At 62.4% G+C, this 55,833-nt stretch carries 58 protein-coding genes and 5 tRNA genes (2 of these 63 running past the window's edge); 55 read left to right on the forward strand and 8 right to left on the reverse strand.

Features of this window, described 5'->3' with window-relative positions:
• From moaB to hemA, 4 genes are all read right to left on the reverse strand, one after another.
• Positions 1-437: the 5' portion of a molybdenum cofactor biosynthesis protein B gene (moaB, locus tag ACZZ0O_RS11080; protein WP_463590793.1), read on the reverse strand. It extends 82 nt beyond the left edge of the window; 437 of the gene's 519 nt are visible here — the first part of the coding sequence; its start codon is at positions 435-437; its stop codon lies off the left edge, out of view.
• Positions 438-867: 430 nt separating this feature from the next.
• Positions 868-2,574, reverse strand: coding sequence for an O-linked N-acetylglucosamine transferase, SPINDLY family protein (locus ACZZ0O_RS11085; RefSeq protein ID WP_463590794.1), 1,707 nt, complete (start codon positions 2,572-2,574; stop codon positions 868-870).
• Positions 2,571-3,656: a peptide chain release factor 1 gene (prfA, locus tag ACZZ0O_RS11090; protein ID WP_055851331.1), complete on the reverse strand. Its 1,086-nt coding sequence runs from the start codon at positions 3,654-3,656 to the stop codon at positions 2,571-2,573. The genes ACZZ0O_RS11085 and prfA overlap by 4 nt, the downstream gene beginning before the upstream one ends.
• Positions 3,634-4,932, reverse strand: coding sequence for a glutamyl-tRNA reductase (hemA, locus tag ACZZ0O_RS11095; protein WP_055851334.1), 1,299 nt, complete (start codon positions 4,930-4,932; stop codon positions 3,634-3,636). The genes prfA and hemA overlap by 23 nt, the downstream gene beginning before the upstream one ends.
• Positions 4,933-4,997: 65 nt before the next feature.
• On the opposite strand from hemA, the gene ACZZ0O_RS11100 reads away from it, so the two are divergent.
• From ACZZ0O_RS11100 to ACZZ0O_RS11360, 53 genes are all read left to right on the forward strand, one after another.
• Positions 4,998-6,686, forward strand: coding sequence for a tetratricopeptide repeat protein (locus ACZZ0O_RS11100; RefSeq protein ID WP_463590795.1), 1,689 nt, complete (start codon positions 4,998-5,000; stop codon positions 6,684-6,686).
• Entirely contained in the window at positions 6,683-7,336 is a 654-nt protein-coding gene (lolB, locus tag ACZZ0O_RS11105; protein WP_463590796.1) for a lipoprotein insertase outer membrane protein LolB, read from the forward strand. The genes ACZZ0O_RS11100 and lolB overlap by 4 nt, the downstream gene beginning before the upstream one ends.
• Complete coding sequence (gene ispE, locus ACZZ0O_RS11110) at positions 7,318-8,202, forward strand: 4-(cytidine 5'-diphospho)-2-C-methyl-D-erythritol kinase (protein ID WP_463590797.1); 885 nt, start codon at positions 7,318-7,320, stop codon at positions 8,200-8,202. Before lolB ends, ispE begins: the two co-directional genes overlap by 19 nt.
• A 3-nt stretch (positions 8,203-8,205) precedes the next feature.
• Positions 8,206-8,282, forward strand: a tRNA-Gln gene (locus ACZZ0O_RS11115).
• A gap of 160 nt (positions 8,283-8,442) precedes the next feature.
• Positions 8,443-9,402, forward strand: a complete 960-nt coding sequence (locus tag ACZZ0O_RS11120; RefSeq protein WP_055851346.1) for a ribose-phosphate diphosphokinase — start codon at positions 8,443-8,445, stop codon at positions 9,400-9,402.
• Between the two features lie 109 nt (positions 9,403-9,511).
• Positions 9,512-10,147, forward strand: a complete 636-nt coding sequence (locus ACZZ0O_RS11125) for a 50S ribosomal protein L25/general stress protein Ctc (RefSeq protein ID WP_023902813.1) — start codon at positions 9,512-9,514, stop codon at positions 10,145-10,147.
• A gap of 50 nt (positions 10,148-10,197) precedes the next feature.
• Positions 10,198-10,782: an aminoacyl-tRNA hydrolase gene (pth, locus tag ACZZ0O_RS11130; protein WP_115527197.1), complete on the forward strand. Its 585-nt coding sequence runs from the start codon at positions 10,198-10,200 to the stop codon at positions 10,780-10,782.
• A gap of 71 nt (positions 10,783-10,853) precedes the next feature.
• Positions 10,854-11,945, forward strand: coding sequence for a redox-regulated ATPase YchF (gene ychF, locus ACZZ0O_RS11135; protein WP_115512416.1), 1,092 nt, complete (start codon positions 10,854-10,856; stop codon positions 11,943-11,945).
• A gap of 152 nt (positions 11,946-12,097) precedes the next feature.
• Positions 12,098-12,183 (forward strand) — tRNA-Tyr (locus tag ACZZ0O_RS11140).
• Positions 12,184-12,212: 29 nt separating this feature from the next.
• Positions 12,213-12,286, forward strand: a tRNA-Gly gene (locus ACZZ0O_RS11145).
• A 33-nt stretch (positions 12,287-12,319) separates the two neighbouring features.
• Positions 12,320-12,395 (forward strand) — tRNA-Thr (locus ACZZ0O_RS11150).
• A 46-nt stretch (positions 12,396-12,441) separates the two neighbouring features.
• Positions 12,442-13,632, forward strand: a complete 1,191-nt coding sequence (gene tuf, locus ACZZ0O_RS11155) for an elongation factor Tu (protein ID WP_115527199.1) — start codon at positions 12,442-12,444, stop codon at positions 13,630-13,632.
• A gap of 108 nt (positions 13,633-13,740) precedes the next feature.
• Positions 13,741-13,816, forward strand: a tRNA-Trp gene (locus tag ACZZ0O_RS11160).
• Positions 13,817-13,865: 49 nt separating this feature from the next.
• Positions 13,866-14,276 (forward strand): preprotein translocase subunit SecE, encoded by a 411-nt coding sequence (secE, locus tag ACZZ0O_RS11165; RefSeq protein WP_055846620.1) that lies wholly within the window; start codon positions 13,866-13,868, stop codon positions 14,274-14,276.
• Between the two features lie 13 nt (positions 14,277-14,289).
• Positions 14,290-14,847, forward strand: coding sequence for a transcription termination/antitermination protein NusG (gene nusG, locus ACZZ0O_RS11170; RefSeq protein ID WP_005993332.1), 558 nt, complete (start codon positions 14,290-14,292; stop codon positions 14,845-14,847).
• 197 nt (positions 14,848-15,044) lie between these two features.
• The gene (gene rplK / locus ACZZ0O_RS11175) at positions 15,045-15,473 is read left to right on the forward strand and encodes a 50S ribosomal protein L11 (RefSeq protein WP_055846621.1); all 429 of its coding nucleotides are present in this window, start codon (positions 15,045-15,047) and stop codon (positions 15,471-15,473) included.
• 3 nt (positions 15,474-15,476) lie between these two features.
• The gene (gene rplA, locus ACZZ0O_RS11180) at positions 15,477-16,175 is read left to right on the forward strand and encodes a 50S ribosomal protein L1 (RefSeq protein ID WP_055846624.1); all 699 of its coding nucleotides are present in this window, start codon (positions 15,477-15,479) and stop codon (positions 16,173-16,175) included.
• A gap of 546 nt (positions 16,176-16,721) precedes the next feature.
• Positions 16,722-17,255, forward strand: a complete 534-nt coding sequence (gene rplJ / locus ACZZ0O_RS11185; RefSeq protein ID WP_323515137.1) for a 50S ribosomal protein L10 — start codon at positions 16,722-16,724, stop codon at positions 17,253-17,255.
• 55 nt (positions 17,256-17,310) lie between these two features.
• Complete coding sequence (gene rplL, locus ACZZ0O_RS11190; protein WP_228324024.1) at positions 17,311-17,676, forward strand: 50S ribosomal protein L7/L12; 366 nt, start codon at positions 17,311-17,313, stop codon at positions 17,674-17,676.
• A gap of 298 nt (positions 17,677-17,974) precedes the next feature.
• Positions 17,975-22,126, forward strand: coding sequence for a DNA-directed RNA polymerase subunit beta (gene rpoB, locus ACZZ0O_RS11195; protein ID WP_115512412.1), 4,152 nt, complete (start codon positions 17,975-17,977; stop codon positions 22,124-22,126).
• Positions 22,127-22,226: 100 nt separating this feature from the next.
• Positions 22,227-26,444, forward strand: coding sequence for a DNA-directed RNA polymerase subunit beta' (gene rpoC, locus ACZZ0O_RS11200; protein ID WP_055846634.1), 4,218 nt, complete (start codon positions 22,227-22,229; stop codon positions 26,442-26,444).
• Between the two features lie 223 nt (positions 26,445-26,667).
• Complete coding sequence (gene rpsL, locus ACZZ0O_RS11205) at positions 26,668-27,042, forward strand: 30S ribosomal protein S12 (RefSeq protein ID WP_002811712.1); 375 nt, start codon at positions 26,668-26,670, stop codon at positions 27,040-27,042.
• Positions 27,043-27,054: 12 nt separating this feature from the next.
• Positions 27,055-27,522 carry a 30S ribosomal protein S7 gene (gene rpsG / locus ACZZ0O_RS11210; RefSeq protein WP_006450629.1) on the forward strand — a complete coding sequence of 156 codons (468 nt, stop codon included), beginning with the start codon at positions 27,055-27,057 and terminating at the stop codon, positions 27,520-27,522.
• Positions 27,523-27,659: 137 nt separating this feature from the next.
• The gene (gene fusA / locus ACZZ0O_RS11215) at positions 27,660-29,777 is read left to right on the forward strand and encodes an elongation factor G (protein WP_055846638.1); all 2,118 of its coding nucleotides are present in this window, start codon (positions 27,660-27,662) and stop codon (positions 29,775-29,777) included.
• Between the two features lie 46 nt (positions 29,778-29,823).
• On the forward strand, positions 29,824-31,014 hold the full coding sequence (gene tuf / locus ACZZ0O_RS11220; RefSeq protein ID WP_115527199.1) for an elongation factor Tu: 1,191 nt from the start codon (positions 29,824-29,826) through the stop codon (positions 31,012-31,014).
• A gap of 462 nt (positions 31,015-31,476) precedes the next feature.
• Positions 31,477-31,788 (forward strand): 30S ribosomal protein S10, encoded by a 312-nt coding sequence (rpsJ, locus tag ACZZ0O_RS11225; protein ID WP_003486723.1) that lies wholly within the window; start codon positions 31,477-31,479, stop codon positions 31,786-31,788.
• An 11-nt stretch (positions 31,789-31,799) separates the two neighbouring features.
• Positions 31,800-32,450: a 50S ribosomal protein L3 gene (rplC, locus tag ACZZ0O_RS11230; RefSeq protein ID WP_055846123.1), complete on the forward strand. Its 651-nt coding sequence runs from the start codon at positions 31,800-31,802 to the stop codon at positions 32,448-32,450.
• 12 nt (positions 32,451-32,462) lie between these two features.
• Positions 32,463-33,068: a 50S ribosomal protein L4 gene (gene rplD, locus ACZZ0O_RS11235; RefSeq protein WP_055846344.1), complete on the forward strand. Its 606-nt coding sequence runs from the start codon at positions 32,463-32,465 to the stop codon at positions 33,066-33,068.
• On the forward strand, positions 33,065-33,364 hold the full coding sequence (rplW, locus tag ACZZ0O_RS11240; protein WP_002811694.1) for a 50S ribosomal protein L23: 300 nt from the start codon (positions 33,065-33,067) through the stop codon (positions 33,362-33,364). Before rplD ends, rplW begins: the two co-directional genes overlap by 4 nt.
• A 10-nt stretch (positions 33,365-33,374) precedes the next feature.
• A complete protein-coding gene (gene rplB / locus ACZZ0O_RS11245) occupies positions 33,375-34,202 on the forward strand; it encodes a 50S ribosomal protein L2 (RefSeq protein WP_003486715.1) in 828 nt (275 codons plus the stop codon).
• A gap of 6 nt (positions 34,203-34,208) precedes the next feature.
• Positions 34,209-34,478: a 30S ribosomal protein S19 gene (gene rpsS, locus ACZZ0O_RS11250; RefSeq protein ID WP_005993369.1), complete on the forward strand. Its 270-nt coding sequence runs from the start codon at positions 34,209-34,211 to the stop codon at positions 34,476-34,478.
• Positions 34,479-34,490: 12 nt separating this feature from the next.
• On the forward strand, positions 34,491-34,826 hold the full coding sequence (rplV, locus tag ACZZ0O_RS11255) for a 50S ribosomal protein L22 (RefSeq protein ID WP_002811686.1): 336 nt from the start codon (positions 34,491-34,493) through the stop codon (positions 34,824-34,826).
• A gap of 17 nt (positions 34,827-34,843) precedes the next feature.
• Positions 34,844-35,578, forward strand: a complete 735-nt coding sequence (gene rpsC / locus ACZZ0O_RS11260) for a 30S ribosomal protein S3 (protein ID WP_005993372.1) — start codon at positions 34,844-34,846, stop codon at positions 35,576-35,578.
• Positions 35,579-35,583: 5 nt separating this feature from the next.
• Positions 35,584-35,997, forward strand: coding sequence for a 50S ribosomal protein L16 (rplP, locus tag ACZZ0O_RS11265; RefSeq protein ID WP_003486706.1), 414 nt, complete (start codon positions 35,584-35,586; stop codon positions 35,995-35,997).
• A complete protein-coding gene (gene rpmC, locus ACZZ0O_RS11270; protein ID WP_055846121.1) occupies positions 35,997-36,182 on the forward strand; it encodes a 50S ribosomal protein L29 in 186 nt (61 codons plus the stop codon). Before rplP ends, rpmC begins: the two co-directional genes overlap by 1 nt.
• An 11-nt stretch (positions 36,183-36,193) precedes the next feature.
• On the forward strand, positions 36,194-36,463 hold the full coding sequence (gene rpsQ, locus ACZZ0O_RS11275) for a 30S ribosomal protein S17 (RefSeq protein ID WP_005993374.1): 270 nt from the start codon (positions 36,194-36,196) through the stop codon (positions 36,461-36,463).
• Positions 36,464-36,477: 14 nt separating this feature from the next.
• On the forward strand, positions 36,478-36,846 hold the full coding sequence (rplN, locus tag ACZZ0O_RS11280; RefSeq protein WP_003486699.1) for a 50S ribosomal protein L14: 369 nt from the start codon (positions 36,478-36,480) through the stop codon (positions 36,844-36,846).
• Between the two features lie 15 nt (positions 36,847-36,861).
• A complete protein-coding gene (gene rplX / locus ACZZ0O_RS11285) occupies positions 36,862-37,179 on the forward strand; it encodes a 50S ribosomal protein L24 (RefSeq protein WP_006450639.1) in 318 nt (105 codons plus the stop codon).
• Between the two features lie 11 nt (positions 37,180-37,190).
• Complete coding sequence (rplE, locus tag ACZZ0O_RS11290) at positions 37,191-37,733, forward strand: 50S ribosomal protein L5 (protein WP_055846118.1); 543 nt, start codon at positions 37,191-37,193, stop codon at positions 37,731-37,733.
• An 18-nt stretch (positions 37,734-37,751) separates the two neighbouring features.
• On the forward strand, positions 37,752-38,057 hold the full coding sequence (gene rpsN / locus ACZZ0O_RS11295) for a 30S ribosomal protein S14 (protein WP_005917137.1): 306 nt from the start codon (positions 37,752-37,754) through the stop codon (positions 38,055-38,057).
• Positions 38,058-38,261: 204 nt separating this feature from the next.
• Positions 38,262-38,660, forward strand: coding sequence for a 30S ribosomal protein S8 (gene rpsH, locus ACZZ0O_RS11300; RefSeq protein WP_055846115.1), 399 nt, complete (start codon positions 38,262-38,264; stop codon positions 38,658-38,660).
• Positions 38,661-38,675: 15 nt separating this feature from the next.
• The gene (rplF, locus tag ACZZ0O_RS11305; protein ID WP_055846112.1) at positions 38,676-39,203 is read left to right on the forward strand and encodes a 50S ribosomal protein L6; all 528 of its coding nucleotides are present in this window, start codon (positions 38,676-38,678) and stop codon (positions 39,201-39,203) included.
• An 88-nt stretch (positions 39,204-39,291) separates the two neighbouring features.
• The gene (gene rplR, locus ACZZ0O_RS11310) at positions 39,292-39,651 is read left to right on the forward strand and encodes a 50S ribosomal protein L18 (RefSeq protein ID WP_082473395.1); all 360 of its coding nucleotides are present in this window, start codon (positions 39,292-39,294) and stop codon (positions 39,649-39,651) included.
• A 158-nt stretch (positions 39,652-39,809) separates the two neighbouring features.
• Positions 39,810-40,352 (forward strand): 30S ribosomal protein S5, encoded by a 543-nt coding sequence (gene rpsE, locus ACZZ0O_RS11315; protein WP_055846109.1) that lies wholly within the window; start codon positions 39,810-39,812, stop codon positions 40,350-40,352.
• A complete protein-coding gene (gene rpmD, locus ACZZ0O_RS11320) occupies positions 40,345-40,536 on the forward strand; it encodes a 50S ribosomal protein L30 (protein ID WP_006450646.1) in 192 nt (63 codons plus the stop codon). Before rpsE ends, rpmD begins: the two co-directional genes overlap by 8 nt.
• A gap of 4 nt (positions 40,537-40,540) precedes the next feature.
• Positions 40,541-40,984, forward strand: coding sequence for a 50S ribosomal protein L15 (gene rplO, locus ACZZ0O_RS11325; protein WP_012439114.1), 444 nt, complete (start codon positions 40,541-40,543; stop codon positions 40,982-40,984).
• 7 nt (positions 40,985-40,991) lie between these two features.
• A complete protein-coding gene (secY, locus tag ACZZ0O_RS11330; protein ID WP_023902825.1) occupies positions 40,992-42,359 on the forward strand; it encodes a preprotein translocase subunit SecY in 1,368 nt (455 codons plus the stop codon).
• A 333-nt stretch (positions 42,360-42,692) separates the two neighbouring features.
• Positions 42,693-43,049, forward strand: a complete 357-nt coding sequence (rpsM, locus tag ACZZ0O_RS11335; RefSeq protein ID WP_003486672.1) for a 30S ribosomal protein S13 — start codon at positions 42,693-42,695, stop codon at positions 43,047-43,049.
• A gap of 10 nt (positions 43,050-43,059) precedes the next feature.
• The gene (gene rpsK, locus ACZZ0O_RS11340) at positions 43,060-43,452 is read left to right on the forward strand and encodes a 30S ribosomal protein S11 (protein ID WP_003486671.1); all 393 of its coding nucleotides are present in this window, start codon (positions 43,060-43,062) and stop codon (positions 43,450-43,452) included.
• 15 nt (positions 43,453-43,467) lie between these two features.
• Entirely contained in the window at positions 43,468-44,094 is a 627-nt protein-coding gene (rpsD, locus tag ACZZ0O_RS11345) for a 30S ribosomal protein S4 (protein WP_002811641.1), read from the forward strand.
• A gap of 53 nt (positions 44,095-44,147) precedes the next feature.
• Positions 44,148-45,146, forward strand: a complete 999-nt coding sequence (locus tag ACZZ0O_RS11350) for a DNA-directed RNA polymerase subunit alpha (RefSeq protein ID WP_002811635.1) — start codon at positions 44,148-44,150, stop codon at positions 45,144-45,146.
• A 180-nt stretch (positions 45,147-45,326) separates the two neighbouring features.
• Positions 45,327-45,710 carry a 50S ribosomal protein L17 gene (rplQ, locus tag ACZZ0O_RS11355; RefSeq protein ID WP_003486665.1) on the forward strand — a complete coding sequence of 128 codons (384 nt, stop codon included), beginning with the start codon at positions 45,327-45,329 and terminating at the stop codon, positions 45,708-45,710.
• A 684-nt stretch (positions 45,711-46,394) separates the two neighbouring features.
• Complete coding sequence (locus ACZZ0O_RS11360) at positions 46,395-46,913, forward strand: disulfide bond formation protein B (RefSeq protein WP_463590798.1); 519 nt, start codon at positions 46,395-46,397, stop codon at positions 46,911-46,913.
• A 443-nt stretch (positions 46,914-47,356) separates the two neighbouring features.
• Here the strand turns inward: ACZZ0O_RS11360 and ACZZ0O_RS11365 are convergent, their stop codons facing one another.
• Complete coding sequence (locus ACZZ0O_RS11365) at positions 47,357-49,480, reverse strand: TonB-dependent receptor (protein ID WP_463590799.1); 2,124 nt, start codon at positions 49,478-49,480, stop codon at positions 47,357-47,359.
• Between the two features lie 245 nt (positions 49,481-49,725).
• On the opposite strand from ACZZ0O_RS11365, the gene ACZZ0O_RS11370 reads away from it, so the two are divergent.
• Entirely contained in the window at positions 49,726-51,123 is a 1,398-nt protein-coding gene (locus ACZZ0O_RS11370; protein WP_463590800.1) for a class II 3-deoxy-7-phosphoheptulonate synthase, read from the forward strand.
• Positions 51,124-51,209: 86 nt separating this feature from the next.
• Positions 51,210-52,337, forward strand: a complete 1,128-nt coding sequence (locus tag ACZZ0O_RS11375) for a mechanosensitive ion channel family protein (RefSeq protein WP_115527202.1) — start codon at positions 51,210-51,212, stop codon at positions 52,335-52,337.
• 112 nt (positions 52,338-52,449) lie between these two features.
• On the opposite strand, the gene ACZZ0O_RS11380 is transcribed toward ACZZ0O_RS11375, so the two are convergent.
• From ACZZ0O_RS11380 to typA, 3 genes are all read right to left on the reverse strand, one after another.
• On the reverse strand, positions 52,450-54,063 hold the full coding sequence (locus ACZZ0O_RS11380; RefSeq protein WP_463592441.1) for an amidase: 1,614 nt from the start codon (positions 54,061-54,063) through the stop codon (positions 52,450-52,452).
• A gap of 109 nt (positions 54,064-54,172) precedes the next feature.
• Complete coding sequence (locus ACZZ0O_RS11385; RefSeq protein ID WP_055846090.1) at positions 54,173-54,643, reverse strand: DUF2127 domain-containing protein; 471 nt, start codon at positions 54,641-54,643, stop codon at positions 54,173-54,175.
• A 21-nt stretch (positions 54,644-54,664) separates the two neighbouring features.
• Positions 54,665-55,833 carry the 3' portion of a translational GTPase TypA gene (typA, locus tag ACZZ0O_RS11390; RefSeq protein ID WP_055846087.1) on the reverse strand. The gene runs 661 nt beyond the window's last position, so 1,169 of the gene's 1,830 nt are visible here — the last part of the coding sequence; the start codon falls outside the window, past its right edge; it ends in the stop codon at positions 54,665-54,667.

Consider the following 55,833-nt stretch of genomic DNA (forward strand, 5'->3'; position numbering starts at 1 on the left):
CACGCCGTGCGGCACGCCGAGGTGGAGCCGGGCAGGCAGAACACGAAGCTGTGATTGGCCAGCCCCGCAAACGCGCGCGATTGCAGCGAAGACGTACCGATTTCTTCCACGCTGATGGCGCGGAACATCTCGCCGAAGCCCGGCATGATCTTGTCCAGCAGCGGTGTGATCGCCTCAGGCGTGCTGTCGCGGCCCGTAAAGCCGGTACCGCCGGTGACCAGGATGCCGTCCACCTGCGCATCGGCAATCCACACCGACACGATTGCACGCATGCGGTAACGGTCGTCCGGACATAGCGCACGGTCGTGCAGCACGTGGCCTTCCTGGGTGAGGGCGTCGGCCAGGTAATCGCCGGAGCGGTCGTCAGCCAGCGTGCGGCTGTCGGACACCGTCAGCACGCACAGGCGCAGGGGAATGAAGTCGGGAGTAGAAGGCATTCCGCAGCGTAACCAGCTGCAGCGGCCGGGTACAGCGCTGCGGTGTGAATTCGAGGATTAGAGTTCGAGCGTTGCATGTCGATTAGTGTTGAAAGTCGATCAGCGCTGGAAAATTTCTAGCGTCAGCCATCATGTGCGCCGGAGCTTTCGGCGCGCAGGCACAAAATCCTTTCTTCTCAGGTGCCAGCACAGTGACCAAAGCCCCTCTCCTGCGGGAGAGGGGTTGGGGTGAGGGTACGGGCGAAGCCTGCATGGCAACACTTGCTACATGGGGTGAGCACAAGGCAGCAGCGATCCGCAGAGACCCGAGCATTGGCGATCGGTCACAGCCTGAGCATTGCAGGCTTGCTCGCACCCTCATCCGGCGCTGCGCGCCACCTTCTCCCGGCGGGAGAAGGGAGAAGTTCCACCGGCAGTGTTTGGCCTACATCTAAACCCCCAACCAACCACGCTCCCGCGCCATCGTCTGCAGCAGGGCCGCAAGATCGTCCGCAAACCCATCCATATCGAAAACGCCACTGCGCTGCCGTTGCTCAGCCAGCCGCGCACGCAGATCGACCAACGCATCCGCATCGCTTGCCAATGCCACCGCCTTGGCCACAAACGCCGCGTCGTCGGCCACGTTCATCTCTTCCAGCCCCAGATGCTGATTGAGGGTGCCCGCCACCCGCGCGGCAAACGTCTCGCCAGGCGTGGTCAGCACCGGACAACCCGCCCACAACGCATCGGAGGCGGTGGTGTGCGCGTTATAAGGATGCGTATCCAGAAACAGATCCGCGTGCCGGTAACGCGCCAGATACTGCGGGTGGGGCAACTTCGGCATGAAGACCAGGCGCTGCGCATCCACGCCCTGCGCCTGTGCTGCCGCACGCAACCGCGCATCGGCCTGGCCTGGCCCCGACAACAGCCACAGCACGCTGCCGGGCATCGCACGCAGTACCGCCAGCATGCGCGTCATGCTGCGCGGATTGAGTTTGTAGCTATTGTTGAAACAGCAAAACACCGTGCCCTGCGCGGGTAACCCACAGGCGGTGCGTGACGGCGGTTCGCCAGGCGTGCGCGTGGTGTCCGACGGCTGAAACGCGCGGTTCAAGCGCAGTACCTGCTCGCTGTAAAACGGCGCCAACGACGGTGGCAATGCAAACGTGTCGCCCAGTACGTAATCCATCCACGGCGCACCGGAGGTGCCCGGGTATGCCAGCCAATTGATCTGCAACGGCGCCGGCCGCAGCGCGAACACTTCCGGGCGTCCGCCACCGCCCCAGCCGCGCAGATCGAACAACACGTCGATGCCCTGCGCGCGGATGTGCTGCGCGGTGGCCAGATGCCCCAGCGCGGTGACATCGTGCAGGGTCGTGGCCTGCGTCAAGCGCGCGCGAATCGCGCTGCCGTCGTCGTGGCTGGTCGCGAACAGATGCAGTTGCAGCTCGGGTTGGCGCCGCTGCAATGCCTCGAACAATGCCACCGTCAACACACCGGTGGGATGTGCGCCGAAGCCATTGGATACGAAGCCCACGCGCAACCCGCCGCGGCTGCGTAGCGCAACTGGTGGCAGTGGCTGCAGGCTTGAAGCGATCGCCTGCGCACGCGTGCGCGCACAGGCCAGTTGCTCGGCCGCAGTGGCGTCTTCGCTCAGGAACGCGAACGGCTCCACCGCCGCGGCGCCCTTTGCCACGGCGTTGCGGACCTGCGCGGCCAAGGCATCCAGGCCGCGCCAATCGCATAAACGACGTCGCCAGTTGAGCAGCTGCGCGGCGATGTACGGCTCGTCAGGCAGCAGGTGATACGCGCGTGTATAGGCCGCTGCTGCTTGCTCCGGCTGATCGGCGTCTTCCAAGGCATGGCCCAGCCACAGCGCAATGCCCGGATGCTGCGGCACCAGGTCCGATGCCTGCTGCAGCAGACGCGACGCCTCGGCGTGCCGCTGTTGCGCCCAACGCACGCGCCCAAGTCGCGCAATCGCTTCCGGGTGGCCGGGATGCAGGGCCAACGCGCGTTGCACGGCCAACTCGCCAGCAGCGATGCCGCCCATGCCGAGTTCGGCATCGGCGAGCATCAACCACGCAACGAAATCGCCGGGTTGCCGCTGCACCGCCTCGCGCAGCTGCAGCAGCTCGCGCGGGACGTTGGCACTCACGGGCTGTCGCTCAACCGCGCCAGTTCGTCGGCCTGATGCTCGTGCAGCAACCGTGCGACCAACGCATCCAGATCGCCTTCGATGATGTTGGGCAGGTCGTACAGGGTCAGCCCCTCCACGCGGTGGTCGGTGATGCGGCCCTGCGGAAAGCTGTAGGTACGGATGCGCTGGCTGCGGTCGCCGCTGCCCACCTGCAACTTGCGCGTGTGCGCTTCGGCGGCCGCGGCCTTGCTGCGTTCGGCTTCCACCAATTGCGCCTTCAGGCGCTTCATCGCTTTGTCGCGATTGGCGTGCTGGCTGCGCTCGGTCTGGCATTCCACCACCACGCCGCTGGGCACGTGGGTGATGCGGATGGCCGATTCGGTCTTGTTGACGTGCTGGCCGCCGGCGCCGGAAGAACGGAAGGTATCCACCTTCAAATCCGCCGGATTGATCACGATCTCTTCCACGTCGTCGGCTTCGGGAATGATCGCCACCGTCGCCGCCGAGGTATGGATGCGGCCCTGCGACTCGGTTGCGGGCACACGTTGCACGCGATGGGTGCCGGATTCGAACTTCAGCCGCGAATACGCGCCGCGCCCGACCACGCGTGCCACCACTTCTTTGTATCCGCCGTGCTCGCCGGGGCTGTCGGATTCGATTTCGACCTTCCAGCCCTGGCGCTCGGCATAACGTGCGTACATGCGGAACAGGTCGCCAGCAAAGATCGCCGCCTCATCGCCGCCGGTACCGGCGCGCACTTCCAGGAACAGATTGCCGTCGTCGCGCGGATCGCGCGGGACCAACAGCAATGCCAGCTGCGCATCCAGTTCGTCCAGGCGCGCTTGTGCCGCAGCGATTTCCTCTTCGGCCAACTCGCGCATTTCCGGGTCATTGCGCATGGCCTCGGCCGCGCTCAGGTCGGCCTTGGCGCGCGCCTCGTCTTCCAGCGCTACGGCCACCGGCTCCAGTTGCGACAGTTCGCGCGACAGGCTGCGGAACTTGTCGTTGTTGTTGACCACGTCCGGGTCGGACAACAGGTGCTGCAGTTCTTCGCGGCGCTCGGCCAGCGCTTCGAGCTTACGGCGCAGGGTCGGCGTCATCAGTCCTCACGATCGGGGTAGCTACAGGGGGATGTGGGTAACCGGGTTTTTCCGGGAACAGCCGGTCGGCCGCGCTGGTCAATTCCAGGTCGTTGTTGAGCGCGGCATCGCGCAGCGCGGCGGTCGGCGGGTGCAACAGGCGATTGGTCAGCGCATGCGCCAGTTGCTCCAGCACTTCGTCGGCCGGCTTGCCGTTGCTCAACTGTTGACGCGCCTTGGCCAGCAATTCGTCGCGGGTGCTGTCGCCGAACGCGCGCAGCCGCTTGAGCGGTGCTTGGCGCGCGTTGGCCTGCACGGTCTCGACATAACGCGCCACCTGCAGGTCGATGATCGCCTCGGCCTGGTCTGCGGCTTCGCGGCGGCTTCGGCGGTTGTCTTCGACCGCGCGTTCCAGATCGTCCACGGTGTACAGGTAGGCATCGCTCAGCGTGGCTACCGAGGCTTCGATATCGCGCGGCACCGCCAGGTCGAACAACAGCATCGGCTTGCGTTTGCGCGCGCGCAGCGCCTGTTCCACCTGCACCCGCGTGATGACCGGCTCGCGCGCGGCGGTGGCCGAAAACACCACATCGGCCTCGGCCAGGTGGCGTTCCAGATCCGTCAGGGGCAAGGCATAGCCGCCGTGCTGGCTGGCCAGTGTCTGCGCATGCGCAAGGGTGCGATTGGCGATCAACAGGCGCCGCACGCGGCCTTCGCTCAGGTGCTTGGCGGCCAGCTCGATGGTTTCGCCGGCGCCGACCAGCAACACGGTCGATTCGTTGAGCCGGGCAAAGGACTCCTGTGCCAGGCGCACGGCGGTGGAGGCCACCGACACCGGGTTGGCGCCGACACGGGTATCGGTCCGCGCGCGTTTGGCCACCGAAAAGGTCTGCTGGAACAACCGATCCAACCCGCTGCCCAGTGCGCCATGCGCGCGCGCCACCGCCCAGGCATCTTTCACCTGGCCCAGGATCTGCGGCTCGCCCAGCACCATCGAATCCAGCCCGGTGGCGACCCGGAACAAGTGGCGCACCGCGTCGGCATCCTGATGCTGGTACAGATAGCTACTCAATCCCGGCGCATGCGCGTCCAGCCAGCCGGCCAGCGCCTGCACGTCGTCCGCCATCGCATACAGCTCGGTGCGGTTGCAGGTGGACAGCAGCGCGGCCTCACGCACCTGCGGCAAGGCCCGCAACGATTCGAGCGCACGCGGCAGCGCGTCACCTGCGAACGCCGCGCGTTCGCGCAGGTCCACAGGTGCGGTCTGGTGATTCAGTCCGAGCACCCACAACGTCATTGTTCAGTTGCTTGCGATAAGCTGGCGGCCATTCAGGGCCCCATTTTACGGCCCGGTTGCCCCCGATGCCTGTACCGATTCGCATCCTGAGTGTTCTTTTGCTGGTAGCAGTGTCCGCCAACGCCACGGCAGCACCCAAAAAAGCACCGTCCGCTCCACCCGCCAGCAGTGCCGGCGCCACCTCGCTGGAACCTGTGCTTGCCGGCGAATTCGCCTTGCAGGCCGGGCAGCTGGACGAAGCCGCCCGCGCCTATCTGGACGCCGCCAAGGCCGAAGCCGGCGACGCCGGTCTGGCCGAACGCGCCGCCCGCATTGCCATGCTGGCCAATGACGACCCGCGCGCCATCGAAGCGCTGGCGCTGTGGCGCGCCCGCGCGCCGGCCTCGATGTCGATGCGCAGCACCGAAGCCTCGCTGGCCCTGCGCCGCAACGACCTGCGCACCGCGCGCCGCGACTTGCTCGGCCTGCTCAAAGAACCCGACCCGCGCGGCTGGCGCTTTGCATTGATCGCGCTGGCCAATGGCGGCCGCGAGCCGGAAGCCTCGGCCGACGTGCTCGAAGACCTGGTCAAGGCCGGTGCCATCCCCAACCAGATCGAGGTGTGGCAGGAATTCGGCCGGCTCGCGCTGCGCATGGAGCGCCCGGCGCTGGCCAAGCGCATCGTCGACGAAGTGGTGCGCCGCTTCCCCGAGGAGCCGCGCGTGGCCTTGCTGCATGCCACCCAGCTGCAGCAGGAAGGCAAGAACGACGAAGCGCTGGCGCTGCTGAAGAACGTCGAACCGCAGGCAGTGAAGGATTCCGAACTGCGCGGCGCGCTGGCCTTCGCCTACGACGCCATGGGCCAGACCGAAGCGGCGGCGCGCGTGCTGTCCACCGGCCCGCAGGACACCCAGACCTACGGCCTGCGCGCGTCGATGCTCGCCAAAGAGAAGGACCGCACCGCGTTGGAGGCGCTGTATGGCGAGCTCAAGAGCAACGCCACCAAGCCCGACCCGGATCGCCGCCTGCTGCTGGGCAAGATCGCTGAATTCCTCAAGCGCTACGACGAAGCGGTGGAGTGGTACCGCGGCGTACCCGGCGGGCCGCAGATGAGCGAAGCGCGCTTGCGCGCCGCCAGCGCGCTATACGAACTGGGCCGCAAACCCGAAGCCTTGGCCGAAGTACGAGCATTGCAGGGCGATGCCAGCGCCGACGACGATGCCCGTCGCGATGCCTATGTGCTGGAAGCCGAGCTGCATCAGCGCGCCGACGACGCCCCGGGCGAGCTGGATGCCTTCGAACGCGGCTTGGCCGCCTATCCGGACGACAGCGCGCTGCTGTACGCCCGCGGCCTGGCCTGGGAGCGTCGCGACGACGTGGCGCGCGCCGAGGCCGACCTGCGCAAGATCCTGGTCGCCGAGCCGGAAAGCGTGGCGGCCTTGAACGCGTTGGGCTACACCCTGGCCGACCGCACCACCCGCTACAAGGAAGCGCTGGCGCTGATCGATCGCGCGCGCACCGCCGACCCGGACAACCCGGCCATCGTCGACAGCTATGGCTGGGTGCTGTATCGCATGGGCCGCACCAAGGAAGCGCTGGTGCAGCTGCGCCGCGCCTGGGCGCTGGTCAAGGACCCGGAGATTGCCGCGCACGTGGGCGAGGTGCTGTGGGTCAGCGGCAAGCAGGACGAGGCGCGGCGCTACTTCGACGAAGCCCGCCGGTTGGATCCTGACAACCGCGCGCTGCAACGCGCCGTGGAAAAGTTCGGGCTATGAGCGCTGCACGACGCGCGCTGGCCCTGAGCGGGCTGGTACTGGTCGGCCTGTCCGGCTGCGTCAGCGTGCCGCGCGGGCAGGGTGGCGGCGCGGCGGTGGTCGAGCGCGTCTCCGATGAAGCGCGTCACGCCGAAGTTGCGCGCCAGGCCTGGTTGCAGGCCCACCCACAGTGGTCGTTCCAGGGGCGGGTGGCGATCAGCAAGGACCGCAACGGCGGCAGCGGGCGCATCGACTGGCAGCAGAACGGCCCGCAGTACCGCGTGCAGCTCAGTGCCCCGGTGACCCGGCAGAGCTGGGTGCTCACCGGCGATACCACTACCGGCGCCGGTCGGCTCGAGGGGCTGGACGGCGGTCCGCGCAGCGGCCCAGACGCCGAACAGGTTTTGCTGGAAGCGACCGGCTGGACCATCCCGGTCAATCAGATGCCGGACTGGGTGCGCGCGCTGCGCATTGCCGATGCCGGCGCGCAGCGCGTCGATCTCGACGCTGCCGGGCGCCCACGCACCGTGCAACAGGATGGCTGGACCATCGAATTTCTTGCCTGGGCGCCTGCCAGCGACGGCAAGCCCGCGCTGCCGCAACGCATCGAAGCCCATAACGGCACCGCCAAGGTCCGCCTGTTGGTCGATCAGTGGACGGTATCGCCCTGATGGCAGCGCTGGACGGCTGGTCGGCGTGGCCCGCGCCGGCCAAGCTGAACCTGTTTCTGCAGATCGTCGGGCGCCGTGCCGACGGCTACCACCTGCTGCAGACCGTGTTCCGGCTGCTGGACTGGGGGGACACCATTCATCTTCGTTTGCGCAGCGACGGCCTGATCCGGCGCATCGGCGACAGTTTGCCTGGCGTTGCCGAAGACGATGACCTGGTGATCCGCGCCGCGCGCCTGCTGCAATCGTCTACCGGCACACGGGCGGGCGCGGAGATCCGCGTCGACAAGCGCATTCCCGCCGGTGGCGGATTTGGTGGCGGCTCGTCGGACGCGGCAACCGTGCTGGTCGCGCTCAATGCCTTGTGGCGCCTGGGCTTGCCCGTCGATGCATTGGCCGCGCTGGGCCTGCGGCTGGGCGCGGACGTGCCGGTGTTCGTCCGCGGACACAACGCCTGGGCCGAAGGCGTGGGCGAGCAACTCACCCCGATTGCGCTTCCCGACGCTGCGTATGTGCTGGTCGATCCGGGCGTTCACGTGCCGACGCCGGCGTTATTTCAATCACAGGAATTGACGCGGGATGCTGCGCCCGTGAAAATAGCGGACTTCGCTTCCGGTTCTCTGCTCGACAATGCGTTCGAGCCGGTCCTGCGGCGCCGCGAACCTGCCGTCGAGGCCGTGTTCCAGGCGTTGTCCCAGATCGGCACGCCACGTTTGACCGGGTCGGGGAGTGGGTGTTTCGTCGAATTCGCCACGCGCGCTGCTGCAGAGCAGGCCTTGGCGCAATTGCCGGACAGCCTGCGGGCGTGGGTGGTGGAGGGTGCAGCGCACTCGCCATTGCTCGACGCACTGGACGCAACAAAGGTTTGATGCAGGGGCGTCGCCAAGAGGCCCAAGGCACCAGGTTTTGATCCTGGCATTCGTAGGTTCGAATCCTACCGCCCCTGCCAATGTACCGATGCAGGTCGCCCTGCAAGAGTTGTAGACGCAGATTCTTCTGCAAACGCCCGCACATCCACGTGCGGAGATCGAGGAACGGCCGGGCAACGGCTTGGCTCGTCTGCTCTTTCACCGACCCGCACGCTCTATCGCCGCCGCCTGAGAGATCCCATGCAAGACCAACGTAATCTGCTGGTGTTCTCCGGCAATGCCAACAAGCCGCTTGCCCAGAGCATCTGCAAGGAGCTGGGCGTTCGTATGGGCAAGGCGCTGGTCACGCGCTTTTCCGATGGCGAAGTGCAGGTCGAGATCGAAGAAAGCGTGCGCCGGCAGGAAGTGTTCGTCATCCAGCCGACCTGCGCGCCGAGCGCGGAAAACCTGATGGAGCTGCTGGTGCTGATCGACGCGCTCAAGCGCGCCAGCGCCGCCTCGGTGACTGCGGTGATCCCGTACTTCGGCTATTCGCGTCAGGACCGTCGCATGCGCTCCTCGCGCGTGCCGATCACCGCCAAGGTCGCCGCCAAGATGATCTGCGCGATGGAGGCCGACCGCGTGCTGACGGTCGACCTGCATGCCGACCAGATCCAGGGCTTCTTCGATGTCCCGGTCGACAACGTCTACGCCTCGCCGCTGCTGCTGGCCGACATCTGGCGCGCCTACGGCACCGACAACCTGATCGTGGTCTCGCCCGACGTGGGTGGTGTGGTGCGCGCGCGCGCCGTCGCCAAGCGTCTTGACGACGCCGATCTGGCCATCATCGACAAGCGCCGTCCGCGCGCCAATGTCGCCACCGTGATGAACATCATCGGCGACGTGCAGGGCAAGACCTGTGTACTGGTCGACGACCTGGTCGATACCGCCGGCACCTTGTGTGCGGCCGCCGCAGCGCTCAAGCAGCGCGGCGCGCTCAAGGTGGTGGCCTATATCACTCACCCGGTGCTGTCCGGCCCGGCGGTGGACAACATCAATAATTCGCAGCTCGACGAGCTGGTGGTCACCGACACGATCCCGTTGAACGAAGCGGCGCGCACCTGCCCGAAGATTCGTCAGCTGAGCGTGGCCGAACTGCTGGCAGAGACCATCCGCCGCATCGCTTTCGGCGAATCGGTCAGCTCGCTCTACGTCGACTGATATCCCATTCGGCGCCCGGATCACCGGGTGCCGTACTACGTCTCTCCTGGTCGCGGGTGAGACGCTTCATCGCCGCGAGGCGGTATTCCAATCTAGGTAGTGAAACAACATGGCAAAGACTCACGAAATCAAGGTCGAGCGCCGCGCGAACGAGGGGAAGGGTGCGAGCCGCCGCCTACGTCACGCTGGCGTCATTCCGGCCATCGTCTACGGTGGCGAACTCGAGCCGGTCAGCATCCAGCTCAACCACGAGCAGATCTGGCTCGCCCAGCAGAACGAGTGGTTCTACTCGTCGATCCTGGACTTGAACCTCAATGGCGACGTGCAGCAGGTGCTGCTGCGTGACATGCAGCGCCATCCGTTCAAGCAGTTGATCATCCACATCGACTTCCAGCGCGTCAGCGCCAACGAGAAGCTCAGCGCCGCGGTGCCGTTGCACTTCGTCAACGAAGCAACTTCGCCGGCTGGTAAGTCGAGCGAAGTGGTCGTGACCCACGAGCTCAACGAAGTCCAGGTGGTCTGCCTGCCGAAGGATCTGCCGGAGTTCATCGAAGTCGACCTCGGTGCGCTGGAAGTGGGCAACGTGATCCACTTGTCCGAAATCAAGCTGCCGGCCGGTGTGGAAATTCCCGAGCTGAAGCTGGGCAAGGAACACGATGTCGCCGTGGTTGCTGCCAAGCACGTGCGTATCGAAGAAGAAGACGCTGCCGGTGAAGAAGGCAGCGAAGGCGCAGAAACCAAGTAATCCGTCGGCCGGTTCCTCGTATCTGCGGGGAATCGGCTGCGGTGACTGGCATGTCTGCACTTCGGCTGATCGTCGGGCTCGGGAATCCGGGCCCGGAACACGCGCAAACCCGGCACAACGCCGGGTTTCGTTTCGTCGATGCCCTCATCGAGCGCAGTGGCGCCCGCTGGGGTCTGGACAGCAAGTTGTTCGGCGAAACGGCCAAGGTCGATATCGCAGGACAGCCGGTCTGGCTGCTCAAGCCGGCCACTTTCATGAATCTCAGTGGCAAATCGATCACCGCCGCCCTGCGGTTCTGGAAGATCGAACCGGAGCAGATGCTCGTCGCACACGACGAACTGGATCTGGCGCCGGGCACGGCACGGCTCAAGTTCGACGGCGGACACGGTGGTCAGAACGGCCTGCGTGACACGATCCGCCTGCTCGGGCACGGCAAATTTCACCGCTTGCGCGTCGGTATCGGTCACCCTGGTCACAAGGACCGTGTGGTGCCGTGGGTGCTGGGACGGGCAGGGCGCGACGATGATGCGGCGATCGGTAGTGCGGTGGATGCGGCCATCGACGTCCTGCCGTTGGCGATGGACGGCAATTTCAACGAAGCGATGAAGCGGCTGCATACCGCCAGGGACGCGTGATTGGGGAGTGGGGATTCGCGGCCGTAGGCGACGAATCTCCACTCCCGAATCCCGAATCCCGGATGTGACCCATGGGTATCAAATGCGGCATCGTCGGCCTGCCCAACGTCGGCAAGTCGACCCTGTTCAATGCGCTGACCAAGGCGGGCATCGCTGCGGCCAACTTTCCGTTCTGCACCATCGAGCCGAACGTCGGCATCGTGCCGGTGCCGGATCCGCGCCTCAACCAGCTGGCCGAGATCGTCAAGCCGCAAAAGTTGATTCCCACCGCGGTCGAGTTCGTCGATATCGCCGGCCTGGTTGCCGGTGCGGCGAGCGGCGAAGGGCTGGGTAACAAGTTCCTGGCGCACATTCGCGAAGTCGATGCGATCACCCACGTGGTGCGTTGCTTCGAGAACGACGACGTCATCCATGTCAACAACAAGGTCGACCCGATCGCCGATATCGAAACCATCGATACCGAACTGGCGCTGGCCGACCTGGACAGCGTGGAAAAGGCGCTCAATCGCGCCGAACGCAGTGCCAAGGGCGGCGACAAGGACGCAGCGGCACGCAAGCCGGTGCTGGCCAAGTTGCAGGCCGCGCTGGCCGAAGGTAAATCCGGCCGTGCAGCGGGTCTGGACGAGGAAGAGAAGGCGCTGGTGCGCGATCTGTTTCTGCTGACGCTCAAGCCGGTGCTTTACATCGCCAACGTGCTCGAAGACGGCTTCGATAACAATCCGCACCTGGACGCAGTGCGCGCGCATGCCGCCGCCGAGGGTGCAGAAGTGGTGCCGGTCTCGGCCGCCATCGAAGAAGAGCTGTCCCAGCTCGACGACGAGGACCGCGACACCTTCCTCGCCGATCTCGGCCTGAGCGAGCCCGGCCTGAATCGCGTCATTCGCGCGGCCTACAAACTGCTCGGCCTGCAGACCTACTTCACTGCAGGCGTCAAGGAAGTGCGCGCGTGGACGGTCAGGGCCGGCTCCACTGCACCGCAGGCGGCGGCGGTCATCCATACCGATTTCGAGAAGGGCTTCATTCGCGCCGAGACGATCGGCTTCGATGATTTCATCAAGTATCGCGGCGAAGCTGGCGCGCGCGACGCGGGTCGTCTGCGCCTGGAAGGCAAGGAATACCGGGTCCAGGAAGGCGACGTGCTGCACTTCCGTTTCAACGTCTGATCCGGTGCGCGCGGCGCTGAGCGTCGCGCGTATTCAGTGGTGACGAAGAGTTCAAAATTTTTGTTGACACCGGGTGCGTCCCACAACAAAATAACGGGCTGCTTCACCCCGAACCGATTCGCCTCACGGCGCAACGGTCCGGTAGTAAAGCTGGAGGGATACCCAAGCGGCCAACGGGGGCAGACTGTAAATCTGCTGGCTTACGCCTTCGGTGGTTCGAATCCACCTCCCTCCACCAGTTTCACGTTGTGGCATGCAGTTCCCGGCGCGGGAGTAGTTCAACGGTAGAACCTCAGCCTTCCAAGCTGATGGTGCGGGTTCGATTCCCGTCTCCCGCTCCATTGAACGCAAATGCATGGCATAATGCAAAACTCGCTCACGTAGCTCAGTCGGTAGAGCACCTCCTTGGTAAGGAGGAGGTCGAAGGTTCGATTCCTTTCGTGAGCACCATTACTCAATCGTCTTAAACTCCAAACGATTACCGAGACCTGCACCCATGGCAAAAGCTAAATTCGAGCGCAACAAGCTGCACGTCAATGTCGGCACCATTGGTCACGTTGACCATGGCAAGACCACGTTGACCGCTGCGCTGACCAAGATCGGTGCTGAGCGTTTCGGTGGTGAGTTCAAGGCGTACGACGCGATCGACGCAGCGCCGGAAGAGAAGGCGCGTGGTATCACGATCTCGACCGCGCACGTCGAATACGAATCCCCGAACCGTCACTACGCACACGTTGACTGCCCCGGCCACGCCGACTACGTCAAGAACATGATCACCGGTGCTGCGCAGATGGACGGCGCGATTCTGGTGTGTTCGGCAGCTGACGGCCCGATGCCGCAGACCCGTGAGCACATCCTGCTGTCGCGTCAGGTCGGCGTGCCGCACATCGTGGTGTTCCTGAACAAAGCTGACATGGTCGACGACGCCGAGCTGCTCGAGCTGGTCGAAATGGAAGTACGCGAGCTGCTGAGCAAGTACGACTTCCCGGGCGATGACACCCCGATCATTCACGGTTCGGCGCGTCTGGCGCTGGACGGTGATCAGAGCGAAATCGGCGTGCCGGCGATCCTGAAGCTGGTCGATGCACTGGACAGCTTCATTCCGGATCCGACCCGCGATGTGGACCGCCCGTTCCTGATGCCGGTAGAAGACGTGTTCTCGATCTCCGGCCGCGGCACCGTGGTAACCGGTCGTATCGAGCGCGGCATCATCAAGGTTGGCGACGAAATCGAAATCGTCGGTATCCGCGATACGCAGAAGACCACCGTCACCGGTGTGGAAATGTTCCGCAAGCTGCTGGATCAGGGTCAGGCAGGCGACAACGCCGGTCTGCTGCTGCGCGGCACCAAGCGTGACGACGTCGAGCGCGGCCAGGTGCTGTGCAAGCCGGGTTCGATCAAGCCGCATACCGAGTTTGAAGCCGAAGTTTACGTGCTGTCCAAGGATGAGGGTGGTCGTCATACGCCGTTCTTCAAGGGCTACCGTCCGCAGTTCTACTTCCGTACCACCGACATCACTGGCGCCTGCCAGCTGCCGGAAGGCGTGGAAATGGTGATGCCGGGCGACAACGTGAAGATGGTCGTGACGCTGATCAACCCGGTCGCGATGGATGAAGGTCTGCGCTTCGCAATTCGCGAAGGCGGCCGGACCGTCGGCGCCGGCGTGGTTGCCAAGATCGTCAAGTAAGCAATGCCTGCAGTTCGGCGGCTTTGGCCGCCGATACTGCGCGAAGGGCGGGCCGGCTGAACATCGGTCCGCCTTCGTTGTCTTAGGGTTTGCGGTAAACGAGTACATACGCCAGTAGCTCAATTGGCAGAGCAGCGGTCTCCAAAACCGCAGGTTGGGGGTTCGAGTCCCTCCTGGCGTGCCACTCCTCTTTCCGGCCCAGCGACTCGGGTCAGATCGGTAACTAGAGCCGGATGAATAGCAAAATCGAGCCTTCCAAAAGCGCGTCTTCTGCCAGCGCTGATATTGTGAAATACGTTCTCTCCGCGATCCTGGTGGTTGCGGGGTTGTTTGTGTGGTTCTGGTTTTCTGCGCCCGAGCGCGCCACGCAGTTGGGAGCCTGGACGCCGCAGTTGCGCGCGCTGGCTGTCATTGTTGGACTGGCGGCGGGTGCATTTGTGTTTTTGGGGACTGGCAAAGGCCGGGAAACCCGCGAATTTATGTCCGAATCCAGGTTTGAGTTGCGCAAGGTGGTCTGGCCGACGCGGCAGGAAGCCATTCGCACTACCTGGGTGGTGATTGTTGTTGTGATCATTCTGAGTTTGCTGTTGGGCGGCTTCGACTTCGTCATCCAGAAGCTCACGCAGTGGTTCCTGGCTCGTTAAGGAGAATCAAGCAGTGAAGCGTTGGTATGTCGTTCACGCCTATTCAGGCTTTGAAAAATCGGTTGCGCAGGCATTGCGCGATCGCATCGTTCGCACCGAAATGGAAGATCGTTTTGGTGACGTGCTTGTGCCGACCGAAGAAGTGATTGAAATGCGCGCCGGCCAGAAGCGTCGGTCCGAGCGTAAGTTCTTCCCCGGCTACGTGCTGGTGCAGATCGAAACCCACGAAGAAGCCGGTATTCCGCGCATCGACAATGAAAGCTGGCACTTGGTGAAGGAAACTTCCAAGGTCATGGGTTTCATCGGCGGTACGGCGGATCGTCCATTGCCGATTCGCGACGAAGAGGCTGATGCGATCTTGCAGCGTGTGCAGGATGGCGTCGAAAAGCCGCGTCCGAAGGTGCTGTTCGAGCCGGGTCAGATGGTGCGCGTCACCGATGGTCCGTTCAACGACTTCAATGGCGTTGTCGAAGAAGTCAACTACGAGAAGAGCCGGTTGCGTGTCGCTGTGCTCATCTTTGGTCGCTCCACGCCGGTCGAGCTCGAGTTCGGCCAGGTCGAGAAGGGCTGACCTGGGCGGGCGCCTGCTAGGCGCCTGCTCTAAATACTGCTATAGTGCGCGGCTCGCTGACCTGGCGACCGCCGGGAAATAATGGCTGCCGCATGGCAGCCATCTGCGTGTGGTACACAGCGCGACGCCGGGACGCGTGATTCTCCCGGTCCGATGGGGAGCCTGTTGTCAGGCGTTAGCACCCGGAGAGCATCGAAATGGCTAAGAAGATTACTTCCTACATCAAGTTGCAGGTTAAGGCCGGCCAGGCCAATCCTGCACCGCCGGTCGGCCCTGCACTGGGTCAGCGTGGTTTGAACATCATGGAATTCTGCAAAGCGTTCAACGCTGCGACTTCCAAGCTGGAGCCGGGTCTGCCGACGCCAGTGATCATCACCGCGTATTCCGACCGTACCTTCACCTTCGTCACCAAGAGCACGCCCGCCAGCGTGTTGCTCAAGAAGGTGGCGGGTGTTACTTCCGGTTCGAAGCGTCCCAATACCGACAAGGTCGGCAAGGTGACACGTAAGCAGCTGGAAGAGATCGCCAAGACCAAGGAAGCCGATCTGACGGCAGCCGAGCTCGAAGCGGCAGTTCGCACGATTGCGGGTACTGCCCGCAGCATGGGTTTGACGGTGGAGGGCTAAGACATGGCACAGAATAAGCGCGTTAAGGCCATTGCGGCCGCTGTCGTCCCGGGCAAGAACTATGCCTTCGAAGACGCAATCAAGATCCTGAAGACCGCCACCAAGGCCAAGTTCGTCGAATCCATCGACGTTGCTGTGCGCCTGGGCGTGGACGCCAAGAAGTCCGACCAGCAGGTGCGCGGTTCGACCGTGCTGCCGGCCGGTACCGGCAAGAGCGTGCGCGTTGCGGTGTTCGCACCGGCGGGCGCCAAGGCTGACGAAGCCCTGGCTGCAGGCGCCGAGGCAGTGGGCATGGACGATCTGGCCGAGAAGATGCAGGCCGGCGATCTGAACTACGACGTGGTCATCGCGACTCCGGATGCCATGCGCGTTGTCGGTAAGCTCGGCACCCTGCTGGGTCCGCGCGGTCTGATGCCGAATCCGAAGGTCGGCACCGTGTCGGCGAATCCGGGCGAAGCGGTCAAGAACGCCAAGTCGGGCCAGGTGCGTTACCGCACCGACAAGGCCGGCATCATCCACTGCACGATCGGCAAGGCCAGCTTCGACGACGAAGCGCTGAAGTCGAACCTGCAGGCGCTGCTGCTGGACCTGATCAAGGCCAAGCCGGCCACCTCGAAGGGGACCTACCTGCAGAAGGTGTCGGTCAGCTCGACCATGGGTCCGGGCGTGACGGTTGATCAGTCGAGCCTGTCGCTGAAGTAATCGAATCCGTCGGGCGTCATGCGCCTGACGTGTTTGTGCAGTACTGCATTGTTTTTCCGGCCCGGGCAACCGTGTGCTGGGAGTCCGTTCCCTCCTTTGGGGTAACGGACATTTTGAAGGCGATCGCCGGCATGTCCGGCGGTAGCCGTCAAAGACCGCAGGCGCGGTCAGCGCAGATCGACGACGGGCAGGGATGCTCGCACTGGCATGGAGTCGCCGTCGATGCAGCGGGATCGCTTAATTGGTTCGTTTCGAACTGGCCGGCGTAGATGGTGTCGCCCTTCTGGAGTTTTCTGGTTTACGCGCGTCTGGGACATCCCGGATCGAGTCCACTCCAGGTCTAGAGCGGCCACCAAAGGAACATCGGTCGATGTTCCCGGCTTCCAGGATGGAAGCTGCCCTGGACCGCAACCGGCAGGAGCCGCGAGCGGAGTAGTTTGAAGCGGGGATGAAAGGGTTGGTATTTGGGATTTTCAGGGCTGCTGCATGGCCTTGGGCGAATCCCGAATCGCAAATCTCGCGTCCCAGCTTTAACGGAGGAGTGCAATGGCTCTCAATCTGTCCCAGAAGCAAGAAGTAGTCGCCGAGCTGGCAGAAATCGCCGCCAAGGCCCACTCCCTGATCGCCGCCGAATACGCTGGCACCACGGTCTCCCAGATGACCGCGATGCGCAAGCAGGCCCGCGAAACCGGTGTGTTCTTGAAAGTTGTCAAGAACACCCTGGCTGTGCGTGCCGTCGAAGGTACCGAATTTGCTGTCGCGTCTGACAAGCTGGTCGGTCCTTTGGTGTATGCGTTTTCGATGGAGGAGCCCGGCGCTGCCGGTCGCCTGATCAAGGAATTTGCCAAGAGCAACGACAAGCTGCAGGCCAAGGTTGTGGCAATCGGCGGGGAACTGTTCCCGGCGAGCCACGTCGACGTGTTGGCTTCGCTGCCGACCCGTGACCAGGCTCTGGCCATGCTGGCCCGCGTGCTGTCCGAACCGGCTGCCATGTTCGCCCGTGCCGTCAAGGCCGTTGGCGACAAGCAGGGCGGTGGCGACGAAGCCGCCGAGCCGGTCGCCGAGACTGCCGAAGCTTGATGTCCTAGCGTCTGCTAGAAACCATTCCAGAATTAATTTCTAAAAGGTAATCACAATGTCCCTTACCAACGAACAGATCGTCGACGCCATCGCCGAGAAGTCCCTGATGGAAGTGATGGAGCTGGTCAAGGCCATCGAAGACAAGTTCGGCGTCTCCGCCGCCGCTCCGGTCGCTGCCGCTGCAGCTGGCCCGGCTGCTGTGGTCGAAGAGCAGACCGAGTTCAACGTGGTGCTGGTCAACTGCGGCGCCAACAAGGTCGGCGTCATTAAGGCCGTCCGTGCCGTGACCGGCCTGGGTCTGAAGGAAGCCAAGGATCTGACCGAAGCCGGTGGCATCCTGAAGGAAGGCGCGTCCAAGGACGAAGCCGAGAAGATCAAGAAGGAATTGACCGAAGCCGGCGCGACCGTCGAAGTCAAGTAAGCAGCATCTTGCATCGCCAGCGTTTTACGGTGATGCACTGAAGGCTGGGGGCCCAAAGCCCCCGGCCTTTGGCCGTTTCGGACGTGAGTCGGGAATGGGAGTTCGAGATCTGCAACTGCGAGGTTGCGCTTTTCCGAATCCCACATCTCCACTCCCGATTCCCGGCCTCACCGAGTTGGTAGTTGGAAGTAGCAAGAGAAGGCGTGCTGGTGCCGGCAATACCAGCGACTTCCAACTGACAATTTTGTTATTTCAGGGCCGCCGCGACGCGGCCCCCGCAGCCTAGGGTGAAGACCTCATGACGTCTTATTCGTTCACCGAAAAAAAGCGTATCCGCAAGGATTTCGGTAAGCAGCGCTCGATTCTCGAAGTGCCGTTTCTGCTTGCCATCCAGGTGGATTCCTATCGCGAATTCCTACAGGAAGATGTGGAGCCGACCAAGCGCAAGGACCTCGGTCTGCATGCTGCTCTGAAGTCGGTGTTCCCGATCTCCAGCTACAGCGGCAACGCTGCGCTCGAGTACGTGGGCTACAAGCTGGGTCAGCCGGTGTTTGACGAGCGCGAATGCCGTCAGCGCGGCATGAGCTATGGCGCGCCGCTGCGCGTGACCGTGCGTCTGGTGATCTACGACCGCGAGTCGTCGACCAAGGCCATCAAGTACGTGAAGGAGCAGGAGGTCTATCTCGGCGAAATCCCGCTGATGACCGGCAACGGTACCTTCATCGTCAACGGCACCGAGCGCGTGATCGTGTCGCAGCTGCACCGCTCGCCGGGCGTGTTCTTCGACCACGACCGTGGCAAGACCCACAGCTCGGGCAAGCTGCTGTACAGCGCCCGCATCATTCCGTACCGCGGTTCCTGGCTGGACTTCGAGTTCGACCCGAAGGACGCGCTGTTCACCCGTATCGACCGTCGCCGCAAGCTGCCGGTATCGATCCTGTTGCGCGCGCTTGGCTACAACAACGAAGAGATGTTGGCCGAGTTCTTCGAGATCAACACGTTCCACATCAATCCGGACGAAGGCGTGCAGCTGGAGCTGGTGCCGGAGCGTCTGCGTGGTGAAACGCTGAACTTCGACCTAGCCGATGGCGACAAGGTCATCGTGGAAGCGGGCAAGCGCATCACCGCCCGTCACGTCAAGCAGCTGGAAGCCGCCGGCGTTGCCGCGCTGGCCGTGCCGGACGACTACCTGGTCGGCCGCATCCTGTCGCACGACGTGGTCGATGGTTCGACTGGCGAACTGCTGGCCAATGCCAACGACGAAATTAGCGAAGACCAGTTGGCTGCCTTCCGTAAGGCCGGCGTCGACGCGGTCGGCACCCTGTGGGTGAACGACCTGGATCGCGGTCCGTACCTGTCCAACACCTTGCGCATCGATCCGACCAAGACGCAGCTCGAAGCGCTGGTCGAAATCTACCGCATGATGCGTCCGGGCGAGCCGCCGACCAAGGAAGCCGCGCAGAACCTGTTCCACAACCTGTTCTTCACCTTCGAGCGCTACGACCTGTCCACGGTCGGCCGCATGAAGTTCAACCGTCGCGTCGGCCGCAAGGAAGTGCTGGGCGAGTCGGTGCTGTACGACAAGAAGTACTTTGCCGAGCGTAACGACGAAGAATCCAAGCGTCTGGTCGCCGAGCACACCGACACCTCCGACATCCTGGAAGTGATCAAGGTGCTCACCGAAATCCGTAACGGTCGCGGCGTGGTCGATGACATCGATCACCTGGGCAACCGTCGCGTGCGTTCGGTCGGCGAAATGGCCGAGAACGTGTTCCGCGTCGGCCTGGTCCGCGTCGAGCGCGCGGTCAAGGAGCGTCTGTCGATGGCGGAGTCGGAAGGTCTGACCCCGCAGGAATTGATCAACGCCAAGCCGGTGGCCGCCGCGATCAAGGAATTCTTCGGTTCCTCGCAGCTGTCGCAGTTCATGGATCAGAACAACCCGCTGTCGGAAGTGACGCACAAGCGTCGCGTCTCCGCACTGGGCCCGGGCGGTCTGACCCGCGAGCGTGCAGGCTTCGAAGTGCGCGACGTGCATCCGACCCATTACGGCCGCGTCTGCACCATCGAAACGCCGGAAGGCCCGAACATCGGCCTGATCAACTCGCTGGCCGTGTTCGCCCGCACCAATCAGTACGGCTTCCTCGAAACGCCGTACCGGAAGGTGCTGGACGGCAAGGTGTCCGACGACGTCGAATACTTGTCGGCGATCGAAGAAAACGAGTACGTGATCGCCCAGGCGAACGCGCTGACCGACGTCAAGAACATGCTCACCGAGCAGTTCGTGCCGTGCCGGTTCCAGGGCGAGTCGCTGCTCAAGCCGCCGGCAGAAGTCCACTTCATGGACGTCTCGCCGATGCAGACCGTGTCGGTCGCAGCGGCGCTGGTGCCGTTCCTGGAACACGATGACGCGAACCGCGCACTGATGGGCGCCAACATGCAGCGCCAGGCCGTGCCGACGTTGCGTTCGCAGAAGCCGCTGGTCGGTACCGGCATCGAGCGTGCGGTTGCACGCGACTCGGGCGTGACCGTCAACGCGCTGCGTGGTGGCGTGATCGAGCAGATCGATGCAGCCCGCATCGTGGTCAAGGTCAACGAGGCAGAAATTGGCGGCGGCACCGATGCCGGCGTGGATATCTACAACCTGATCAAGTACACCCGCTCCAACCAGAACACCTGCATCAACCAGCGTCCGCTGGTGAATGTGGGCGACGTGATCGCGCGCGGCGACGTGCTGGCCGACGGCCCGTCCACCGACATCGGTGAGCTGGCGCTGGGTCAGAACATGCTGATCGCCTTCATGCCGTGGAACGGCTACAACTTCGAAGACTCCATCCTGCTCTCCGAGCGCGTGGTGGAAGAGGATCGTTACACCACGATCCACATCGAAGAGCTGACCTGTGTTGCACGCGACACCAAGCTGGGGCCGGAGGAAATTTCGGCCGACATCCCGAACGTGTCCGAGCAGGCCTTGAACCGTCTGGACGAAAGCGGCGTGGTGTACATCGGTGCGGAAGTGCGCGCTGGCGACATCATGGTCGGCAAGGTCACGCCGAAGGGCGAAAGCCAGCTGACCCCGGAAGAAAAACTGCTGCGTGCGATCTTCGGTGAGAAGGCGTCCGACGTGAAGGACAGCTCGCTGCGCGTGCCCCCGGGCATGGACGGCACCGTCATCGACGTGCAGGTCTTTACCCGCGACGGCATCGAGAAGGACAAGCGTGCGCGCCAGATCGAAGAATCCGAGATCAAGCGCGTCAAGAAGGACTTCGACGACCAGTTCCGCATTCTGGAAGCGGCCATCTACGCACGTCTGCGCTCGCAGATCGTGGGCAAGGTCGCCAATGGCGGTCCGAACCTGAAGAAGGGCGACAACGTCACCGACGCGTATCTGGACGGGCTGAAGAAGTCCGATTGGTTCCAGCTGCGCATGAAGGACGAAGACGCTGCCGACGCCATCGAACGCGCGCAGAAGCAGATCCAGGCGCACGAGAAGGAATTCGAAGCACGCTTTGCCGACAAGCGCGGCAAGATCACCCAGGGCGACGACCTCGCACCGGGCGTGCTGAAGATGGTCAAGGTGTTCCTGGCGGTGAAGCGCCGCATCCAGCCTGGCGACAAGATGGCAGGCCGCCACGGCAACAAGGGTGTGGTCTCCAACGTTGTGCCTGTCGAAGACATGCCGTACATGGCGACCGGCGAGCCGGTGGACATCGTGCTGAACCCGCTCGGCGTGCCGTCGCGTATGAATATCGGCCAGATTCTGGAAGTGCATCTGGGCTGGGCCGCCAAGGGCCTGGGTCGCAAGATCCAGCGCATGCTGGAAGCGCAGACCGCGGTCAGCGAGCTGCGCAAGTTCCTGGACGACATCTACAACCACGACAGCGCGATCAATGCGCAGCGTGTGGATCTGTCGCAGTTCAGCGATGAGGAACTGCTCAACCTGGGCAAGAACCTGATCGACGGCGTGCCGATGGCTACCCCGGTGTTCGACGGCGCCAGCGAAGCGGAAATCAAGCGCATGCTGGAACTGGCCGAACTGCCGCAGAGCGGTCAGACCCAGCTGTACGACGGTCGCACTGGCGAAGCGTTCGATCGCAAGACCACGGTTGGCTACATGCATTACCTGAAGTTGAACCACTTGGTCGACGACAAGATGCATGCCCGTTCGACCGGCCCGTACTCGCTCGTGACCCAGCAGCCGCTGGGCGGCAAGGCGCAGTTCGGTGGTCAGCGCTTCGGCGAAATGGAAGTCTGGGCGCTGGAAGCCTACGGCGCGGCCTACACCCTGCAGGAAATGCTGACGGTGAAGTCCGACGACGTGCAGGGCCGTAACCAGATGTACAAGAACATCGTCGATGGTGAGCACGAGATGGTCGCGGGCATGCCGGAGTCCTTCAACGTGTTGGTGAAGGAAATCCGCTCGCTGGCGATCAACATGGAACTGGAAGAGTGATCGAGCTGGATCCAGGTGCCGCAACGCGGTGCCTGGGTCCGGAACGTAATGCCCTCGGTTTCATCTCAGATACGAAATTCCTCCGACCCGGAGATATCCAATGAAAGACCTGCTCAACCTCTTCAATCAACAGCGCCAGACGCTGGATTTCGACGCGATCAAGATCGCGCTGGCATCGCCTGACCTGATCCGTTCGTGGTCCTACGGCGAAGTGAAGAAGCCCGAAACCATCAATTACCGCACCTTCAAGCCGGAGCGTGACGGCCTGTTCTGCGCCGCGATCTTTGGTCCGATCAAGGATTACGAGTGCCTGTGCGGCAAGTACAAGCGCATGAAGCACCGCGGTGTGGTTTGCGAAAAGTGCGGCACCGAAGTCACCCTGGCCAAGGTGCGTCGCGAGCGCATGGGTCACATCGACCTGGCCTCGCCGGTCGCGCACATCTGGTTCCTCAAGTCGCTGCCCTCGCGTATCGGTTTGATGCTGGACATGACTCTGCGTGACATCGAGCGCGTGCTGTACTTCGAAGCCTACGTGGTCACCGAGCCGGGCCTCACCCCGCTCGAGCGCCGCCAGCTGCTGACCGAAGAGCAGTACCTGACTGCACGCCAGGAGTACAACGACGACTTCGACGCCGCCATGGGCGCCGAGGCTGTGTACGAGCTGCTGCGCACGATCGACTTGCAGTCGGAAATGACCCGCCTGCGCGAAGAAATCGCCAGCACCGGTTCGGAAACCAAGCTCAAGCGTCTGACCAAGCGCATCAAGTTGATCGAAGCCTTCCTGGAATCGGGCAACCGTCCGGAGTGGATGGTCATGACCGTGCTTCCCGTGCTGCCGCCGGACCTGCGTCCGCTGGTGCCGTTGGATGGTGGCCGCTTCGCGACCTCGGATCTAAACGATCTGTACCGCCGCGTGATCAACCGCAACAACCGTCTGCGTCGCCTGTTGGAGCTCAACGCTCCGGACATCATCGTGCGCAACGAAAAGCGCATGCTGCAGGAATCGGTCGATGCTCTGCTGGACAACGGCCGTCGCGGCCGTGCCATCACCGGCACCAACAAGCGTCCGCTGAAGTCGCTGGCCGACATGATCAAGGGCAAGCAGGGCCGGTTCCGTCAGAACCTGCTCGGCAAGCGCGTGGATTACTCCGGTCGTTCGGTCATCACCGTCGGTCCGTACCTCAAGCTGCACCAGTGCGGCCTGCCGAAGAAGATGGCGCTCGAGCTGTTCAAGCCGTTCGTGTTTGCCAAGCTGCAGCGTCGTGGCCTGGCCACCACCATCAAGGCCGCCAAGAAGCTCGTCGAGCGCGAAGAGGCCGAGGTGTGGGACATCCTCGAAGAAGTCATTCGCGAGCATCCGGTGCTGTTGAATCGTGCGCCGACCCTGCACCGTCTGGGCATCCAGGCGTTCGAGCCGGTGTTGATCGAAGGCAAGGCCATCCAGCTGCATCCGCTGGTATGTACCGCCTTCAACGCCGACTTCGACGGTGACCAGATGGCTGTCCACGTGCCGCTTTCGCTGGAAGCCCAGCTGGAAGCGCGTGCGCTGATGATGTCCACCAACAACATCCTGTCGCCGGCCAACGGCGAGCCGATCATCGTGCCGTCGCAGGACGTGGTGTTGGGCCTGTACTACATGAGCCGCGCCCTGGAGAACAAGAAGGGCGAGGGCATGGTGTTTGCGAACACCAGCGAAGTGAAGCGCGCCTACGACAACCGCGTGGTGGAACTGCACGCCAAGGTCAAGGTTCGCATCACCCAGGTGGACGTCGACGCCGTCGACGGCAAGCGCACCAGCGGCACCTCGATCGTGGACACCACGGTCGGTCGTGCGTTGCTGAGCGAAATCCTGCCCGAAGGCCTGCCGTTCCAGCTGGCCAACACCGAGATGACCAAGAAGAACATCTCGCGTCTGATCAACTCCAGCTACCGTCTGCTGGGCTTGAAGGACACCGTCGTGTTCGCCGACAAGCTGATGTACACCGGCTATGCCTACGCCACCCGCGCAGGCGTGTCGATCGGCATCGACGACATGCTGATCCCGGACGAGAAGAAGGGCATCCTCACTGAGGCTGAAGCCGAAGTGCTGGAAATCCAGGAGCAGTATCAGTCGGGCCTGGTCACCGCCGGCGAGCGTTACAACAAGGTCGTGGACATCTGGTCGCGTACCAGCGAGCGCATCGCCAAGGCGATGATGGACACCATCGGTACCGAGAAGGTCGAAAATGCCAAGGGCGAAACCATCGACCAGAAGTCGATGAACTCGCTCTACATCATGGCCGACTCCGGTGCGCGTGGTAGCCAGGCGCAGATCCGTCAGCTGGCCGGTATGCGCGGCCTGATGGCGCGTCCGGACGGCTCGATCATCGAGACGCCCATCAAGGCGAACTTCCGCGAAGGCTTGAACGTGCAGGAGTACTTCAACTCCACCCACGGTGCGCGTAAGGGTCTGGCCGATACCGCGTTGAAGACCGCGAACTCGGGTTACCTGACCCGTCGTCTGGTCGACGTCGCGCAGGACGTGGTGATCACCGAAGTCGATTGCGGCACCACCGAAGGGTTGATCATGACCCCGATCGTGGAAGGCGGCGACGTGGTGGAGCCGTTGAAGGAGCGCGTGCTGGGCCGTGTCGTGGCCGAGGACGTGTACCTGCCGGGCAACGACGAAGAGCCGATCGTCACCCGCAATACGCTGCTCGACGAAGCCTGGGTTGCCAAGCTGGAAGACGCCAGCGTGCAGTCGGTGAAAGTGCGTTCGACCATCAGCTGCGAATCGTCGTTCGGCGTGTGCGCACGTTGCTACGGTCGCGATCTTGCACGTGGTCACCAGGTCAACATCGGTGAAGCGGTCGGCGTCATCGCCGCCCAGTCGATCGGTGAGCCTGGTACCCAGTTGACCATGCGTACGTTCCACATCGGTGGTGCGGCATCGCGTGCGGCTGCGGTGGACAACATCACTGTCAAGACCACCGGTTCTGTGAAGTTCAACAACCTCAAGTCGGTGGCGCATGCCAGCGGCGCACTGGTTGCGGTCTCGCGTTCTGGCGAACTGTCCGTGCTCGATGGCCATGGCCGCGAGCGCGAGCGTTACAAGCTGCCGTACGGCGCCACCATCACCGCCAAAGACGGCGATGCAGTCAAGGCCGGGCAGGGCGTTGCCAACTGGGATCCGCATAACCACCCGATCGTGTCGGAAGTGGCCGGTTTCATTCGCTTCATCGACTTCGTCGACGGCGTCACCGTCATCGAGAAGACCGACGAACTGACTGGCCTGGCCTCGCGCGAAATCACCGACCCGAAGCGTCGCGGTGCGCATGCCAAGGAACTGCGCCCGATCGTGCGCATCGTCGATGGCAAGGGCAACGACCTGACGATCCCGAATACGGATCTGCCCGCGCAGTACCTGTTGCCGCCGCGCTCCATCGTCAACCTGCAGGACGGCGCCGCTGTCGGCGTGGGCGACGTGGTCGCCAAGATCCCGCAGGAAGCGTCCAAGACCCGCGACATCACCGGTGGTCTGCCGCGCGTTGCCGACTTGTTCGAAGCACGCAAGCCGAAGGATCCGGCGATCCTGGCCGAGCGCTCGGGCATCATCAGCTTCGGTAAGGACACCAAGGGCAAGCAGCGTCTGATCATCAAGGACACCGATGGCAGCGAACACGAAGAGCTGATCCCGAAGTACCGCCAGATCATCGTGTTCGAAGGCGAGCATGTGACCAAGGGCGAGACCGTGGTGGACGGCGAGCCGAGCCCGCAGGACATCCTGCGTCTGCTGGGTGTCGAGCCGCTGGCCGCGTATCTGGTCAAGGAAATCCAGGACGTGTATCGCCTGCAGGGCGTGAAGATCAACGACAAGCACATCGAGGTGATCACTCGCCAGATGCTGCGCAAGGTCGAGATCACCGACCAGGGCACCAGCAAGTTCCTCAATGGCGAGCAGGTCGAGCGCCAGCGCGTGATCGAGGAAAATGTTCGCCTGGTCAAGCGCAACGAACTGCCGGCCAAGTACGATCCGGTCCTGCTGGGTATCACCAAGGCCTCGCTGGCCACCGAGTCGTTCATCTCGGCGGCCTCGTTCCAGGAGACCACGCGTGTGTTGACCGAGGCTGCCGTGCGCGGTACCCGCGACAACCTGCGCGGTCTGAAGGAAAACGTGATCGTGGGTCGCCTGATCCCGGCCGGTACCGGTCTGGCCTACCACGCCGGGCGTCGTAAATCGTCCGGTCTGACCGACTCGGAAATGGAAACCTTGTCGGGCAAGCCGACGGTTGCCGAACCGGTCGTCGCTGTGGCAGACGCCGGCGCGGACGAGGAGTAAGCGCTTGCGACGGCGCTCGCAAGAGCGCCGTCAGCCAAGCGAGAGGAGGGCAGGAGGCCTTCCGTTTTCGGGCCTTCGGACGGGCCAGCAGGGTTGGGTTTCCGTGAAGTTGACGGAGTTTCGTCCTGCCAGCTATACTTCCATGTCTCGGCGGGCCGTTTTTCGGCCTGCCTTCGTTTTCGTGCAAGGCCGTCTCGGCCTCTCTAATCAGAAGAATCAACTGATGACGACGATCAATCAGCTGGTCCGCAAGCCTCGGCAAGCGACCACCTACAAGAGTGCCTCCCCGGCACTGGACAAGTGTCCGCAGCGCCGCGGCGTCTGCACACGCGTCTATACCACTACCCCGAAGAAGCCGAACTCGGCCCTGCGTAAGGTTGCCAAAGTGCGCCTGACCAATCAGGAAGAGGTCATCAGCTACATCGGTGGTGAAGGTCACAACCTGCAGGAGCACTCCGTGGTCCTGATTCGTGGTGGCCGCGTCAAGGATCTTCCCGGTGTGCGTTATCACACCGTCCGTGGTTCGCTGGACGCCGCCGGCGTCGCAAAGCGCCGTCAAGGTCGTTCCAAGTACGGCGCCAAGCGCCCGAAGAGCTAAGGAAATACTCCAATGTCCCGTAAAGGTTCTACTCCGCAGCGCACCGTCCTGCCTGATCCAAAGCATGGCAGCGAAACCATTGCCCGCTTCATCAATATGGTGATGCAAAGTGGCAAGAAGTCGGTTGCTGAGAAAATTGTCTATGGCGCGATGGACGTCATTGGCGAAAAGAATCCGAATGCCGTCGAGCTAGTGCAGAAAGCACTGGACAACGTGGCCCCGGCTGTCGAAGTTAAATCGCGTCGCGTTGGTGGTGCTACCTATCAGGTGCCCGTCGAAGTGCGCTCCTCCCGTCGCACGGCGCTGGCAATGCGCTGGTTGATCGATTCCGCGCGCAAGCGTGGCGAGAACACCATGCCGCGCAAGCTGGCTGCAGAACTGTTGGACGCCTCGGAAAGCCGTGGCGGCGCGATCAAGAAGCGCGAAGAGACTCACCGTATGGCGGAAGCGAACAAGGCGTTCGCACACTACCGCTGGTGACCTCGGGGGCCTTGGTAACGGGGCCCTTCAGCACCATATGAGTGCTGTTTGCGACGCGTCTCGCGTCGCATTCAATCCGAAGGCCGCCGAAAGGCGGCGTTCGGCCATCCGAAATCCAAGAAATTGAGAGGCTCCCCGTGGCCCGCACCACCCCTATCGAGCGTTACCGCAACTTCGGCATCATGGCCCACATCGATGCCGGCAAGACCACCACCTCCGAGCGCATCCTGTTCTACACCGGTGTCAGTCACAAGATCGGCGAAGTCCATGACGGCGCTGCAGTGATGGACTGGATGGAGCAGGAGCAGGAGCGTGGTATCACCATCACCTCCGCTGCGACCACCGCGTTCTGGTCGGGTATGGACAAGTCCATGCCGCAGCATCGCCTGAACATCATCGACACCCCCGGGCACGTCGACTTCACCATCGAAGTGGAGCGCTCCTTGCGCGTGCTCGACGGTGCGGTGTTCGTGCTGTGCGCCGTGGGTGGCGTGCAGCCGCAGTCCGAGACTGTGTGGCGCCAGGCCAACAAGTATTCCGTGCCGCGCATGGCCTTCGTCAACAAGATGGACCGTACCGGTGCCAACTTCGACAAGGTCGTTGAGCAGCTGAGAGCCCGTCTGGGTGCCTATGCCGTGCCGATGCAGGTGCCGATCGGCGCCGAAGACGGTTTCGAGGGCGTGGTCGACCTGTTGAAGATGAAGGCGATTCATTGGGATATCGCGTCGCAGGGCACCACCTTCGAATACGGCGACATCCCGGCTGACCTGGTCGAGATTGCGACCGAGGCGCGTTCGTTCATGGTCGAAGCGGCTGCAGAAGCCAGCGAAGAACTCATGGACAAGTACCTCAACGAAGGCGACCTGAGCGAAGAAGAGATCCTGGTGGGTCTGCGCGAGCGCACCCTGAAGGTCGAGATCGTGCCGGTGTTCTGCGGCTCGGCGTTCAAGAACAAGGGCGTGCAGGCCATGCTCGACGGCGTCGTGCATCTGCTGCCGTCGCCGGCCGACCGTCCGCCGGTTGCCGGCATCGACGAAGACGAGAAGGAAGACAGCCGTCCTGCGACCGACACCGCGCCGTTCTCGGCGCTGGCGTTCAAGATCATGACCGATCCGTTCGTGGGCTCGCTGACGTTCTTCCGTGTCTACTCAGGCACGCTGAACTCCGGCGACCAGGTCTATAACCCGGTCAAGTCGAAGAAAGAGCGCGTGGGCCGCATCCTACAGATGCATTCCAACAATCGCGAAGAGATCAAGGAAGTGCGCGCTGGTGACATCGCCGCAGCCGTGGGTCTGAAGGACGTCACCACCGGCGACACGCTGTGTGCGCAGGACAAGATCATCACCCTGGAGCGCATGATTTTCCCGGAGCCGGTGATCTCGATGGCGGTGGAGCCCAAGACCAAGTCGGATCAGGAAAAGATGGGTACGGCGCTGGGTCGCCTGGCGCAGGAAGATCCCTCGTTCCGCGTCAAGACCGACGAAGAATCCGGCCAGACCATCATCTCCGGCATGGGCGAGTTGCACCTGGACATCATCGTCGACCGCATGCGTCGCGAGTTCAATGTCGAGGCCAACGTTGGCAAGCCGCAGGTTGCGTATCGCGAAACGATCCGCAAGACCGACGTCAAGTCCGACTACAAGCACGCCAAGCAGTCCGGTGGTAAGGGTCAATACGGTCACGTCGTGATCGAGCTGTCGCCGATGACCGAAGAAGATCGTAAGAACGATAGCGTCAAGGACGATTTCCTCTTCATCAACGACATCACCGGCGGCATCATTCCGAAGGAATTCATCCCCTCGGTCGAGAAGGGCCTGCGCGAAACGATCACCAGTGGTCCGATCGCTGGCTTCCCGGTGGTGGGTGTCAAGGTCAAGCTGGTGTTCGGCTCGTACCATGATGTCGACTCCTCGGAAATGGCGTTCAAGCTGGCCGCGTCGATGGCGTTCAAGCAGGGCTTTGCGAAAGCCAGCCCGGTGTTGCTCGAGCCGATCATGAAGGTCGAGATCGTCAGCCCGGAGGATTACCTGGGCGACGTGATGGGCGACGTGAGCCGCCGTCGCGGTGTGTTGCAGGGTCAGGACGACAGCCCGTCGGGCAAGATCATCAATGCGATGATTCCGCTGGGTGAGATGTTCGGTTACGCGACCTCGCTGCGCTCGATGAGCCAGGGGCGTGCAACGTTCTCGATGGAATTCGACCATTACGAAGAGGCGCCGACCAACATCGCCGACGCCGTCACCAAGAAGGGCTGAGTTCGCTCAGCCGCTTCAAAAATTTTCTAATTAGAGGTAGCAAGTCATGGCAAAAGCTAAATTCGAGCGCAACAAGCTGCACGTCAATGTCGGTACCATTGGTCACGTTGACCATGGCAAGACCACGTTGACCGCTGCGCTGACCAAGATCGGTGCTGAGCGTTTCGGTGGTGAGTTCAAGGCGTACGACGCGATCGACGCAGCGCCGGAAGAGAAGGCGCGTGGTATCACGATCTCGACCGCCCACGTCGAATACGAATCCCCGAACCGTCACTACGCACACGTTGACTGCCCCGGCCACGCCGACTACGTCAAGAACATGATCACCGGCGCTGCGCAGATGGACGGCGCGATTCTGGTGTGTTCGGCCGCTGACGGCCCGATGCCGCAGACCCGTGAGCACATCCTGCTGTCGCGTCAGGTTGGCGTGCCGCACATCGTGGTGTTCCTGAACAAGGCTGACATGGTCGACGACGCCGAGCTGCTCGAGCTGGTCGAAATGGAAGTGCGCGAGCTGCTGAGCAAGTACGACTTCCCGGGCGACGACACCCCGATCATTCATGGTTCGGCGCGTCTTGCGCTGGACGGTGATCAGAGCGAAATCGGCGTGCCGGCGATCCTGAAGCTGGTCGATGCACTGGACAGCTTCATTCCGGATCCGACCCGCGACGTGGACCGCCCGTTCCTGATGCCGGTCGAAGACGTGTTCTCGATCTCCGGCCGCGGCACCGTGGTGACCGGTCGTATCGAGCGCGGCATCATCAAGGTTGGCGACGAAATCGAAATCGTCGGTATCCGCGATACGCAGAAGACCACCGTCACCGGTGTGGAAATGTTCCGCAAGCTGCTGGATCAGGGTCAGGCAGGCGACAACGCCGGTCTGCTGCTGCGCGGCACCAAGCGTGACGACGTCGAGCGCGGCCAGGTGCTGTGCAAGCCGGGTTCGATCAAGCCGCATACCGAGTTTGAAGCCGAAGTTTACGTGCTGTCCAAGGATGAGGGTGGTCGTCATACGCCGTTCTTCAAGGGCTACCGTCCGCAGTTCTACTTCCGTACCACCGACATCACTGGCGCCTGCCAGCTGCCGGAAGGCGTGGAAATGGTGATGCCGGGCGACAACGTGAAGATGGTCGTGACGCTGATCAACCCGGTCGCGATGGATGAAGGTCTGCGCTTCGCAATTCGCGAAGGCGGCCGGACCGTCGGCGCCGGCGTGGTTGCCAAGATCGTCAAGTAAGCAATGCCTGCAGTTCGGCGGCCCTGGCCGCCGGCGCAAATGAAAAAGGGTCGGCGCAAGCCGGCCCTTTTTTGGTAGCAGGTAGGCCAGGTGGGCGAGAAGCAGGATTAATTGAATGGACGCTTGCGCACCTAAACATCGCTCGCTATAATGCGCGGCTCGGTGTCCCTGGGTAGGGCGCTGAGTTCACAGCGAAAAGAACGGCAGGAAGCCGCTCGTGTTCGCCAGACCGGGAAGGTCGCGTTGCATGGAGCACTCAACAACTCAGTCGTTGTTGACCGTGCTCTAGCTGCGCATTATACTTTTCCGTCTGGGCAGGCCGGTTTACCGGGCTGCCTCAGTTTTTGGGCGGAGGAAAGCCCTCGTCGGCAGGATGTCTGGCGATTTCACCAATGCAGGAATACCGGGGCAGGTATCCCAGAGGCCTTGCCCGTCGCTCTTTTAACGAAGGAAGCTTCCGTCATGTCGGAACAAAAGATCCGGATTCGGTTGAAGGCGTTCGATCATCGTTTGATCGACCGTTCGGCCAGCGAGATCGTCGAAACGGCTAAGCGGACCGGCGCGCAAGTGCGTGGCCCGATCCCGTTGCCGACCAAGATCGAACGTTACACCATCCTCGTATCCCCGCATGCCGACAAGGATGCGCGTGACCAATACGAAACCCGCACGCACAAGCGTGTGCTCGATATCGTCGACCCGAACGACAAGACCGTGGACGCGCTGATGAAGCTCGAACTCGCGGCTGGCGTCGACGTACAGATCAAGTTGACCTGAGGACTACGACCATGACGAAGAAATATTCGTTGGGCTTCGTAGGCCGCAAGGCTGGCATGAGCCGCGTCTTCACTGAAGATGGCCGCTCCGTGCCGGTTACGCTGATCGAAGCAACTCCGAACCGCATCGCGCAGATCAAGACCGTTGAAACCGACGGCTACAGCGCAGTGCAGATTACCGTTGGCGCGCGTCGCGCCGCACTGGTCAACAAGCCAGCCTCCGGTCACTTCGCCAAGGCGAAGGTCGAAGCGGGTCGCGGCTTGTGGGAATTCCGCGTTGAAGATGCGCAGCTCGGCGATTTCGCCGTCGGCGGCGAAATCAAGGCGGACATCTTCGAGGTCGGCCAAAAGGTCGACGTCCAGGGCGTCACCAAGGGTAAGGGTTTCCAGGGCACCATCAAGCGCTACAACTTCCGTATGGGCGATGCAACTCACGGTAACTCGCTGTCGCATCGCGCGCCGGGTTCGTTGGGTCAGCGCCAGACCCCGGGTCGCGTTTTCCCGGGTAAGAAGATGTCGGGCCACATGGGCGCCGTGCAGCAAAGCACGCTGAACCTGGAAGTGGTCAAGGTCGACGTCGAGCGTGGTCTGATTGCTATCCGCGGCGCCGTGCCTGGCGCAGCTGGTGGTGACGTGATCGTCCGTCCGGCGAGCAAGGCATAAGGAGAGATGACGATGGAACTCGTTATCACGGGTAGCAATAACAAGGTCTCGGTCTCCGATGCCGTGTTCGGTCGCGAATTCAGCGAAGATCTGGTTCACCAGGTCGTCGTCGCTTATCGCAACGCCGGTCGCGCTGGTACCAAGGCACAGAAGACGCGTTCGGAAGTTGCGGGCACGACCAAGAAGTCGAAGAAGCAGAAGGGCGGCGGTGCGCGTCATGGCGCGTTGACGGCTCCGATCTTCGTCGGCGGCGGCGTGACCTTCGCGGCCAAGCCGCGCAGCTTCGAGCAGAAAGTCAACCGCAAGATGTACCGTGCGGCCATCTGCGCGATCTTCTCTGAGCTTAATCGCCAGGGTCGCCTGATGATCGTCGATGCGTTCGACGTCGAAACCACCAAGACCCAGGGTCTGATCGAGAAGTTGAAGGGACTGGATGTGGGCAAGCGCCCGCTGATCGTCACCGAAGAAGCTTCCGAGCACCTGTATCTGTCCGCTCGCAATCTGCCGTATGTGCAGGTGCGTGATGTGCAGGGTCTGGATCCGGTCGCTTTGGTTGGGGCCGATACGGTCGTGATCACCGCCGATGCGGTCAAGAAGATCGAGGAGTGGCTGGCATGAGCAGCAACGAAAAAATCTTCAGCGTGCTGCGTGCTCCGCGAGTCTCTGAAAAGACCGCGCGCCTGCAGGAAATCTCCAACCAGTATGTCTTCGAAGTTTCGAACGAAGCCACCAAGGCCGATGTAAAGGCCGCGGTTGAGCAGCTGTTCGACGTCAAGGTCAAGGCAGTCAACGTGGTCAACGTCAAGGGCAAGAGCAAGTCCTTCCGTAACCGTGCTGGCAGCCGTGGCAATTGGCGCAAGGCGTACGTCCGCCTGGTTGATGGTCAGTCCATCGACGTAACGGCCAAGGCCTGAGGTCCATCCCATGCCATTGATGAAGTTCAAACCCACCTCTCCCGGCCGTCGTTCCGCCGTGCGCGTGGTTACTCCCGATCTGCACAAGGGCGCACCGCACGCGGCGCTGCTCGATTCGCAGAGCAAGTCCGGTGGTCGTAACCACCATGGCCGCATCACCGTGCGTCACGTCGGTGGTGGTCATAAGCAGCACTACCGCATCATCGACTTCAAGCGCAACAAGGAAGGTATTCCGGCGCGTGTGGAGCGGATCGAATACGATCCGAACCGTACCGCTCATATCGCCCTGCTGTGCTATGTCGACGGCGAGCGTCGCTACATCATCGCCCCCAAGGGCTTGAAGGCTGGCGACCAGGTTATTGCCGGTGCCAATGCACCGATCAAGACCGGTAACACGCTGCCGCTGCGTAACATCCCGGTCGGTACGACGGTGCACGGTATCGAGCTGAAGCCGGGTAAGGGCGCTCAGATCGCACGTGCTGCCGGTGCAGCCGTCCAGCTGGTCGCTCGCGAAGGCATCTATGCCACGCTGCGTCTGCGCTCGGGCGAAATGCGCAAGGTGCCTGTCGAATGCCGTGCCACCATCGGTGAAGTCGGCAACGACGAGCACAACCTCGAGAAGTTGGGCAAGGCCGGCGCCAAGCGTTGGCGCGGTGTTCGCCCGACCGTTCGCGGTGCGGCCATGAACCCGGTCGATCACCCGCACGGTGGTGGTGAAGCGAAGGCTGGTCAGGGTAATCCGCATCCGGTCACCCCGTGGGGTGTTCCGACCAAGGGTTACAAGACGCGCAAGAACAAGCGCACCCAGCAATTCATCGTCCGCGATCGTAGGGGCTAATCGACCATGGCACGTTCACTTAAGAAGGGCCCGTTCGTCGATCACCACCTTGCAAAGAAGGTGGAGTCCGCTGCGGGTAGCAAGAAGCCGATCAAGACCTGGTCGCGCCGTTCGATGATCCTGCCGGAAATGGTAGGCATCACCATCGCCGTGCATAACGGCAAGAACCACATTCCGGTGCTCGTCAACGAGAATATGGTCGGCCACAAGCTCGGCGAATTTGCCGTCACCCGGACCTTCAAGGGTCACGGTGGCGACAAGAAGTCGAGCAGGTAAGGAGAGATGACGATGGAAGCGAAAGCAATCCTGCGCACCGCGCGCATCTCCCCGCAGAAGGCCCGCCTGGTCGCTGACCAGGTGCGTGGTTTGTCCGCCGAGCGTGCGGTCAATCTGCTGAAGTTCTCGGACAAAAAGGCTGCACACCTGATCAAAAAGGTTGTGGAGTCGGCTATTGCCAATGCCGAGAACAATCAGGGCGCGGATGTCGACGAGCTGAAGGTCAAGACCATCATGGTTGATGAAGGTCCGTCCCTGAAGCGTTTCATGGCGCGGGCGAAAGGCCGCGGTACCCGCATCCTCAAGCGCACCAGTCACATCACTGTGATTGTTGGCGCCGCCAAGTAAGCGGAAAGGAAAAGACCATGGGTCATAAAGTTCATCCGACTGGAATCCGTCTTGGTATCTCCAAAGACTGGAATTCCAAGTGGTACGCAAACAAGGGCGATTTCGCTGCCTATCTGGCAGCCGACCTGAAAGTGCGTGAAATGCTGCGCAAGAAACTCGCGCAGGCAGGTGTCAGCAAGATCTTGATCGAGCGCCCTGCCAAAACCGCCCGCGTGACGATTCATACTGCCCGTCCGGGCGTGGTGATCGGCAAGCGTGGCGAGGACATCGAAAAGCTGCGTAAGGAAGTGAGCGAGCTGATGGGCGTTCCGGCGCACATCAACGTCACCGAAGTGCGCAAGCCGGAGCTGGATGCGCAGCTGGTCGCTGAATCGATCGCGCAGCAGCTTGAGCGTCGCATCATGTTCCGCCGCGCAATGAAGCGCTCGGTCGGTAACGCGATGCGCTTGGGTGCCCTGGGCATCAAGGTCAATGTGGCTGGCCGCCTCAACGGTGCAGAAATCGCCCGTTCGGAGTGGTACCGCGAAGGCCGCGTGCCGCTGCACACGCTACGTGCCGACATTGATTACGGTTTTGCCGAGGCGTCCACGACGTACGGCATCATCGGCATCAAGGTCTGGATCTATAAGGGCGAAGTCTTCGACTTCTCTCAGGTTGGCCAGGAAAAGCAGGACGACAGCCCGCGCAACGATCGTAACGATCGCGGCGACCGTGGTGACCGCCCGTCGCGCCCGGCTCGTGAAGCGAGGTAACGGCAATGTTGCAACCCAAGCGAACCAAATATCGCAAGATGCACAAGGGCCGCAATGACGGCCTGGCATGGAGCGGAAACGCCGTCAGCTTCGGCGAATACGGTCTCAAGGCCACGGCGCACGGTCAGCTGACCGCACGCCAGATTGAAGCAGCACGCCGCACGATCAGCCGCCACGTCAAAAAGGGCGGCAAGATGTGGATCCGTGTGTTCCCCGACAAGCCGATCACCAAGAAGCCGATCGAAGTCCGCATGGGCTCCGGTAAGGGCAACGTGGAGTACTGGGTCGCGCAGATTCAGCCGGGCCGCATGATCTATGAAATCGAGGGTATTCCCGAAGAGACCGCACGTGAGGCGTTCCGCCTTGCCGCTGCCAAGCTCTCGGTGACGACCACTTTCGTGACCCGGACGGTGCGCTGATGGATATCAAACAACTCCGCGAGAAGTCGGCTGACGAACTGAAGGCCCACCTGACCGATCTGCGTAAGGAGCAGTTCTCGCTCCGCATGCAGCAGGTCACCGGCCAGCTGCCGAAGACCCACGATACCCGCCGGGTGCGCCGCGAGATTGCTCGCGTCAAGCACCTGCTCGGCAGCACCAAGTAAGGACGGCCGCGATGAGCGACAACAACGAAAAGCAAGCGCTGCGCACGGTCGAAGGCCGTGTCGTCAGCAACAAGATGGACAAGACGGTCACCGTGTTGGTGGAGCGCCAGGTCAAGCATGCTCTGTACGGTAAGTACATCAAGCGTTCGACCAAGCTGCACGCACACGATGCCGACAATGCCTGTAATGAAGGCGACGTCGTGCGTGTGACCGAGATTGCTCCAATGTCCAAGACCAAGAACTGGCGGGTGGTCGAAATCGTCACCCGTTCGGCCGGCTAAGGGAGATCTGAATCATGATCCAGATGCAGAGCTACCTCGATGTGGCCGACAATTCGGGTGCCAAGGAAGTGATGTGCATCAAGGTGCTGGGCGGCTCGAAGCGCCGCTACGCACACATTGGCGACATCATCAAGGTGACCGTCAAGGACGCCATTCCGCGTGGCAAGGTCAAGAAAGGCGAAGTCTACGACGCCGTCGTGGTGCGTACCCGCAAGGGTGTGCGCCGTCCCGACGGTTCGTTGATCCGCTTCGATGGCAATGCCGCTGTGCTGTTGAACAATAAGCAGGAGCCGATCGGGACCCGCATCTTCGGGCCGGTGACGCGCGAGCTGCGTTCCGAGAAGTTCATGAAGATCGTCTCGCTCGCTCCCGAAGTGCTGTGAGCGGAGGACATACACATGGCTAACCGTATCAAGAAGGGCGACCAGGTCGTCATCAACACCGGCAAGGACAAGGGTAAGCAGGGTGAAGTTGTGCGTGTGGATGGCGATCGCGTGATCGTCTCCAATGCCAACATCATCAAGCGCCACACCAAGCCGAACCCGCAGGCGGGTGTCGCCGGCGGCGTGGTCGAGCGTGAAGCGTCGATCCATATCTCCAACGTCAATATCGTCAACCCGGCAACGGGCAAGGGCGAGCGCGTTGGCTTCAAGGTGCTGGAGGATGGACGCAAATTGCGTGTGTTCCGCTCCAGCGGTGAGGCGCTCGACGCCTGAGGAATGAGATCATGAACACTCGTCTCGAAAAGTTTTACAAGGAAAACGTGGTGCCGGCCCTGATGAAGGAATTCGGTTACTCCAATCCGATGGAAGTGCCGAAGCTGGTCAAGGTCACGCTCAACATGGGCGTGGGCGAGGCGGCTACCAACAAGAAGATTCTTGAAAATGCGGTCGCCGACATGTCCAAGATCTCCGGTCAAAAGCCGGTGGTCACCAAGTCGCGCGTTTCGGTCGCATCGTTCAAGATTCGTGACGGTTGGCCGATCGGCTGCAAGACCACCTTGCGTCGCGCCAAGATGTACGAGTTCCTGGATCGCCTGATCAACATCTCGTTGCCGCGCGTGCGCGACTTCCGTGGTGTGTCCGGTCGTTCCTTCGACGGTCGTGGCAACTTCAACATGGGTGTGAAGGAACAGATCATCTTCCCGGAAATCGACTTCGACGCCGTCGACGCGATTCGCGGTATGGATATCGCCATCACCACCACCGCCAAGACGGATGCGGAAGCGAAGGCGCTGCTGGCAGCGTTCAAGTTCCCGTTCCGTAACTGACCGTCGAGGACATCCGAAATGGCAAAGACCTCCATGATCCACCGCGACATCAAGCGTGCAAAGTTGGCGAAGAAATTCGCCGGCAAGCGTGATGCGCTGAAGAAGATCCTCTCCAGTCAGGATGCGTCCTACGAAGAGAAGATCGATGCTTCGACCAAGTTGCAGAAGCTGCCGCGCGATTCGTCGCCGAGCCGCCACCGCAACCGTTGCGAGCTGTCCGGTCGTCCGCGCGGTGTGTACCGCAAGTTCGGTCTGGGTCGCAACATGCTCCGCAAGGCCACGATGAACGGTGACGTTCCGGGTCTGCGTAAGGCAAGCTGGTAACAGCATTCCGGCCGTTCGCGGCCGGTTTGAGCAGGATTGTTCTGTTCAACAAGGGAGTCCGACGCAAGTCGGGCTCTTTTGTCGTATACTTCCGCTTCTGTCTTGCCCGTACGGGCTCGGCGTAGCGTCAAGGGTCCTGGCCCATCCCCAGGAAAACACAAGATTTTCGCGAAAGCGGATATCGGTGCACTCAAAGGTACTCACATGAGCATGACTGATCCCATCGCCGACCTGCTGGTTCGCATCAAGAATGCGGCCGCGGTTGGTAAGCAGACGGTGAAATTGCCGTCATCCAAGATCAAGGTTGCGATCGCCCAAGTCCTGAAGGACGAGGGTTACATCACCGACCTGCGCGTAACGGCCACCGAGAACAATAAATCGGAGCTGGAAATCGTGCTGAAGTATTTCGAAGGCCGTCCGGTCATCGAGTCCCTGAAGCGTTTCTCGCGCTCGGGTCTGCGTCAGTACCGCGGCAAGACCGAGCTGCCCAAGGTCCTCGGTGGCCTGGGTATCGCCATCATCTCCACGTCGAAGGGCATCATGACCGATGCGCAGGCTCGCGAAGCCGGCGTTGGTGGTGAAGTCCTGTGCTTCGTGGCCTAAGGGAAGGAATCGAACATGTCCCGTGTAGCCAAGAAGCCTGTGTCCCTTCCGAAGGGTGTTGAGCTCAACGTCCAGCCTGAGCTGGTTAGCGTCAAGGGCCCGAAGGGCACGTTGACCCTGCCGAAGCCGGTTGGCGTGGAAATCGCCATCGACGGCGATGTTGCAACCCTGTCGGCCAACGATCCGTCGCAGCTCGCCATCACCGGCACCGTGCGCGCCATCCTTGCCAATATGGTCAAGGGTGTGTCCGAAGGTTTCGAGCGCAAGCTCGAGCTGGTCGGCGTCGGTTACCGTGCTGCCATGCAGGGCAAGGATCTGAGCCTGGCGCTCGGTTTCTCGCACCCGCTGGTGTTCGTGGCGCCGGAAGGCATCACGCTGTCGACCCCGACCCAGACCGAAATTTTGGTCCAGGGCGCCGACAAGCAGCGCGTCGGCGAAGTCGCCGCCAAGATTCGCGGTTTCCGTCCGCCGGAGCCCTACAAGGGCAAGGGTGTGAAGTACGCCGGTGAAGTCATCATTCGCAAGGAAGCCAAGAAGGCTTAATGGCGAGTCCCTCGCAAGAGCCCGCACATCCATGTGCGGACTTTTAACAGGAGCGCGCTTTCCCTTCAGCTTCCGTAGGATAAATATCATGAGCATCAACAAGAACATCGCCCGTCTGCGTCGCGCCAAATCCACCCGCTCGCACATCCGCGAACTGGGTGTCGCCCGTCTGTCGGTGCTGCGCACCGGTCAGCACCTGTATGCACAGGTCTTCACTGCCGATGGTTCCAAGGTGATCGCTGCGGCGAATACCCTGCAGGCCGACGTCAAGGATGGTCTGAAGAACGGCAAGAACAGCGATGCAGCCGTCAAGGTTGGCAGGTTGATCGCCGAGCGCGCCAAGGCTGCCGGTATCGAGAAGGTCGCATTCGATCGCTCGGGCTACCGCTACCACGGCCGCATCAAGGCGCTGGCCGATGCAGCTCGCGAAGGCGGCCTGCAGTTCTAAGCACTGCTGCGGATGTGGCCATCGGCTGCATCCGCGTTTCCGCCGGCAGGGAGATGCCGGACCGTCCCGTTCTTTTGCAACGGCTACGGGAACACCGTTTCACTCCACAACCATAAGCGGCCTAGAGCCGTACATACTCAATCAATCAAGGAATCAAGATGGCAGAAGAACGTGCACCGCGGGGTCGTGATCGCGACCGTAACCGTGAAGAGAAAGTCGACGATGGCATGATCGAAAAGCTGGTCGCGGTTAATCGCGTCAGCAAGACGGTCAAGGGCGGTCGTCAGTTCACCTTTACCGCGCTGACCGTGGTCGGCGATGGTCTGGGCAAGGTTGGTTTCGGTTATGGCAAGGCTCGCGAAGTGCCGGTCGCCATCCAGAAGTCGATGGAACAGGCGCGCAAGAACCTGGCCAGCGTCGATCTGAATAACGGCACCTTGTGGCACGCCGTCAAGTCCGGCCATGGCGCAGCGCGTGTTTACATGCAGCCCGCTTCGGAAGGTACTGGTGTCATTGCTGGTGGCGCCATGCGCGCTGTGCTGGAAGCGGTTGGCGTGAAGAACGTGCTGGCCAAGGCGGTTGGTTCGCGTAATCCGATCAACCTGGTCCGTGCAACCCTGAAGGGTCTGTCGGAAGTGCAGTCGCCGACGCGTGTTGCGGCCAAGCGCGGCAAGAAGGTGGAGGAGCTCAACCATGGCTAAGGACACTGGCAAGACTGTGAAGGTGCGCCTGGTGCGTGGCCTGCGTGGTACCCAGTCGCGTCACCGCTTGTCGGTGCATGCGTTGGGCCTGAATAAGATCAACGATGTGCGTGAACTCAAGGACAGCCCGCAGGTGCGTGGCCTGATCAATACGGTTCACTACCTCGTCAAGGTTGAGGACTAATCCAATGACTATGCATCTCAATGACCTCAAGCCCGCCGATGGCGCCCGTACCGAGCGTACGCGTGTCGGTCGCGGCATCGGTTCTGGCCTTGGCAAGACCTGTGGCCGTGGCCACAAGGGCTCGTTCGCGCGTAAGGGCGGCGGCAAGATCAAGGCTGGCTTTGAAGGTGGCCAGACTCCGATGCAGCGTCGTCTGCCGAAGATCGGTTTCCGCTCCAAGATGGCGCGCGACAGCGCAGAAGTGCTGTCCTACCAGCTGGATAAGCTGGAAGCAGGTGAAATCGACTTTGCAGCGCTGCGTGCGGCCAATCTGGTCCCGAGCCGCGCCAAGAAGGCGAAGATCGTGCTGAAGGGCGAGCTGAGCAAGAAGTTCGTGCTGAAGGGCGTTGCGGCTACCGCAGGCGCCAAGGCAGCAATCGAAGCTGCCGGCGGCAGCGTAGAGGAGTAATCGGCAGATGGCGCAGGCTGGCATTGGTAACCTCGGTGGCGGGCTCGGCAAGTTCACGGAACTTCGTCAGCGGCTACTGTTCGTCCTCGGGGCATTGATCGTCTATCGCATCGGCTGCTATGTGCCGGTGCCGGGCGTGAATCCCGATGCCATGCTTTCGTTGATGCAGGCGCAGGGTGGCGGCATCGTGGACATGTTCAACATGTTCTCGGGCGGCGCCCTGCACCGTTTCAGCATTTTTGCATTGAACGTCATGCCGTACATTTCGGCATCGATCGTTATTCAGTTGGCCACGCACATCTTTCCCGCCCTCAAGGCGATGCAGAAGGAAGGCGAGTCCGGTCGACGCAAGATCACCCAATATTCGCGTATCGGCGCGGTGCTTCTGGCAGTAGTGCAGGGCGGCAGTATTGCGCTCGCGCTGCAGAATCAGACGGCGCCAGGCGGCGCTCCGGTTGTCTACGCGCCAGGCATGGGCTTCGTGCTGACCGCAGTGATTGCGTTGACCGCCGGCACTATCTTTTTGATGTGGGTTGGCGAGCAGGTTACCGAGCGCGGTATCGGTAACGGCGTGTCGCTGATCATCTTTGCCGGCATCGTTGCTGGTCTGCCTTCGGGCGCGATTCAAACCGTCGAAGCATTCCGCGAAGGCAACCTGAGCTTCATCTCGCTGTTGCTGATCGTCATCACCATTCTGGCGTTTACGCTGTTTGTGGTATTCGTCGAACGCGGGCAACGGCGTATTACGGTCAACTACGCGCGCCGTCAGGGCGGTCGCAATGCGTATATGAATCAGACCTCGTTCCTGCCGTTGAAGCTCAATATGGCAGGCGTGATTCCGCCGATCTTCGCATCGAGCATCCTGGCATTTCCCGCCACGTTGTCGATGTGGTCCGGTCAGGCTGCGTCGGGTAGTGGTGTAGGTTCGTGGCTGCAGAAGATCGCCAATGCGCTTGGGCCGGGTGAGCCGGTGCACATGTTGGTGTTCGCGGCACTGATCATCGGCTTCGCGTTCTTCTACACGGCGCTGGTATTCAACTCGCAGGAAACCGCCGACAACCTCAAGAAGTCTGGCGCGTTGATTCCGGGTATCCGTCCGGGCAAGGCTACCGCCGATTATGTCGATGGCGTGCTGACGCGGCTGACGGCGGCGGGTTCGTTGTACCTGGTGATCGTCTGCTTGCTGCCGGAAATCATGCGCACGCAGCTCGGCACGTCGTTTCACTTCGGCGGCACCTCGCTGTTGATTGCGGTGGTGGTGGTGATGGATTTCATTGCGCAGATCCAGGCGCACCTGATGTCGCATCAATATGAGAGCTTGCTGAAGAAGGCCAACCTGAAGGGCGGCTCGCGCGGCGGTCTCGCTCGCGGTTAAGTGGTACACTAGATCTTCATTACGTGAAGATGGCCTGGTTCCCGGGCCACGATCTTCCGATCAGAAGGGCGGCTCGCGCGACGTCTCGCGCGCGGGTGTGACGGGGTGGTCCTGTGCGGGAGTAGCACAGGCGATTCGGAGAAGTTTTCTGGATCAACACCGTCCGGCGCCGGAGCGAGGGCACACTCCCCACGCCGGGTCCATGGAACCTCTGGTTCCACGGGCTTCAAAGCAATCCGAGGCCTTGCTATAATTCCGAGTTCACTTTTTGATCCATCCTGCCGGATGGCGCCTGGGCGCTGTCGGGCCATCACTCAGTTGGAGAATCGCGTCATGGCGCGTATTGCAGGCGTCAACCTGCCAGCCCAGAAGCACGTCTGGGTCGGGTTGCAAAGCATCTACGGCATCGGCCGTACCCGTTCGAAGAAGCTCTGCGAATCCGCAGGCGTTACCTCGACCACGAAGATTCGTGATCTGTCCGAACCCGAAATCGAGCGCCTGCGCGCCGAAGTCGGCAAGTATGTCGTCGAAGGCGACCTGCGCCGCGAAATCGGTATCGCGATCAAGCGACTGATGGACCTGGGCTGCTATCGCGGTCTGCGTCATCGCCGTGGTCTCCCGCTGCGTGGTCAGCGCACCCGTACCAACGCCCGCACCCGTAAGGGTCCGCGCAAGGCGATCAGGAAGTAAGGGATAGATCATGGCAAAGCCAGCAGAAAAGAAAACGAAGAAGAAGATCAAGCGCGTCATCACTGACGGCGTCGCTCACGTCCATGCTTCGTTCAACAACACCATCGTCACCATCACCGATCGCCAGGGCAACGCCTTGTCGTGGGCTACGTCCGGCGGTGCCGGGTTCCGTGGTTCGCGTAAGTCGACCCCGTTCGCTGCTCAGGTTGCCGCCGAAAAGGCTGGCCGCGCTGCGCTCGACTACGGCGTGAAGTCGCTGGAAGTACGTATCAAGGGTCCGGGTCCGGGCCGTGAGTCGGCCGTGCGTTCGTTGAACAACGTGGGCTACAAGATCACCAACATCATCGACGTGACGCCAATCCCGCACAACGGGTGCCGTCCGCCGAAGAAGCGTCGCGTCTAAAGGGAGCGATAAGAAATGGCTCGTTATATCGGTCCTACCTGTAAGCTCGCGCGCCGTGAAGGCGCCGACCTTTCCCTCAAGAGCCCGGCGCGTGCGCTGGACTCCAAGTGCAAGCTTGAGCAGAAGCCCGGCCAACACGGCGCGGCTCGCAAGGGCAAGCTCTCCGACTACGCTACCCAGCTGCGTGAAAAGCAGAAGGTCAAGCGTATTTACGGTCTGCTGGAACGTCAGTTCCGCAACTACTACAAGAAGGCCTCGACCAAGAAGGGCAACACCGGCGAGAACCTGCTGCAGTTGTTGGAAACCCGTCTGGACAACGTCTGCTACCGCATGGGCTTTGCCGTCACCCGTCCGGCCGCGCGCCAGCTGGTGTCGCACCGTGGCGTGCTGGTCAATGGCAAGTCGGTGAATCTGGCTTCGTACCAGATCAAGGCTGGCGATGCGATCACGCTGTCGGAAAAGGCACAGAAGCAGCTCCGCGTGCAGGAAGCCCTGACCGTGGCTGAGCAGCACGACATGACGCCGTCGTGGGTCGAAGTCGATTCGAAGAAGTTCAGCGGCGTGTTCAAGGCCGTGCCGGATCGCGCTGACCTGCCTTCGGATATCAACGAAGCGCTGATCGTCGAGTTGTATTCGAAGTAATTCACATTGGAGAGCCTCCGGCACTGCCGGAGGTTCGCAGGAGACCCCGCAACATGACGGTTACCGCCAACCAGGTTCTGCGCCCTCGTGGTCCGCAGATCGAACGTCTTACCGACAACCGTGCCAAGGTCGTGATCGAGCCCTTGGAGCGCGGTTACGGGCACACGCTGGGCAATGCCCTGCGTCGTGTGCTGTTGTCGTCGATCCCCGGTTTTGCGATTACCGAGGTCGAAATCGACGGCGTGCTGCACGAGTACACCACGGTCGAGGGTTTGCAGGAAGACGTGCTTGACGTCCTGCTGAACCTGAAAGACGTGGCGATTCGGATGCACAGTGGCGACAGCGCCACGCTTTCGCTGTCCAAGCAGGGTCCGGGTACGGTCACTGCGGCCGACATCAGGACCGATCACAACGTTGAGATCATCAACGGTGACCACGTGATCTGCCACCTGACCAAAGACACCGCACTGAACATGCGTTTGAAGATCGAGCGTGGGTTCGGCTATCAGCCGGCTGCTGCACGTCGTCGTCCGGACGAAGAGACCCGTACCATCGGTCGCCTGATGCTGGATGCGTCGTTCTCGCCGGTGCGTCGCGTTGCCTACGCCGTGGAAGCTGCACGCGTCGAACAGCGCACCGACCTCGACAAGCTGGTCATCGATATCGAAACCAACGGCACGATCGATGCCGAGGAAGCCGTGCGCACCGCCGCCGACATCCTCAGCGATCAGCTGTCGGTGTTCGGTGACTTCACCCACCGCGATCGCGGTGCGGCCAAGCCGGCTGCCAGCGGCGTGGATCCGGTGCTGCTGCGCCCGATCGACGACCTCGAGCTGACCGTGCGTTCGGCCAACTGCCTCAAGGCCGAGAGCATCTACTACATCGGCGATCTGATCCAGAAGACCGAAGTGGAGCTGCTCAAGACCCCGAATCTGGGCAAGAAGTCGCTGACCGAAATCAAGGAAGTGCTGGCACAGCGCGGCCTTGCATTGGGCATGAAGCTGGAAAACTGGCCGCCGGCCGGTGTCGCCCAGCACGGCATGCTTGGTTAATGTTTCAAGGCATGGGCGTCTTCGGGCGCCCATGTTTGTTTTTCCACATCGACGGGCCAAAGCCCGCGATGACACCCGGTCGAAGGACGGCCGGTTCGGACCAACCGCAGTCCATTCAACAGCGCCAGGATGGCGACAACGTCTCTCAGTAGTCTCAACATTCCTTAGGAAATCACACTCATGCGTCACCAGAAATCCGGTCGTAAGTTCAACCGCACCAGCGCGCACCGCGAAGCCATGTTCCGCAACATGGCGGCTTCGCTGTTCAAGCACGAGCTGATCAAGACCACCTTGCCGAAGGCCAAGGAACTGCGTCGCGTCGCCGAGCCGCTGATCACCATCGGCAAGGTCGATGGCGTGGCCAATCGTCGTCTGGCGTTTGCTCGCCTGCGCGACAAGGAAGCCGTGGGCAAGCTGTTCGTCGAACTGGGCCCGCGTTACGCGACCCGTCCCGGCGGCTACCTGCGCATCCTGAAGGCCGGCTTCCGTGCCGGTGACAATGCGCCGATGGCCTATGTCGAGCTGGTCGACCGTCCGGTCGTGGCAGAAGAAGTGGCCGAGTAATCGGATCGCTTCACACAGATTCTCGAAAAAGCCCGGCTCACGCCGGGCTTTTTTATTGGGGCGTTTGGATTATCGATAGACGCGGCATGGGGTGCGCGGCTGGTTTGGTGCGCTTACGTGTCGCTGCGGTACTGCCTGCGTGGATTGAAGAATTTGCCAGTTCGTTCTGTCTGGGTTTGGAGGCAGAAATGCGAGTTTGGAGCCCGGGGAGGTCGGGGTGTGTGGGGGATAGGCGAGGCCGTAGTGGGGCGCTGGAGCGACGCGCCGCAGATCAAGTGAGAGCCACCGACGTCTTGGGCGGGGCGTGGGTCGACGGCTTGTTGTCGACTTGTTGTCGACATCCGTTGCACTCCAAAGGACCTAGTGGAAAGCGCAGAGATGGGGATGTGGCGGATTTCACGTGTAGCGCCTTCATCTGTGTCCGTGTCAGGCAGTTAGCGGTGATGTGGTCAATGTGCGTCACCTGTTCATGCCTGACCCCAATCATCATCCACGCCGAGTGATCTGGATGGCTCCCCCATCTTTGGGTTCGCCTGAGTGCTCTGCACCTAGGCGATAATGCCGACAGCACCACTAAGGTGTTGCAGCGCTTCGCAGCAGGCGCTTAGTCAGACGCATGCATCCGTGGTCACGGCGGCGGTCATGGCTGATAATCGACGCCTTGGTCCTAGGCAAGCGGTCACGATGAATCCATTCCGTTGGGGTTTCCGGGCACAGTTTCTGTTGGGGTTTGTTGCTTGCGCAGGACTGCTGGCCTACGCGATCTATGTGCAATTGCACCTTGGGCTCGAGCCTTGCCCGCTGTGTATTTTTCAGCGGATCGCGTTTGCGGCGCTGGCTGTGTTTTTCTTGCTGGGTGCGCTGCATGGGCCGCGTGCTGCCGGTGGGCGCAAGGCGTATGGCGTGCTGAGTTTCATCGCCGCCGGTGTGGGTATGGGTATTGCGGCACGGCACGTCTGGGTGCAGATCCGGCCCAAGGACATGATGTCGTCATGCGGCCCGCCGCTGAGCTTTCTGAGCGAGACGATGGGTCCGTTCGAAGTGTTCCGCACCGTGCTGACCGGCACCGGAGATTGCGGCAATATCGACTGGCGGTTTCTGGGCTTGAGCATGCCGATGTGGAGCATGGTCTGGTTCGTGTCGCTGGCCTTGTGGGCGCTGTACGCCGGCTTCAAAGCACGCCGGACGTCTGTGCATCACTGACGGACGTTGATCGCCAGCGAGAGAACTGCTCCGATGACCCGGGCAGTAGGATCGCTGCGCGAAATCGCGTTCTGTAAGCAGTCCGCTTCTGTGCGCAGTCCGCTGCGCGCTCACTCTCCGCTCGTTGGCCGTTACTCGTCGCGTGAGCCTGTGCAGTGGGTTGCGCATAGGTGATGCGGCTGGTTTGGTTGAGCACGGGGCTTTCGTGAGGTCGGCCGATTGCGTCAGCGATGGCACCTGCAGGTCCTGGGTAAGGCGCTACGTTGATGGACGTTACGGCGTGCCGAAGCGCTGAGCTTGAGCCAGCAACATGGCAGGGACAGGCGTTTGACCACTCAGATCCAATACCCTGATTTTCGTTTTGCCTGGAAAAGCAGAAGGACCCGGAATCGACCGGGTCCTTCTGCTGCGTTGCGCAGTTTCCGGTGCGCCGCGTGTTGCGCTCAGAATGTCTGCTGCAGACTCAGGTAAACACCACGGCGCGGCGCCCATTGCGGTGCGAACACGCCGATGCCGCCGCCGTCGCGTAGCTGGTAGCTGCGATCAAGCACGTTGAGAACGGCCAGCTGCGCGTGCAGCGGATGCGCGGTAAGCGCGAAATCGTGCCCGGCGCTGAGATTCAACTGGAAGTACGAGGGCAGTTCGCCGCCATTGGGCACGGTGTCGGTATCGGTGCGCAGGCCGCTGCCATAGAGGTAATTCGCACCGATCCGGCTGCTGTCGCTGATGGCGTAGTTGATGCCGCCGGAGGAGGTCAGCTTCTGGTCGTGGTCCAGATGGATCCAGTTGTTTTGCGCGTACGCCAATGCGTCCGGGTCGAAGTTGTACAGGCTGGTCAGGACCTGTTTGCCCATCGCCTTGCTGTAGGCCAGATTGAAATATGCGGTGACCGGGCCATTGCTGTAGTCAGCGCTGAACTCGGCACCACGGATGCGGCCGTTGCGGTAGTTGAAGGTGGAATAGACATAAGCGGCGCCGAACTGGCCTTCGTCCTGCAACCGGGCGGCTTTGCGGTAGTAAGTATCCAGGCCCAAAGTCAGGTGCTCTCTCACCACTTGCGAGATGCCGAGGTCGTAGTAATCGCTGCGTTCGCTGAGCGGCGTGGTCGGTCCGCCGCCGGTGGACTGCTGGTTGGTGGTGCCGTCGTACAGCGCGATATCACTGGTAGAGATCAGCTCGCTGGCAGGCGGCGTGAAGTAGCGCGCGTAGCCCGCATGCACGGTGGTGCTGTCGCTTGCTGTCCAGACCACGCCCAGGCGCGGACTGAGCTGGCCCTCGCTTGCCCCGAAGGCCTTGTAGCGGTCGCCACGCACGCCGTAGTTGACGGTCCAGTCGTCGCCGATCTTCCATTCGTCCTGCAGATACAGGGCGTACGTGCTGGCGTGGAAGCGGCTGCCATCGGCAATGAACACCGGCACGTTGCTGCTCTGGTTGCCGTCGGCATCGGCCGGGAAAACAAAGGAATTGTTGCTGGCGATGGCATGTTCAAAGTTGCCGTACAGGCCATAGCGCAGCGTGTGCGCATTGCCCCAAGGCGTGGAGAAATCCGCCTGCACCGTATTGGCGCGATTGCTGCGGTCCACCTGCGAGGCGATGCCGTTGAAGATCAGATCGCCGGCCACATCGGGCGAGAAGGCGACGCTGCTGTAACGCTGGCCAGCCGACAGCTGATAGCTGGTGTCGCCGAGCGTGCCCTGCAGTGCCAAGGTGCCAAAACGGGTGGTTTCGCGCTGGTTTTCGTCCAGGCGCGAGGAGTCGAAATCGGTGGTGCCAAGGTAATCGAAGGCCGGAGTCTGGCCGGGATTATTGGGAATCTGAAAGCGATTGTTGGCATAGCCCACCAACAGGCTGAGACGGGTGTTTTCGTCGATCAGATAGCTCAGATCGGCAAAGCCTTTGCCCTGATGGGTCTTGTCGTGTTCGGGCGAGCGGCTGTCGACCGGGTTTTCCAGGCCGTGGCTGTTCTGTTCGTAGTCGCCGGTCACGAACCAGCTCCAGCGCCCACTGCTTCCCCACAGCGAGGCGTTCGGATTGACGGTGTCGTAGGAGCCGCCGGTGATGCCGACGCTGCCGCCATTGCCCAGCTCGGCGCCGTTCTTGGTGGTGATGTCGACAACTGCGGCGGTGCGGTCGCCGAACTGCGCGGGCAAGGCGCCATCGAGCAGTTTGAGGTTCTTGATGATGCGCGGCTCCAGGCTCTGGCCGAAGCCGGAGATGGATTCGGGCAGCATCACGCCATTGATGCGGTACTGCAGGTTGGCGTGATCGCCGCGCACGTGAATGCCGCCGTACGAGTCCTGTACCACGCCCGGCGCCTGCAGCAGCACCTGGTTGAGCGGTGTGGAGGCGCCGAGGGGGAGGCGGTCTATGTCTTCGGCAGTGATGCTGTACTGGCTGCTGCCGATATCCGGGGACAAGGCGTTGCGCGCCGCCTCGAGCTTGGCGATGACGTTGACGGTGTCCAGATCGGTGGTTTTGTCGGCAACGGCATCTGCGGCGATTGCGGTACCGGCACAGGAAGACAGCAGGATGGAAACGATGGCGGCTGGGAGGCGGCGAGGGGTCATGGCGGTCGCAGGACGGCTGGGGAGGAGGGTGTTACCTCGTAACATTCTGCTTACGGGCGGGCGCTAGCGTAGGCCGAAAGTCATGCCTGTCCCGACGGCTTTGCTTGCGGTTCAGTCGCTCGCGACCGCTTGGCAGGCATTGCCGCGCCAAAAGTGCTTTCGTCCCTGGGCGGCATCGGTGCAGAGCGCTTTGCGGGACGCGCCGGCTCTGCCACCATCGCAGGCTGTCCAGGAGTGCTGTTGCCATGAATCTTTCCGCCCCTTCTCCCGTTTCCGATTCCGCTGCCTCCGTGTGGGCGCCCGGTAGCTGGCGTGGCAAACCCGCGCTGCAGCTGCCGGTGTATCCGGATCAAGTTGCACTGCAGAGCGCCATGGACGAGTTGGGGCAGTTGCCACCGTTGGTGACCTCCTGGGAGATCTTCGCGCTCAAACGCCAGCTGGCAGAAGCGCAGGAGGGCAAGCGCTTCCTGCTGCAGGGCGGCGATTGTGCGGAGAACTTCAGCGATTGCGAGTCGGGCACGATCTCCAATCGGCTGAAAGTGCTGCTGCAAATGAGCCTGGTGCTGGTGCATGGCCTGCACCTGCCAGTGGTGCGGGTAGGGCGCTTTGCCGGGCAGTACGCCAAGCCGCGATCGGCCGATACCGAAACGCGCGATGGCGTGACCTTGCCCAGCTACCGCGGCGATGTGATCAATGCGCCGGCCTTCACTGAAGCGGCGCGTGTGCCTGACCCGTGCCGCATGATCACCGCGCACTCGCGTTCGGCGATGACGATGAACTTCGTACGCGCGTTGATCGATGGCGGCTTCGCCGACCTGCATCACCCCGAATACTGGAATCTGGATTGGGTGGGCTATTCGCCGCTGGCGGCGGATTACCAGAAGATGGTGGCGTCGATCGGCGATGCAGTGCGCTTCATGGAAACCCTGTCCGGATCGGAGGTGTACAACCTCAATCGCATCGATTTCTATACGTCTCACGAAGCATTGTTGCTGCCGTACGAAGAAGGCCTGACCCGGCAGGTGCCGCGCCAGTGGGGCTGGTTCAATCTCAGCACGCACTACCCGTGGATCGGCATGCGTACCGCGGCGCTGGATGGCGCGCACGTGGAGTATCTGCGTGGCGTGCGCAATCCGATCGCGATCAAGGTGGGGCCGTCGGTGCAGCCGGACCAGTTGCTGCGCCTGATCGATGTGCTCAATCCGGAAGACGAACCTGGCCGCCTGAGCTTCATCCATCGCATGGGTGCCACGCAGATTGCCGAGAAACTGCCCCCGTTGCTGGATGCGGTCAAGCGCGATGGCCGACGGGTGCTATGGGTCTGCGATGCGATGCATGGCAACACCGAAAGTACCGGAAATGGCTATAAAACAAGGCGTTTCGACAATATTCGCAGCGAAGTGGAAACCTCGTTCGATCTGCATGCGGCGGCCGGCACGCGGCTGGGTGGCGTGCATCTGGAACTCACCGGCGAAGATGTCACCGAATGCACTGGCGGCGCGCGCGAGTTGACCGAGCGCGATCTGGAGCGTGCGTATCGCTCCAGCGTGGACCCGCGCTTGAACTATGAGCAGTCGCTGGAAATTGCGATGGCGATCGTGCGCAAGCAGCAACAGGTGGCATCGCAGCCGCTGGGCGCGTGACCGCATTGTGCGCATGACGTGATGCTCATGCCGCATGCGGCATGCTCTTGCAGCCATCCCTCTTTCCCCCCCACAGGAGGAACGGTTTGACTGCCGATTGGAACGTCATCCGCGAATACGCAATCCCGCTGGGCGCCGCGCTGCTGGCGGGCGTCGTTACCTGGTCGCTGATGCTGTGGCTGTTTCGCCGCATGCAGGGCCGCGATTACCGTCGCGCACGCATCATTCGCGTGGTCACGCTGCCGGCGGCCTTTATTCTGCCGCTGCTGTTTCTGGGTATCGCCACCGAGGCCACGCCGTTATCCGGCAAGGCGCTGGCCGCGGTGCAGCACTTGTTGCATGTCGGCATTGTCGGTTGCGTCACCTGGTTGTTGGTACGTGCGGTCGCCGCCGGCGAAATGGCGATCCTGCGCAGCAATCCGATCGAGGTGTCGGACAATCTCACCGCGCGGCGTATCCAGACCCAGACACGGGTCTTGAGTCGCGTGGTGATGGGCACGGTGATCCTGCTCGGTATCTCGGTGGTGCTGCTCGGTTTTGAGCAGGTGCGCCAGATCGGCAAGACGCTGCTGGCGTCGGCGGGGATCATCGGGCTGGTGGCCGGTATTGCGGCCAAGCCGGTGTTCGGCAACCTGATCGCCGGCTTGCAGATTGCGCTGACTCAGCCGATCCGCCTGGACGACGTGGTGATCGTGGAAGGCGAATGGGGCCGTATCGAAGAGATCGGCAGCTCGTACGTGGTGGTGCGGATCTGGGACGAACGGCGCATGGTGGTCCCGTTGACCTGGTTCATCGAAAACCCGTTTCAGAACTGGACGCGCGCCAGTGCGGACCTGCTCGGTACCGCGTTCCTGTGGTTGGATTACCGCACGCCGATTGCGGCAGTGCGTGCGGAACTGGAGCGCATCTGCCACAGCGAGCCGCTATGGGATGGGCGCGTTTGCGTCACCCAGATCACCGACACCAGCGACAACACCATCCAGGTGCGTTTGCTGGTGAGCGCGCGCAATTCCGGCGATGCGTTCGATCTGCGTTGTCTGGTGCGCGAACGCATGATCGATTTTCTGACCCGCGAGCACGCCTACGCGTTGCCCAGAATCCGCGCCGAAATTGCAACGCAGGAAAAGCCGTCATCAGGCGCGAAGGTGCCGATCGCACCGGACAGCGTGCGTTCGCCAGGTGCAGAAGACGGCGAGCCCGCGGCTTCGATCTAGCTGTGCCTGTCGACAGGCTGCGGCAGGCTCGGTTGTGCGGCGTGCGGCGTGCGGCGTGCGGCGTGCGGCATGCGCATCAATCGATGACCAGTGCTGCTTTACGGATTCTCCGTCAGTCGGGCGCCTTCGGCTGCGGTTTGACCGGTGTCGCCAGCGGTGCGCTGGGCGCGTAGCTGGGCGCAAATCGCGCGTGGCTGCGTTGCTCATAGGCGTAGGCCAGTTCGATCAGGCGCGGCTCGCTCCAGGCGGTGCCCATGAACAGCAATCCGAGCGGCAGACTCTGCGTCTGCCCCATCGGCACGCTCAGGCTGGGATACCCGGCCACTGCCGCGGCGCCGTAGCCGGCGCCGGGAAAGGTGTCGCCCTTGCCGAGCGTGGTGACCCAGGCCGCGCCGGTGGTCGGCACGATCAGTGCGTCCAGGCGATCGGCTTTCAGGGCTGCGTCGATGCCTTGCTCGCCAGCGAGCCGCCTGGCGCTGGCGCGCGCGCTCAGATAGCCCGGGTCCTTCAGGCCGGGCGCAGCCTGCGCCTGCTCGAACAATTCCTGTCCGAAGTAGGGCATTTCGCGCTGCGCGTTGGCGCGATTGAAGGCGATCAGCGCGTCCAGATCTTTGATCGGCGCAGCGTGGCTGCGCAGATAGGCATTCAAACCGGCTTTGAATTCGACCAGTAAGACCGTCTGCTCAGCAGCATCCCACTTGCCATCCGTGACCAGGGCGGTCTCAACTACCGTGGCGCCGGCCGCGCGCAAGGTCTGTACGGCGCGATCCAATGCGGCGGCGATCGCAGGATCTTCGCGCAGTGGATTGCGCAGCAGGCCCAGACGCGCGCCGCGCAGGCCGTCGGACTTGAGGTGGGCGAGATAGTTTGGTGTGGACGACGGCGCATGGCGTGTGGCCGGGTCCTGCGGATCGGGCGCGGCGATCGCCTGCAGCAGCGCGGCGGCGTCGGCGACGCTGCGGGTCATCGGGCCGGCGGTGTCCTGGCTGGCCGAGATCGGAATGATGCCGTCGCGGCTGACCAGGCCGACGGTGGGTTTGAGCCCGACCAGGCCATTGACCGCAGCCGGGCAGGTGATGCTGCCGTCGGTTTCGGTGCCGATGCCTACCGTGGCCAGACTGGCGGCGATCGCTGCGCCGGTGCCGGCGCTGGAGCCGCACGGATTGCGATCCAGTGCATAGGGATTGCGGGTCAGCCCGCCGCGGGCGCTCCAGCCGGAGCTGGATTGGGTGGAACGGAAGTTGGCCCATTCGCTCAGATTGGTCTTGCCCAGGATCACCGCGCCGGCCGCGCGCAGGCGCTGCACCAGAAACGCATCGCGGTTGGGGCGAAACTCGGCCAGCGCCAGCGAGCCGGCACTGTTGACCATCGGCAGCGCGTCGATGTTGTCCTTGAGCAGCACCGGGATGCCGTGCAGCGGTCCGCGCACGCGGCCGGCGGCGCGTTCTGCGTCCAGGGTGCGGGCGTCCGTTTCGGCCTGCGCATTGCGCTCGATCACGGCGTTGAGCGTGGGGCCGGCGCGGTCGATGGTGTCGATGCGCTGCAGATAAGCGCGTGTCAGTGCCAGGCTGGTGGTGTCTCCACTTGCCATGCGGGCTTGCAGGCCGGTGACGTCGGCATCGATCAGGTCGAGCGGTTTGGTAGCCGAAGCGGCGTCGGTTGCCGGACGCATCGTGTCATCGGCATGCGCACAGCCGCACAACGCCAGCAGCAGCGCAAAAGACAGGGGGGTGGAGCGCATCGGGTGTTTTCCGCGGGGGACTTTCCGCAGGCTAACGTCGCTGCGTCGGGGTGACAACGTGATTGCGCGCCCGTGGACGGGCAGGCAGGCAGGGTCAGCGACGTCGGCGCTTGACCAGATCGCGTGCCAGTACGCCGACCACGATCAGGTTGATCGCCAGCACGGCCCAAGCGGTCCAGCCAGGATGGCGGACGATGGCGTAGATATCGAAGGGCAGATAGATGGCCGCCGACAGGCAGCCCAGTACCGAGGCCCAGGCCTTAGCACGCCACAGACCCCAGGCTTCCACCACATGCAGCAGGCCGTAGGCCAGCATTGCGGCGGCCGCCAGATGCACCGCATCGGGGCTGATGGTCTTGAGTAACGACGGCAATGCGCCGTGGTCCGGATCCAGGTTGAAGCGGCGAATCAGCGTACTGACCGCATGTTGCAGCGGGAGCGGGCCCAGAATTTCCAGGCCCGTCGCCGCCAATAGCGCAAGCCCGCCCTTGACCGCCTCTAGCAAGGCGATCGCGTGGAGGCCCGGATGCGCGCGCGGATCCGGGCTGTAAGGCTTGTTGCTCACGACTGTGGCTTAGTCAGTAACTCAGCCCGAACGGCCAGAGCGCTTACGGTCGCTTTCGGTCAAACCCTTCTTGCGCAGACGGATTTCCTTCGGGGTGACTTCGACCAGCTCGTCGTCCTCGATGAAGTCCAGTGCCTGCTCCAGCGTGTACTTGATCGCCGGGGTCAGCTTGATCGCATCGTCCTTGCCCGAAGCACGCATGTTGGTCAGCGGCTTGGTCTTGATCGCGTTGACGGTCAGATCGTTGTCCTTGGAGTGGATACCGATCAGCTGACCTTCGTACACGTTGTCGCCTTCAGCGGCGAACAGACGGCCACGCTCTTCCAACGGCCCCAGCGCATAGGCCGGAGTGGCGCCCGGTGCGTTGGCAATCATCACGCCGTTCTGGCGCTTGGCGATGGCGCCCTGTTCCTTCGGGCCGTAATGGTCGAACACGTGGAACAGCAGGCCCGAGCCCTGGGTCAGGGTGCGGAACTCGTTCTGGAAGCCGATCAAGCCACGCGCCGGGATCATGTAATCCAGACGCACGCGGCCCTTGCCGTCCGATTCCATGTTCTTCAGCTGGCCCTTGCGGCTGCCCAGCTTTTCCATCACGCCGCCCTGGTGCTGTTCTTCGATGTCCACCACGAGCTGTTCGATCGGCTCCATCTGCTTGCCGTCGATCTCCTTGATGATCACTTCCGGACGCGACACGGCCAGTTCGTAGCCTTCACGACGCATGTTTTCGATCAGCACCGACAGATGCAGTTCGCCACGGCCGGAGACCAGGAACTTGTCGGCGTCGGAACCTTCCTCGACCTTCAGTGCCACGTTGTGCACCTGCTCGCGGTCCAGACGATCGCGCAGCTGGCGGCTGGTCAGGAACTTGCCACCGGACAGGTCCTTGTTGCCGGCGAACGGCGAGTTGTTGACCTGGAAGGTCATCGAGATGGTCGGCTCGTCCACGGTCAGCGGCGGCAGGCCTTCCGGGGCGTCGAGCGCACACACGGTGTCGGAGATGGTCAGCTCGGCCACGCCGGAGATGGCGACGATGTCGCCGGCCTCGGCGGTGTCCTGCTCGATGCGCTCCAGGCCGAGGAAGCCCAGCACCTGCAGCACCTTGCCCTGACGCTTCTTGCCTTCGCGGTCGATCACGCTGACCGGCATGTTCTTCTTCAACACGCCGCGCTGGATGCGGCCGATGCCGATCA

The sequence above is a fragment of the Xanthomonas sp. AC360 genome (assembly GCF_979258225.1).

Coding starts and splice junctions, on each gene's coding strand:
- rplN (WP_003486699.1), top strand. CDS start 36,478: ATGATCCAGATGCAGAGCTACCTCGATGTGGCCGACAATTCGGGTGCC.
- rplJ (WP_323515137.1), top strand. CDS start 16,722: ATGGCTCTCAATCTGTCCCAGAAGCAAGAAGTAGTCGCCGAGCTGGCA.
- rplW (WP_002811694.1), top strand. CDS start 33,065: ATGAGCAGCAACGAAAAAATCTTCAGCGTGCTGCGTGCTCCGCGAGTC.
- tuf (WP_115527199.1), top strand. CDS start 29,824: ATGGCAAAAGCTAAATTCGAGCGCAACAAGCTGCACGTCAATGTCGGT.
- rplL (WP_228324024.1), top strand. CDS start 17,311: ATGTCCCTTACCAACGAACAGATCGTCGACGCCATCGCCGAGAAGTCC.
- ychF (WP_115512416.1), top strand. CDS start 10,854: ATGGGTATCAAATGCGGCATCGTCGGCCTGCCCAACGTCGGCAAGTCG.
- rplV (WP_002811686.1), top strand. CDS start 34,491: ATGGAAGCGAAAGCAATCCTGCGCACCGCGCGCATCTCCCCGCAGAAG.
- prfA (WP_055851331.1), bottom strand. CDS start 3,656: ATGACGCCGACCCTGCGCCGTAAGCTCGAAGCGCTGGCCGAGCGCCGC.
- ACZZ0O_RS11100 (WP_463590795.1), top strand. CDS start 4,998: ATGCCTGTACCGATTCGCATCCTGAGTGTTCTTTTGCTGGTAGCAGTG.
- rplR (WP_082473395.1), top strand. CDS start 39,292: ATGAGCATCAACAAGAACATCGCCCGTCTGCGTCGCGCCAAATCCACC.
- rplD (WP_055846344.1), top strand. CDS start 32,463: ATGGAACTCGTTATCACGGGTAGCAATAACAAGGTCTCGGTCTCCGAT.
- lolB (WP_463590796.1), top strand. CDS start 6,683: ATGAGCGCTGCACGACGCGCGCTGGCCCTGAGCGGGCTGGTACTGGTC.
- rpmC (WP_055846121.1), top strand. CDS start 35,997: ATGGATATCAAACAACTCCGCGAGAAGTCGGCTGACGAACTGAAGGCC.
- rpsQ (WP_005993374.1), top strand. CDS start 36,194: ATGAGCGACAACAACGAAAAGCAAGCGCTGCGCACGGTCGAAGGCCGT.
- secE (WP_055846620.1), top strand. CDS start 13,866: ATGAATAGCAAAATCGAGCCTTCCAAAAGCGCGTCTTCTGCCAGCGCT.
- rplE (WP_055846118.1), top strand. CDS start 37,191: ATGAACACTCGTCTCGAAAAGTTTTACAAGGAAAACGTGGTGCCGGCC.
- rpsK (WP_003486671.1), top strand. CDS start 43,060: ATGGCAAAGCCAGCAGAAAAGAAAACGAAGAAGAAGATCAAGCGCGTC.
- tuf (WP_115527199.1), top strand. CDS start 12,442: ATGGCAAAAGCTAAATTCGAGCGCAACAAGCTGCACGTCAATGTCGGC.
- rpsG (WP_006450629.1), top strand. CDS start 27,055: ATGTCCCGTAAAGGTTCTACTCCGCAGCGCACCGTCCTGCCTGATCCA.
- rplF (WP_055846112.1), top strand. CDS start 38,676: ATGTCCCGTGTAGCCAAGAAGCCTGTGTCCCTTCCGAAGGGTGTTGAG.
- rpsE (WP_055846109.1), top strand. CDS start 39,810: ATGGCAGAAGAACGTGCACCGCGGGGTCGTGATCGCGACCGTAACCGT.
- rpsC (WP_005993372.1), top strand. CDS start 34,844: ATGGGTCATAAAGTTCATCCGACTGGAATCCGTCTTGGTATCTCCAAA.
- rplA (WP_055846624.1), top strand. CDS start 15,477: ATGGCACAGAATAAGCGCGTTAAGGCCATTGCGGCCGCTGTCGTCCCG.
- pth (WP_115527197.1), top strand. CDS start 10,198: ATGTCTGCACTTCGGCTGATCGTCGGGCTCGGGAATCCGGGCCCGGAA.
- rplB (WP_003486715.1), top strand. CDS start 33,375: ATGCCATTGATGAAGTTCAAACCCACCTCTCCCGGCCGTCGTTCCGCC.
- rpsL (WP_002811712.1), top strand. CDS start 26,668: ATGACGACGATCAATCAGCTGGTCCGCAAGCCTCGGCAAGCGACCACC.
- rpsM (WP_003486672.1), top strand. CDS start 42,693: ATGGCGCGTATTGCAGGCGTCAACCTGCCAGCCCAGAAGCACGTCTGG.
- ACZZ0O_RS11125 (WP_023902813.1), top strand. CDS start 9,512: ATGGCAAAGACTCACGAAATCAAGGTCGAGCGCCGCGCGAACGAGGGG.
- rpsS (WP_005993369.1), top strand. CDS start 34,209: ATGGCACGTTCACTTAAGAAGGGCCCGTTCGTCGATCACCACCTTGCA.
- rplX (WP_006450639.1), top strand. CDS start 36,862: ATGGCTAACCGTATCAAGAAGGGCGACCAGGTCGTCATCAACACCGGC.
- ACZZ0O_RS11350 (WP_002811635.1), top strand. CDS start 44,148: ATGACGGTTACCGCCAACCAGGTTCTGCGCCCTCGTGGTCCGCAGATC.
- ACZZ0O_RS11365 (WP_463590799.1), bottom strand. CDS start 49,480: ATGACCCCTCGCCGCCTCCCAGCCGCCATCGTTTCCATCCTGCTGTCT.
- ACZZ0O_RS11370 (WP_463590800.1), top strand. CDS start 49,726: ATGAATCTTTCCGCCCCTTCTCCCGTTTCCGATTCCGCTGCCTCCGTG.
- rplP (WP_003486706.1), top strand. CDS start 35,584: ATGTTGCAACCCAAGCGAACCAAATATCGCAAGATGCACAAGGGCCGC.
- rpoC (WP_055846634.1), top strand. CDS start 22,227: ATGAAAGACCTGCTCAACCTCTTCAATCAACAGCGCCAGACGCTGGAT.
- rplK (WP_055846621.1), top strand. CDS start 15,045: ATGGCTAAGAAGATTACTTCCTACATCAAGTTGCAGGTTAAGGCCGGC.
- hemA (WP_055851334.1), bottom strand. CDS start 4,932: ATGACGTTGTGGGTGCTCGGACTGAATCACCAGACCGCACCTGTGGAC.
- rpsJ (WP_003486723.1), top strand. CDS start 31,477: ATGTCGGAACAAAAGATCCGGATTCGGTTGAAGGCGTTCGATCATCGT.
- rpsD (WP_002811641.1), top strand. CDS start 43,468: ATGGCTCGTTATATCGGTCCTACCTGTAAGCTCGCGCGCCGTGAAGGC.
- rpsN (WP_005917137.1), top strand. CDS start 37,752: ATGGCAAAGACCTCCATGATCCACCGCGACATCAAGCGTGCAAAGTTG.
- ACZZ0O_RS11120 (WP_055851346.1), top strand. CDS start 8,443: ATGCAAGACCAACGTAATCTGCTGGTGTTCTCCGGCAATGCCAACAAG.
- rplC (WP_055846123.1), top strand. CDS start 31,800: ATGACGAAGAAATATTCGTTGGGCTTCGTAGGCCGCAAGGCTGGCATG.
- ACZZ0O_RS11360 (WP_463590798.1), top strand. CDS start 46,395: ATGAATCCATTCCGTTGGGGTTTCCGGGCACAGTTTCTGTTGGGGTTT.
- secY (WP_023902825.1), top strand. CDS start 40,992: ATGGCGCAGGCTGGCATTGGTAACCTCGGTGGCGGGCTCGGCAAGTTC.
- rpsH (WP_055846115.1), top strand. CDS start 38,262: ATGAGCATGACTGATCCCATCGCCGACCTGCTGGTTCGCATCAAGAAT.
- rpoB (WP_115512412.1), top strand. CDS start 17,975: ATGACGTCTTATTCGTTCACCGAAAAAAAGCGTATCCGCAAGGATTTC.
- rpmD (WP_006450646.1), top strand. CDS start 40,345: ATGGCTAAGGACACTGGCAAGACTGTGAAGGTGCGCCTGGTGCGTGGC.
- rplQ (WP_003486665.1), top strand. CDS start 45,327: ATGCGTCACCAGAAATCCGGTCGTAAGTTCAACCGCACCAGCGCGCAC.
- rplO (WP_012439114.1), top strand. CDS start 40,541: ATGACTATGCATCTCAATGACCTCAAGCCCGCCGATGGCGCCCGTACC.